Source organism: Streptosporangium heterodermiicola (assembly GCF_051390675.1).
Lineage (GTDB): Bacteria > Actinomycetota > Actinomycetes > Streptosporangiales > Streptosporangiaceae > Streptosporangium.
This window is the reverse complement of the sequence record NZ_JBPJSR010000011.1, coordinates 1-57671: the sequence shown is the minus strand read 5'-3', so window position 1 is coordinate 57671 and position 57671 is coordinate 1. Positions and strand designations below refer to the sequence as shown.

Here is a 57671-nt window from a genome sequence, read left to right as displayed (position 1 = left end):
CGGCCACCTGGCGAGGGTCGGCGTGTATCAGTTCGGGATACGCGTGTCACTGCCCGACGGGCGTGAGGCCGAATGGGATACCGACGGCACCGCGGGCCTTGAGGCCCAGGTGATGCGCAACGGGATGCTGGTCGGTTTCGTCCCCGTGATCGAGGGGTCCGAGGACTTCGACGAGCAGCAGGTCCTCGACGCCATCGCGCGGACCGACTACGACCAGCCCATCGCCAGGCAACGGGCGCAGGCGCCGCCACCGGCCGAGCCCCTGCCCCGCGTCGGCGGCGTCTTCCGCCGCTTCTTCGACGGCTTCCGCTACCGCTGACGGCGGGCCGGCCCCTTCTCCGGCCGGGCGTACGCCGACCGCCCGCCGTCCCTCCGTAGAAGGACGACGGGCGGTGGGGAGCGGCGGATCAGGCGTAAACGGACGCGAGCCACTCGCCCCAGATCCGCTCGGCGTCTGCCTGGTCGACGTCGGCGAAGACGTGGTGGCCGGTTATGATGACGCCGCCGCCCCCGACGAACCGCAGCAGCGCGTCGTCGGTCCGCACCCCCAGGAAGCCGGGGGCGAGCACCGTGTCGACCACCCCGTCGACGGTCTGTCCCGCGATCGTGAAGTGCGCCTTGTCGCCTTCCCTGACCTGCTCGGGCAGGCCGACGGCGCGGGTGAGGCCGGCCCAGACCAGGTCCTGGTCGGGCTGCTGCGGGCCGAACGCGGCGACCGGCACGGCGGTGCGGCCCGGGAAGTGCTCCAGATACCGCGCGAGGGTCCGCAGGTAGAGCGGGTTGCCCTTGCGGAGCGCGTCGTACTCCGCCTCCCAGTCGCCGGTCAGGACGCCGCTGTGCACGAACCGCAGCGCGGTGCCGCCGCCGTCACGGCCCTCGACGAGGTATTCGAACGCCATGAACGCGCCGTCCTCGCCGGGGTCCGAACGGTAGCCGAACCGGTGCGGCGGCTCCCAGGCGGTGACCGTGGCCTCGCCGGTGAAGCCAGGCATCGCCATGGACGTCCTGCCGCCCTCGCGAGGCTCGATCTCGTTCCTGCCCATGAACCACGAGTCGACGCCGGGGCCGGTCGCGATCGCCTCCCAGACCTGCTCGGGGGTGGCCTGGAGGTCCACATCGTGGGTGAGACGAAATTCGTGCGACATTTCAGGACTCCTTGGTGTCGATGCCATCCGCAGTGATCCGCGGTGCGGTGTCCGAGATCCCCATTTCGAACATGCCTCGACGATAGCGACCGACGACTTCTGCCGTCAATACAAAAAAAATTGTCGGTGACGGACGAGCGGGCGCACCCGCCGCCCCGCCCCGCCCGCCGCCGGACGCGACGTCGGCGCACTCGTCACCGGCCGACCGGCCGACGGGCACCCCGCGAGACATCCGAGTCTCAGGCCATATAGCCGCCGTCGATGTCCAGGACGGCGCCGGTGATGAAGGAGGCGCCGGGGCCGGCGAGGAAGGCGATGCCCGCCGCGACCTCTTCGGGGCGGCCGTAGCGTCCCATGGCGTTCAGCGCGCGCTGGGCGTCGGAATAGGGACCGTCGGCGGGGTTCATATCGGTTTCGATGGAGCCGGGCTGGACGACGTTGACCGTTATCCCCCGGGGTGCCAGGTCGCGGGCGGCGGCCTTGCTGTACGCGGTGACCGCGGCCTTTGCAGCGGCGTAGTCGGCGACACCCGGGTAACCGGCGCGGGCGGCCAGGACCGAGCCGACGGTGATGATGCGGCCCCCGTCGCGCAGGACCGTGGCGGCGGCACGTATCGTGCCCAGCACCCCACCGGCGTTGACGACGAACTGCCGGTCAAGGGCGTGGTGATCGGTGGAGGGGTCGTCGATCAGGCCACCCGCGGGAGTGCCGGCGTTGTTCACCAGGATGTCGAGGTGCCCGAAGTCCGTGACGACGTGGTTGATCAGAGCGGCGACCTGGACGTTCTCTCCCTGATCGGCGCGGTAGGCGGAGGCGCGGACCCCGGCGGCCCGGAGCTCCTTGACGGCCCGGTCGGCCCTCTCGGCCGAACTGGCGTAGCTGATGGCGACATCGGCGCCGGCCTCGGCGAGAGCCTGAGCGGTGGCGGCGCCGATGCCACGCGATCCGCCGGTGACTAGCGCGACTTTGCCGGTAAGGGGTCCGGGCACGATTGCTCCGCTCTGATGGAAAACGCGAGGTTCAGGGACGCAGCTCAGTAAAAAGCGTGCTCCCAGCGGCACAAACCCCTACCGAGCCCTTGAACTCCCGCGCACTTTTCGACGACCACCACGTCGACGCGGACCTGACCCAGACACGGACCTAGACCAGGCGCGGGCCCGGGCCAGACGCGGGCCCGGGCCAGACGCGGGCCTAAGCCAGATGGGTCGAACAGCCCAGGCGCTGTCCTGTCTGGACGAGACTCTCGGCGAAACCCTGCCGCGTCCTGCTGGCGAAGCCGATGAAGAAGCGGTTGGCCAGCGGCACGCCCCACCGCATCCACCGCGCGACGTTGAAGACCCGGTGCACGAGCAGCGCGCCCCGGGGGTGCGGTTCGACGCTCCACTCGCCCCGGTACCACCAGCCGCCCTGGAAGGAGATGGTGTGGCCGACGACCTCCACGGTGGAGATGTGACCGGGGAAGTCCTCGACGGTGAAGCGGCCGGTGCGCCTGCCGCCGGGCAGCAGCGCGTCGGCCAGGTCGTCGAAGACCGCGGTGACCGGCGCCTCGACGATCCCGGCGACCTCAGTGATCGGCTTCCTCTCCGTCACCGCGCCACCCTGGTGTTCTGGAAGGAGGCGAACCGCCACCCTTCGGGCGTGCTGACGGCGGTGAAGGAGACGATCGACGCGCGGAGCTCGCCCGCGAGGTCGGTGCCTCCTTCCGAGATCACCAGGACCGCCGCGTCCGCCAGCGGTTTGACCTTGATCCGGTCGTCCGGCATGGACATGGTGGAGCCCTTGAGCGGGCCGTCGAAGAGCCATCGGTGCGAGGACTCGATGGCCGCCCGCCCCTCGCTGTGCGTGCCGTTGAAGACGATGTAGTCGGCGTCCTCGGTGAAGAGGGCGGCGTAGGCGGTGGCGTCGCCCGCGTTCCACGCCTCGGCGAGGCGGGTGAGCAGGCCGGTGATCTCCGTGTTCACGGACATGGCGCGATTCCTCATGGTCGCGGCGCCTATCCTGGAGGTTGCGAGTCCAGACAGGGCAGGCGCCTTGTTCGGATTTCTGGCTGCCAGGGTGTTAGCGCACCCTGGCAGCCGCTTTCTCATGGTTCGTCGAGTATTTGCGACAGCAGTTCCTGCTTGACGGTGCCCGACCAGGCGAGCTCCCCCGATTCCAGGCGGGCGACGACGCGCCGCACCCAGGCCAGCTCGGCCTCGTTCAGCGTGCGCTCGTAGTCGACCTCGATCATCAGGATGTCGGGCAGGCCGCTCTCCTTCATGGCGCGCAGGTGGGCGTCCATCCCGGCCAGCAGCCCTTCGACCGTCGCGGCCCTGGTACGCAGGGCGCGCAACGCGTCGGGCACCGGCAGGGTCCCCATGAGGGAGACGGCCGCGGTGAACGCGCGGCGGTCGGGACCGGGGCTCTCAAGAAGGACGCGGAGCCTGGTCGACAGCTCTCCACGGCCCTCGTCGGTGATCTCGTAGACCGTACGCTCCGGCCGGCGACCGTCCCTGCTGGTCTCGACCGGGACGATCAGATCCTCACCGGCGAGCCTCTCGACCGCGTGGTAAAGGCTCCTGGGCAGTCCTGTCACGTAGTCCTTGTGCGTGTCGACGATGAAGCGATGGAGCTCGTAGGGATGGCCGGGGCGCACCGAGAGCATGGCCAGCACGGTCAGGCCGACCAGATCGGGGCGTCGTGCCATAGTGATGCCTTTCTCCATATTGCATTGCGCACTATAGCAGAAGCGACAACGACCCCGCCCCAGGAGATGGAACGCCGCCTCGGCGACCCCGGGTTCACCAGGGCGATGGGGTATGTCCAGAGCGCCGGCTTCCTCCCCGCCCAGGCGCCCGGACCCCGCCGACGCCCCCCGCGCCAGGTCGCCCGCGACCGCGTAACGATCCTCCCCGGCGAGCCGTCTCGCCGAGACCGCCCACCGGCATCCCGGGAATGAAAACGATTCTTTACATGGCCTTGGAGGTGACTGTATGTTGTCGAACAGTCACTCTACGAACTCGACGAATGTAGGTGAGCCACATGCCGGACAACGGCGCTGAACGCTCTCCCGATCCCCGGGTGGCGTTCGCGGGCGCGGCGGCGGCCGATACGGGCGAGACGGACGAGCGGCCGGGAGCGGCCGACCGCGCCGCCGTGGTCGCGAAGACCGACGACCATCTCCCTCCCCTGGCCGACGACCCGATCGACGACAGGCCCCTCGCCCTGCGATTCACGGAGCCGGGGGAGTAGAGATGCAACTGCACTTCCGTAACCGCTACACCTCCAAGGTGTGGGTCGCGATCATGTTCTACAGCCCCGACGGCTGCCGCGACTACGGCCAGTGGGGCACCCGGGGCTGGTGGCCCATCGACCCGGGCGGCGAGGCGTTCGTCCTCAACACCGGCAACCGCTACGCCGCCTACTACGCCGAAGCGGCCAACGGAGCCGTCTGGACCGGCGCCTACGGCCCGATGTACGTCTACCAGAACGCCTTCGACTCCTGCATCAACATCGGCAGCACCGCCGCCAGGCCGGTCGGCACCCGGCTGATCGACATGAACGGCTACTCGACCTACTACGTGAATCTCACCTCCTGACGCGCTCCCCCCACGTCACGCGCCGACCGGCCCCGACCGGTTCCGCGCGGCAGTGGGAGCGGACGCGGATGAGCGCCTCCTGAGAGACGGACGCCGAAATCCCTTCTCAGGACCCGTCTCCCTTCGCCCAGGAGGCGCTCGATCTCAGCCGACGGCCCCCCTACGGGGACCGTCACCCATGATCATTCAGCGACGCGGTGTGAGCAGGAACCGGTCCTTCGCGTTGAGCTCCACGGCGGCGCGGCTGTAGAGCAGCGGGAAATACTCCCCCCGCTGCCATGACCCCGCCAGGTCGCGATAGTGCGGGCTCCGCGGGTCCCCCGACTGGCCGGGGGCGTTGATCGCCTGCGACCTGTCCCAGGCGCCGACGTCGAGCACCATCTTGAACGTGGGGCCCGACAGCGGGGCGTAGGTGCCCGGCAGATAGTTCGACGCCTCCACGGTGTGCCAGGAGCCGCCGCGCGGGAAGGGGCCCACGTCCTTGCCGGTCGGGTGCCCGAACGTGAGCTTCTGGATGTCGCCCCACTTCCAGGTCGCGGGGTCGGGGCCGAGCCGGCCGGTCAATTCGTCGTAGGCCGCGGCGAGCGAGGTCCGGAGGATGCGGTCCCGCACAGCCGTCCCGTCGCCACCGAACCACTTGTTCGGGTTGTCCATGGCGTCGAAGAGCAGAAGCGGGTCGTGGATGAAGATCATCCGTGCCACGTTCTCCGGCAGGACCTCACGGGTGAACGCCGGCTCCAGGTGGCTGGTGAACCACGTCTCGAACAGGGCGGCCCGCCCCGAGTCCGCGCTCGTGACCCCGTCGTAGGTGCGGAGCAGTTCGAGCGCCCGCGCCGTCGACGGGTCGTCGCTCTGGATCCCGGCGAGCAGCCGTACCAGCCTGCGGGCCGGGATGGAGACCTTGTCGCTCTGCAGCGCCGTCGAGTCCGCGACCGAGGTGCGCGGCTTGGCGGAGAGCGCCTCGACGATGCGCTCGTGCCGGTACGGGGAGGCCCACGAGTCGAACCCGACCTTCAGCGGGTGGTTCCCGGGCATGTTGAACTCGTTGGCGGAGGCGACGATCCCGTTGGCCGGGTTGTAGGAACGGGGCAGGCGGGCGCCGTCGTGGAAGCCGTCCCACTCGTAGCGGCCGTCTCCCGGGACGGGCAGCAGGCCGTCGTAGCCGACCCTCTTGGGCGCCATGCCGCCGGGGACCCAGCCGACGTTGCCGGCGGCGTCGGCGTAGATCTGGTTCTCCGGCGGCCCGCCCCAGGTGCGCATCGCCGCGGTGAACTCGTTCCAGTTACGCGCGCGCATGTACTTCATGCTGCCGAAGTAGGGCGTCGTGCCCGGCTGCAGCCAGGTCGAACGCAGGGCGTAGGCGAGGTTCCGCTCCCGGTCGACCTTGATCACCGGACCGTGGCGGGTGAACGACAGCTCGGTGGGCTGTGCCCCCTGACCGGCGACCGGCACGTTCTCCCTGACGGTCCTGAAGCGCTCCCACCCCTGGCCGTACCGGTAGCGTCCCTGGTCGTTGGGGTCGAGCTTGTAGACGTAGAGGTCCTCCTGGTCGACGCCGAAGATGGTCAGCCCGAACGCCACGGTCCCGTTGTGCCCGATGGAGATGCCGGGCAGCGCGGGCTCCCCCGCCCCGATCACGTCGAGGCCGGGTGCCGACAGGTGGGTGATGTAACGCAGCGCGGGGGCCTTCATCACCCGGTGCGGGTCGCTGGCCAGGATCGGGCGGCCCGTCGTGCTGCGCGCCGGTGCGACGGCCCAGGCGTTGCTGCCCTCCGAGAGCGCGTGGCCCGGCGGTTCGGGCACCGTACGGACCTGGCCGTTCTGGAAGACGACGCTCTGGGTGGCGAGCTGGTAGGTGCCGAGCACGTCCGGGGGCAGCGCGCACGGGTCGAGCCCGTCGGGCACGACGGTCTTCCACTCGGGCTGGAGCTTGCGCATGAGCGGGTCGACGCCGATGCCGCCCGCGCAGACGGCGCGGGCACGGTCGACCTCGGAGGTCAGGTTCATCACCAGGCTGTGGCTGCGGATCCGGACGACGTCATCGGGAGACCAGCGCGCGGGGGCGTACCCCACCTCACCGAACTCCGGCGGCATCGCCTCCGGGTTGCGCTTCAGCCAGTCGACGTAGGCGTTGATTCCCTCGGTGAACCGGGTGGCCGCCTTCTTCGCGTCGGGGCCGTAGCTCTCCCACTCCTTCGCCATGTCCCCCCGGTAGAGGAACAGCCTGGTGGCCTGGTCCTGCTTGAGATAGGCGGGGCCGAGCACCTCGGACAGCAGCCCGAGGCCGCGCCGGCGCCACAGGTCGATCTGGAACAGCCGATCGCGGGCGGCGTTGAACCCCTGCGCGAGATACAGGTCGGCGGTGTTGTCCGCGTAGATGTGCGGCACGCCCCACCGGTCCACCACCATTTGCACCGGTCGCTCCAGCCCCGCGACCGGGATGACCGAGGCCGCCGTCCCCGCGCCCGCCCCCCTGTCCGCGCCCGCCGCCTGCGGTAGCAGGCCGGTGCCCACGGCACCGCAGACGGCCAGCAGTAAGGCCGTCCTCCTCCATCGCCGCATGTCGCTCCTCCCGTCGGCCGGCAGCACGTGGCGTACCGGCGGTGTGGGGCTCACCGGGGTGCGCACCGGGCGCGGACGCGCGTCGTCGCGCCCGTTCGACCTCCCGCGCAGAATCACGACGCCGTCACCGGCGCCCCCCAGCCCCCGTCACCGCAACTGTGGCGCGCCCCTCCAGTCCCGTCAGCCCTTGTTCACCCCCTAGCACCCCCTTCAGGACCCATGTACGACGTACGCGCGGCACGTGACGTACGGCGTGCGACGGGCAGCGGGCAGCGGGCAGCGGGCGACATACGGCATCGGCGAGAACCGGCGGCCTGGTGTCACGCTCGGCAGGGGGAGCCGGTTCCACGGGACTCCGCCGGTTCCGGATGTGCCTGAAGGCGTCCGCCTACGCGCGGGCCGCGTTCCCGGCCACCGTGACCGCCTCCGTGAAGTGCTGGTACCGGGTCAGCTCCTCCGCCATGGGTTCCAGCACCAGCTCGCGGCCGACCTTGTCGACGCTCGACCGCAGCGCCTTCGCCGCCTTGCGGGCCCGGCGCCGGCCGCCGAGCCAGGCGGCCACCCGGGAGAGCAGCGCGATCAGCAGGCCGAGCAGGACGCCCCCGATCAGCAGTGTGGTCGGCCAAGGCAGCTCCCCCACGGTCGGCATGTAGAGCTGCGGAAGCCGGAGATAGTCCAGGGCGACCAGGGCGAGCAGCCAGACCCCTCCGGCGAGCATCGTCGCGAGCACCAGCCACTGCGCCAGCCCGGCCAGCCGCCACCACAGGGGCCGCCGGGAGACCCCGAGCGAGGTGGTGGCCACCGCCCGGTCCAGGCCGTCCTCCAGCTCGTCTCCGTGTGACCTCGCCGCCTGCCGCACGGCCGCGGCCCACGGCGCGGGAAGCCCCGCCGCGGCGGCCCCGGCGGCCTCGCGGATCGCGGTGTCCATCCGGGAACGCTGGACGACGGTCGCGACGGGGATGGACGTCCGGCCGACGACGCCGCCCGGCTCCGCCGGCTCCTCTCCCGCCGTCCTCGCTCCCCCGGCGGACCGGCTCGCGGCGTCCAGGCGGAGGCGGCGGAGCGGGTCGGGCCGCAGGCGGCGGATCCATCGGGTGGGCGGCCAGCCGGTGGCGGCGACCGAGCGGTGCCGGTGGGACTTGGCCACGGCCTCGACGACGACCGGCACCCCGGCGGCCTGGGACAGCGCGTCCCTCAGCGGCCTCGCCAGGCCGTCCGGTTTGCTCGCGGCGTCCGGAGGGGTCTCGCCGGGGGCGACGCCGGACGCCTGGAGGAGCGCGTCGGCGGCCATGCCCGCGTCGGCGGCGAGCCGGGCGGACCAGGACCGCCGGTCGGCGACCCGGGAGGTGAGCAGCGAACGCAGCTCGGGGACGCCCGCGCCGGTACGGGTGGACACCCCGACCACCGGGACCCCGGTCAGGCCGTCCTCGTCGAGGAGCCGCCGGAGATCCTTCAGGCACCGCTCGGCGGCGGCCGGGGAGAGCCGGTCGATCTGGTTGAGGACGACGACCATGACCCCCCGGTGCCGGGCGAGCGGCCGGAGGTAGCGGTCGTGGACGGCCGCGTCGGCGTACTTCTGCGGGTCGAGCACCCACACCAGCAGGTCGACCAGCTCGACGAGCCTGTCGACCTCCAGCCGGTGAGACGGCTCGATCGAGTCGTGGTCGGGCAGGTCCAGCAGGATCAGCCCGGCGGCCTCACCGTCCAGCCCGGGGACACCGGACGGCCGGACAGCGGTACCGAAGGCATCCGACGGCCGGACGACGGCGGCGGACGCGGGACCACCGACGGCGAACGGGGCGCCTACCGCTCCGTCGGCGGTCCCGTTCCCGCCGTCCGGCCGCTCGACGCCGGACGGGGATCTCTCGCCGTTCCCGCGCCACGGGCCCTGAACGAGCCGCCCGGAGGCGTCGAGAAGCTCGTGGCGGCGGGGGATGTCCAGCCAGTCGAGCAGCGGCCCCGCCCCCACGCCCTCCCAGAGGGCGGCCTGGGCGGCCGAGGTGGTCGGGCGGGTGACGCCGACCGTGGCGAGCGAGGTGCCCGACAGCAGGTTGAACAGCGAGGACTTGCCGCTGCCGGTGGCCCCGGCCAGCGCGACCGCGGTGTGGTCGACCGACAGGCTCGCCCGTACCCCGGCGCGGGAGATCACCGCACGCGCCGCGGCGACCGCGTCGGCGTCCAGCCTCCCGTCGGCCAGGTCGGCGGCGCGTGCCAGCGCCGCCAGCCGGTCGTCCAGCGAGACCGTCTTCTCTCGTCGCAGCAGCTTCACGCCTGGCCCGCCTCTCCCGTACCCGCACCCGTACCGGTGGCGCGTGGGAGGCCGTCGGGCGGTCTCCTGGCCTCTCCCACGGCCAGCGGGACGGCCCCCGCGGGGAGGGCGGCCCGGCGGTCCGCGACGGGGAGCTCGCGCAGGTGCTCGCGTACGGCGTCGGCGGTGGCGCGGAGGGCGGGGGCGGTGCCCTCGGGGGGCTGGACGGCGTCCAGCAGGTCGGTGAAGCGGTCGGCGTCCTGGCCGAGGAGGATCGCCACGCGGGCGCGCAGGTCGGAGCGGGCCTTGACGGTGAGGTCGCGGACGGCCTGGTCGCCGAAGACGGCCTCCAGGACCTTCTGGCTGAGCACGCTGGTGCCTCCGGCGATGCCGACCTCGATGCCGGTCAGGCCGCCGGTCGAGGCGAACACCGCGATCATCAGCAGCAGCCCGGCCCCGTTGAGGCCGAACGAGGTGACGCGGGCGGTGGTCCGCCTGTCCGCCCCCTCCTCGCGGACCAGGTCGAGCACGTACGACTGCCAGCCCCTGACGGCCTCCTCCGCCCTGGCGGGCAGGTCGGCGGCGGCGCGGCCGAGACGTCCGGCGACGGCGACCCCCTCGCGCTCCAGGAGGGCCCGGCCCGAGGGGTGTGACGACCACGACTCCAGGAGGCGTTCGGCGGCGCCGTCGGCCGAGGCCCTGATCAGCGCCTCCACCCCGCTCTCCAGGGCGGTCCGCAGCTCGCTCTCGGGGGCGGGCCGCCCGGTGACGAACGCCACGACCCGGTCCCTGAACCTGCCGACCCGGCTCTCCAGGGAGCGCATCAGGTCACCGGTCCCGATGAAGTCCTGCCAGCGGGCCAGGACCTCGCCGCGCAGCAGCGACCCGTCCCGCATGCCCTCGTCGAAGGAGGAGAGGCCCACGGCGTAGGCGGCGTCGGCCATCGAGCGGAGCTCCTCTGCGCCGGTGTGCTGGCGGTCGACCGCCGCGGCGAGCGCGGGCACGCGGGTGGAGAGGCTCTCCAGCGCGCCGGACAGGGTCTGGCGTACCACCTCGGCGCGGGAACGGGAGTCGGCGGCGATGGCGATGAGCCAGTCGGCGATCGGCTGGACCGCCTGGCGCGGCAGGCGGGCGTTCTCGTCGGGCAGTGTCAGCTCGGGGACCTCGAAGAGGTGCGTCCCGCCCAGGCCGTTCGTCTCCAGCAGGCGGTTCAGGTCCTTGCGCACCACGCCCATGGCCTCGGGAGGGACCCTGGACAGGACGACGGCGAGGGCCGTGCTCCGCTCCCTGGCCGACCGCAGGAAGCTCCAGGGGACCTCGTCCGCGTACCGGGCGGCGGTGGTGGTGAACAGCCACAGGTCGGCGGCGGCGAGCAGCTGGGCGGCCAGCTCACGGTTGGCGGCGACGATCGAGTCGATGTCGGGGGCGTCGAGCAGGGCCAGGCCCGGCGGGACGGCCGCGGCGGTGACGACCCGGAGCGTGCCGGGCTCACCCCTGCCGCTCCCGGTGACGCGCGGCAGGCCGGGCAGGACGTTCTGGGCGGTGAACCACTCGCGGTCGACGGGGCTGGTGACCAGGGTGGGGGCCATCGTCGTGGGCCGCAGCACACCCGGCTCGGAGACGTCCTCGGCGACCAGTGAGTTGACCAGCGTGGACTTCCCCGCCCCGGTGGAGCCGCCGACGACGGCGAGCAGCGGGGCGTCGATCGCGCTCAGCCGGGGGATCAGGTAGTCGTCGAGCTGGCCGGTGAGCTCGCGCAGTGCCCGGCGGTCGGCCGCCACGTCGCCGATCGCGAGGGGGAACAGCTCGCGGTCGAGATGCCGCCTCAACTCCCGCAGCGTCTCCAGAAGACCGTCGTTGTCACCCATACGGTCGATCCTGCCCTGCGAGAGACCCTCTAGACGCGTTTGGCCCCACCGCTCGACCGGGTTACGGGGGCGAACTCGGTAAAGCGGTGGGGCCCTGCCCTCGGACCTCATCCGCGGGCCGTGTCGAGCTCGTCTCCCCCGCAGCTGGAGGCGAGCCCGAGCCCATTCGGATGCTTCCGAGGTGATCGGGGGTCGTGCATTGTCTATTTGAACACACAAAGCTCAGAAACGGGTCAGCTGAAGCTGAATATCAGCTGAAAGTTCAATCACTGTGGGGCGGTCGCAGCACATAGCCCACGCCGCGGAGGGTGTGGATGAGCCGGGGCTCGGCCGTGTCGACCTTCCTGCGCAGGTAGGAGACGTAGGACTCGACCACCCCGGCGTCGCCGCCGAAGTCGTAGTTCCAGACGTGGTCGAGGATCTGCGCCTTGGACAGCACCCTGCCGGTGTTGACCATGAAGTAGTGCAGGAGCTTGAACTCGGTCGGCGACAGCCGCACCGGGACGCCCGAGCGCCAGACCTGGTGCGCCTCCTCGTCCAGCTCCAGGTCACCGACCTGCAGGCGGACCGGCAGGTCGAGGTCCCCCCTGGTACGGCGGAGCACGGCCCGGATGCGGGCGAGGACCTCCTCCAGGCTGAACGGCTTGGTGACGTAGTCGTCGGCCAGCCGCAGCCCGGCGACCTTGTCGTCGGTGGCGTCCCGCGCGGTCAGGAAGAGCACGGGCATCTGCCCGCTCATCTCCCGCAGCCGCCCCGCCACGGCGAAGCCGTCCATGTCGGGCAGCATCACGTCCAGCACGACCAGGTCGGGACGGATGCGCTCGGCGAAGTGCACGGCCTCCCGGCCGTCCACCGCGGTCACCACCTCGAACCCGGACAGGCGCAGGCTGGCCGAGAGCAACTCCCTGATATTCGGTTCGTCGTCCACGACCAGCAATCGGGCTTCCACTCTGTCCAGCACCCCCCGAGGCTCGCCCACCACTCTGGAACGCAGCTCAGCCAGGGCTGAACGTTTCCTGAGAACCGTCTCAGCACCGCTCGCGGGGATCGGGAAAACGGCCCGCCGCATACCGGTTCACCGGCGTCCGGCGCCCTCGTTGATCGCGGTCGCGGTGACCGAGCCGTCGTCGGCCGCGGCCCCGCGCACGACCACCGCGCCCCCGGGCCTGAGGTCGGTGACCTTGCCCTCCTTCGTGACGCGTACGGATGTCTCGTCCGTGGTGTTCACGGTCACGACCGAGCCGTCCGCCGTCTGGACGTAGACCTTGCCGCCCTCGACCCGCTGTACCGTGCCGACGGTCATGCCGCCCCGGCCGCCACCGCCCTGACCGGCCCCCTGGCCCCCCTGGCCTCCCTGGCCTCCTTGTCCCTCCTGGCCTCCCTGGCGGCCCTGGCCGCCCTGCTGGCCCCCGAAACCGCCGAAGCCGCCGGGGCCCGAGCCGCCCTGGCGCGTCGCCGCCGCGGGGGCGCCGGACGGGTCGCCCATCGCCTTCTGCGCCTGGATGCCCACGATCACCCCCGCCACGAGCATCACCCCGGCGCCCAGCACGAGGGTGAGCGTCGACAGACGGCGCGGCGGCCGGGCCGCCAGCTCGCCGTCCAGGTCCCCCCGGAACGGGGAGTCCTCCAGCGGTCTCCCCGCGGGTACCGTCTCGTCGGCGTTGCCGCCCATGTGTCTCTCCTCGCTTGAACGCCTAAGCCGCGTTGGCCGTACGGGTCACTCGTGACGCAGGGCCTCGATGGGCCGGAGCCTGGCCGCCCGGTTGGCCGGGTAGCCGCCGAAGAACAGCCCGATGCCCACGGAGACACCGAGGGCCAGCGCGATCGAGGACGGTACGAGCACCGGTGAGATCCCGGCGATCGTGAAGCGGGTCCCGGCGAACGCGATCGCGACGCCCGACAGGCCGCCCACCAGGCTCAGCACCGTCGCCTCCAGCAGGAACTGGCCGAGGATGGCGCTCCTGGGCGCGCCGATGGCCTTCCTGATGCCGATCTCCCTGGTCCGTTCGGTGACGGTGACGAGCATGATGTTGGTGATGCCGATGCCGCCGACCAGCAGGGAGATGGCGGCGACCGCGCCGAGCAGGGCGGTGAAGATCCCGACGGTCGAGCTGACGGTCTCCTGCAGGGTGGCCTGGTTCAGGATCCGGTAGTCCGCGACGCCCGCCGGGGTGATGCCGTGCCGCTGGTTGAGCACGGCCGTCACCTCGGCCTGCGCGGAGTCGGTCGTGTCGGCGCCGGTCGCCTGCACGATGATCGAGCCGAGCGCGCCGAACCCGGTCAGGCTCTGCTGTACGGCGGGCAGCGGCACGATGGCCACGTCGTCGGCGTCCTGCATGCCCGCCGAGCCCGACTCCTTGAGCACCCCGATCACCGTGAACGGCACCCCGGAGACGCTGACCGGCCTGCCGACCGGATCGGCCGTGCCGAACAGCTCCTCGGCCACCGTCCGCCCGATGACCATGACCTTCCTGGCGGCGAGCACGTCGTCGTTGACGAAGTAGGTGCCGCTGTCCACAGGCTTGTTCGTCGCCTCGAAGTAACTGGGGTAGGTGCCCACGAGCTGCGCGATCGTGTGGCTGGCGCCCTCGTGGACGGCGGTGGCCGCGTTCGCGGTCACCACGGGCGACACGCTCCGCACCGAAGGGACCCGCTCGCGGTCGGTCAGCGCCCTGGCGTCCTCCAGGGTGAGCTGCCTGGCCTGGGTGCGCGGGCCCTCGTTCTGGCCTCCGGCAGCCCGGCCCCCGCCGCCTCCACCACCACCGCCGAAGCCGCCCCCGCCTCCGCCCCCGCCTCCGGCGAAGGACGCCGAGACGGTGAGGGTGTTGGCGCCGAGCCGCTGGATGGACTGCTGGATGCTCTGCGAGGCCCCCTCGCCGAAGGCGACCAGCAGGATCACGGCCGCCACCCCGATGAGGATGCCGAGGGTGGTCAGGAAGCTGCGCAGCTTGTTCGCGGCCAGCCCGCGGAGCGCGAACCTCAGGATTTCGAGCCGGCTCACGCGGTGACCTCCGGCGTGCGGGACGAGGCGCCGTCAGCGGGGGCCTCTCGCGTGGGAGGCGCGGGAGCCTCTCGCATGAGGGGCGCGGGGACCTCTTGCATGCGGGGCGGGAGGCCGTCGACGGGGGCCTGGCGGCGGTCCTCGACGATCCGGCCGTCCACCAGGCGGATGACCCGCTTGGCGTGGGCCGCCACGTCGTCCTCGTGAGTGATGATCACGATCGTCCGGCCCGCGACGCTCAGCCCGTCGAGGATGCCCAGCACGTCCCCGGTGGAGGCGGTGTCGAGGTTGCCGGTCGGCTCGTCGGCGAGCAGCAGGGCGGGCGCGGTGACCAGCGCCCTGGCCACGGCCACCCGCTGCTGCTGGCCGCCGGAGAGCTCGTTCGGCTCGTGGCGGACCCGGTCGGACAGGCCGACCTGCTCCAGGGCCGCCAGCGCGCGGGCCCGCCGGTCGGCGGCGCCGACCCCGCCGTACGCCATGGGCAGCTCGACGTTGGCGAGCGCGCTCATCCGGGGGATGAGGTTGAACGACTGGAAGACGAACCCGATCTTCCGGTTGCGGAGTACGGCGAGCCTGCGCTCGTCCAGCGAGCCGACGTCGGTGCCGTCGATGCGGTAGTCACCGGAGGTGGGCACGTCCAGGCAGCCCAGGATGTTCATGAGCGTGGACTTGCCGGAGCCCGAGGCGCCCATGATGGCGACGTAGTCGCCCCGGTCGACGCTGAGCGACACCCCGCGCAGCGCCCGGACCTCGGCGTCTCCCCTGCCGTACACCTTGGTGATGTCCGTGAGGGACAGGACGGGGACGGTCATCGGCCGTTCCCTCCCCCGGCGGGGCGAATACCGCCGTTGCCGCCCCCGCCACCGCCGTTGCGGCCACCGCCACCGCCGCCGAAGCCGGGGAATCCGCCGCCCTGCTGGGTGGTCTCCGTGGCCGCCGGGCGGACCACCTGGTCGCCCTCGGCGAGCCCCGACCTGATCTCGGTGAGCGTGTCGCCCTTGATCCCGGCCTCCACCTGGACGGGCACCTGGCGTCCGTCCCGCAGTACGGTCACCGTGCTCCGCCCGCCCGCCGTGGAGATCACCGCGGAGGAGACGGCGAGCACGTCCTCGGCACGCTCGACGACGACCCCGACCGTGGCCGTCTGGCCGAGCCTGACCTCCTTCGGCACCTCGGTGAAGGAGATCGTCACCGGGTACTGGACCACGTTGTTGCTGGTGGTGGCGGTCGGCTGGATCTGGGTGACCTTCCCGGAGGCGGTGACCCCGGTGAGCGCGTCGAACCCGATGGAGGCCGCCTGGCCGACCTTGAGCTTGGTGACGTCGGTCTCGGTGAAGGTGCCGACGAGTTCGAGCCTGCGGGTGTCGGCGAGGTCGATGAACCCGCCCGAGGCGTTGGCGTTGGCGTTGGCGGAGGCTCCGGACCCGGCCGAGTTGTTCGCGTTGGTCGCGGCCTTGGCGGCGGTGCCCGAGGAGCCGCCGACCGTGCCGTTGACGGCGGTGATCGTACCGGCGAACGGCGCCTTGATGACGGTGCCGTCCACCGCGCGCTTCGCGGACCGGTAGGTGTTCCTCGCCGTGACGTACTGGGCGTAGGCCGCGGCGGTCGAGGTGTCGTCGTCCGCGGTGTCGAGGGCGGCGGAGGCCGCGTCCAGGCTCTCCTGCGCGTAGTCGTCGTCCAGCCGGGCGAGGATCTGCCCCGCGGTGACCTTGTCACCGGCCTTGACGTAGATCTTCTCGACGGTGCCGCTCGACCCGAAGGAGAGGGACCGGGCGCGGGCGCTGGCCACGGTTCCCGAGGCGGAGACGGAGGCGGAGACCGTGGCACGGGTCACCGGCACGGTCCGCACCGCGGCGTCGGCGGTTGAGGCCTCGCCGCCGAGGGAGGAGTAGGCGATCACCACTCCGCCCAGCAACAGGACCCCCAGGGTCCCGTTCACTATCAGCGCTCCGCGCTTGGTCGACAGCTTCACAGCGCCTGACCCTGGCGCACCAGGCTTGGAACTCACCCCGGCGAAGGCTGAAGATTTCCTGTAGACGCCGTCTTACCGCCCACGATGCACAGCAAACCTTCAGGGGGCTGTGAGCATGCTGTGAATCAGGCGGTCCAGGATGTCCGCCATGAGACCGACCCATCTCCCGAAGAACCTGCGCGCGGGAGGGCTCGCCCTGGCCGCCCTCGTCCTGGTGGGCGCGGGGGCGATCGTCGTGTTCGACGGCGGCTCCGACCAGGCACCCCAGGTGGAACTGGCGTCCGCCAGGCGCGGGACGGTGACCGCCGCGGTGTCGGCCGCGGGCGGCACCGTGGACGACGGTACCCGCGAGCTGGCCTTCAGCGGATCGGGGACGGTCACGAAGGTCTACGTCAAGGCCGGGGACAGGGTCGGCAAGGGGGACGTGCTCGCCAGGATCGGTTCCGCCCCCGCGCGCGAGCGCTACGACGCGGCGAAGGCACAACTCGCGGCGGCCGAGGAGGAACTGGACACGGCGGGAAGCGCGCCGGAAAGCACAGGGAGCACAGGGAGCACGGAGAGCACGGAGAGTACGGGAACGACCGGGGCCAGGCAGCGGACCGGGGACCAGGCTGGGGCCGATCGGACAGGGGCCGATCGGACAGGGGACCGGACCGGGACCGACCAGACGGGGGCCGGCCCGACGGGGCCCGCCAGGCAGGCCGGCTGCGCGCCCGCGGCGACGCGGCCTCCGGGAGCGGGCGCCACGCCCACACCCACGACCGCCCCGACCAGGACGGATGCCCCCGCACAGAGGCCGGAGCCCGCGCGCACGCTCCTTCAGCCCCAGGCGCCCGCGACGACCGGGTCGGCGAGCCCGCTCCCGCCGTCTCCGGCACCCACACCGGCCGGATCGGCGAGCGCGTTCTCACCGTCCCAGGCACCCACCTCGGCCGGATCGGCGCGGACGGCACAGGTCGTCCCCGCGGGCGGGATCGTCCCCGCCGGGTACCGCTTCGCGGCCGCCCCCGCCCCGGCCCTCACCCCCACCCCCACTCCCGTTCCGGCGCGGCACTCCGCGTCCGTACCGGCACCGGCCGCGACCCCGGCGGACGCGCGGACGGGTGACGGTCCTCCCCGGCCCGCGCCGACGGTCACCGTCACCGTGACGGCCGCGCCGACGGTGACCGTGACGGCCACCGCGACGGTCACCGTGACCGCGAGGCCGCACGGGGGCGGGTCACCCACGACCACCGCCCCCGGTCCCACGGGCCCGCCCTCGGGCCCGTCGACCGGACCCAGCGGGCACCCCGGGCCGACGGTGAGTCCCACCGAGTCCACCGGTCCCGGCACGGCGGCCCCGACCGCCACCGCCAGGCCCACCACCAAATGCCCCACCCCGAAGCCGAGCGCGAGCACGGGAACGGACAGGGGCACGTCCCCTGACAGGAACACCGCGCAGAACACCCAGCAGGGTCCTCAGCGGGGTCCTCAGCAGAACGGCGGGGCGGGCCGGGGGGCGCTCACCGTGGAGCAGGCCGAGGCCCGCGTGAAGCAGGCCCGGGCGGAGCTGACCGACGCCACGGAGGAACTCGCGGGCGTACGGATCGTCGCCCCCGCCGACGGCACCGTCATGTCCGTGGCCGGAGCGGTCGGCGACAGCGCGGGCACCGGCACCTTCCTCACCCTCGGGAACCTGGACGAACTCCAGGTGGAGGCGCTGTTCACCGAGTCGGACATCGGCAGCCTGAAGGCGGGCCAGCAGGCGACGATCACCCTGGCCACCCGGCAGGGCGAGAGGTACACGGGCACCGTGACGGGGATCGCCCCCACCGCGACCACCAGCGACCGGCTGGTGAGGTACGGCGTCACGATCGCGTTCGACGAGCCCCCGGCGAACCTCCTGGTGGGCCAGACCGCCTCGGTCACCGTGACCGTCGCGGAGTCGACCGAGACGCTCTACGTCCCGGCGCAGGCCGTACGGACCAGGGACGGGGTCTCCAGGGTCACCGTGCGGGGAGGCGCCGAGCGGGTCGTGGAGACGGGGGTCCGCGGCGACCGGTACGTCGAGATCACCTCCGGGCTGTCCGAGAACGACCGGGTGATACTGCCCGGCGGCGCGGCCGGAGGGGAGTTCCCCGACAGCAGCTGGCCGGACCCCGGCACCCCTTGAACCAGGCGGTGACCGCTCGATGACAGGTTGGGCCGGCGGAATCAGCGGATCCAGGTGGGTTCGGTCGGATCCGGGAGCGGGGTCCGACCGGAGATGAGATCCCACCGATCCGAGAGCGCGGTTCGGCCGGGGGTGTGGCTCAGGCGGAGCCGGGAGTGAGATCCGATCGGATCCGGAGACGGCTGGTTCAGGCGGATTCGGGGGCGAGGGGGAGGATCACCCGGAACGTCGAGCCCTTGCCGGGCTCCGACTCCACGGCGACGCGGCCGCCGTGGGCCTCGACCATCGCGGCGACGATGGCCAGGCCGAGACCGCTCCCGCCGTCCTCGGGGGCGCGACGGCCCCGGGCGGAGTCGGCGCGGTAGAACCGCTCGAAGACGCGTTCGCGCTGCTCGACGGTGAGGCCGGGCCCGTCGTCGGCGACCTCGATCACGGCCATGCCGTCGTCGCCGGAGAGCGCCACCCGCACGGGGGTGCGCTCGGGGGTGTGGGTGAGCGCGTTGGTCATGAGGTTGCCCACGACCTGGCGGAGCCGTACCTCGTCGCCGGAGACGATGAGCGCGGAGCCGTCCACCGAGAGCGTGACCTCGCGTTCCGGGGCGAGGATGCGGGCGTCGCCGACGGCGTCGGCGGCGATGGCGAGCAGGTCGACCGGGCGCATGACCATCGGCCGCTGCTGGTCGAGCCTGGCCAGCATCAGCAGGTCGTCGACGAGCAGGCCCATCCTGACCGCCTCGGACTCGACCCGGCGCATCAGCGGCGCGGCGTCGATGCCGGGCGCCTGCCGGTAGAACTCGGCGAAGCCCCGGATCGAGGTCAGCGGCGTGCGAAGCTCGTGCGAGGCGTCCGCGACGAACCTGCGCATGCGCTCCTCCGAGCTGCGGGCCGAGGACTCCGACTCCGAACGGGCGCGGAAGGCCGTCTCGATCTGGGCGAGCATGCCGTTCAGCGACCGGCCGAGGCGGCCCACCTCGGTGCGCGGGTCGGCGTCGGGGACGCGGCGGCCCAGGTCTCCGGCGGCGATGGCCTCCGCGGTGCGCTCGATCTCCTCCAGCGGGCGCAGGCTCCTGCGGATGATCACCACTCCGGCCCCGGCGAGCATCAGCACCAGGCCGCCCCCGCCGAGCAGCTCCACCAGCGCGAGCTGGCCGACGATCTGCCGTACCTCGCCCATGGCCACGGCCACGATGAGGCTTCCGCCGGTGTCCAGCGAGGTCACCCTGACCCGCCAGTCGCCGTTCTCGAACGAGTCGGCGCCCTGACCGGGGGACACGATCGGCCCCGGCTTGCCCTCCACGTCGATGCCGCTGAGCAGGACGACGGTCTTGCCGCTCCTGGTACGGAGTTCCAGCCTGGCGTCGGACGGGATCGTCTTGCCCATCAGCGCGAGGGAGCCCCGGTTGTTCATGCGGCGCAGCGCGGAGTCGACGGTCAGGTCGATCTGGCTGTCGACGCGGTCGATCAGGTAGCCGCGCATGATCGAGACGCTGCCGATGCCGATGAGGGCGAGCGCGATCGTGAGCAGGACGAGGATGACGCCGATCAGCTTCACCCGCAGGGGGGTCGCGTTGAGCATCACGGGGCCGGTGGTAAGCGCAGCACGTATCCGACGCCGCGCAGGGTGTGGATCAGCCTCGGGTCGACGTTGTCGATCTTGCGGCGGAGCACGGAGACGTAGGACTCCACGATCCCCGCGTCGCCCCTGAAGTCGTAGTCCCACACGTGGTCGAGGATCTGGGCCTTGGACAGCACCCGCCCCGCGTTCGCCATGAAGTAGCGCAGCAGCTTGAACTCCGTCGGCGACAGCGCCACCGCCTTGCCCCTGCGCCACACCTCGTGGCTCTCCTCGTCGAGCTCGACGTCGGCGAAGGTGAGCCGGGGCGGCCGGGGCACGAGGTCGCCGGAGCCGGTACGGCGCAGCACGGCCCGGATGCGGGCCACGACCTCCTCCAGGCTGAACGGCTTGGTCACGTAGTCGTCGCCGCCCACGGTCAGCCCGCGGATCTTGTCGTCGGTGGCGTCACGCGCGGTGAGGAAGACCACCGGTGTGTCGCTGCCGCCGCCGCGCAGGCGCCGCACGACGTCGAAGCCGTCCATGTCGGGGAGCATCACGTCGAGCACGATGAGGTCGGGCCGGTGCCTCTGGACGGCGGCGACGGCGTCCGTGCCGTTGCCGGCCGTGTTGACGCCGAACCCGGCGAACCTCAGGCTCGCGGCCAGAAGCTCCAGGATGTTGGGCTCGTCCTCGACGATCAGCAGGCGGGCCTCGGGTGAGTCGGTCACTGGTTTATTTTCACCGGCCCACATGAGAAAGCAGTTAACTGGTCAACACTGAGGCTAACCCCACAATATGCCTGGCAATCGCCAAACTTGACGTGGCAGCCGGTGAGGGGGCGTTGCGGACGAGGGCGACGCGGCCGTGCACGTCGATCGCGAAGTCGTCCAGCATGCCGCCCCGCCCGTCCACAGCCTGTGCGCGGACGCCTCCCGAGGTCCTGACCAGGTCGGCACCGGTCAGGGCCGGGACGTAGCGGCGCGCGGCCCGCAGGAAGGATTTTTTACCCAGCGAACCGGCCACCTCCCTGATCCCGGTCCTCCAGTGCCTGGCGGCGAGCCGCCGGGTCCCCCGCCAGGCCAGGATCCGGCCCAGGTCGGCGAGATCGACGTCCCGCCAGGAGTATCCCTCCAGCGCCAGCGCCATGACCGCGTTGGGGCCGACCAGCACCTCGCCGTCGATCCTGCGGGTCAGGTGCACGCCGAGGAACGGGTATCTGGGGTCGGGGACCGGGTAGATGAGCCCCCGGACCAGGTCCTTCGCTTCCCCGGCCAGCGCGTAGTACTCACCGCGGAAGGGGACGATCCGTACGTCTCCGGGAACCCCCGCCATCCGCGCGACGGTGTCGGTGCCGAGCCCGGCGCAGACGATCAACCGGTCGAACTCCAGCGTCCGCTCCCCCGCCCGGACGCTCACCCCGCTCGCGGTCTCCCGTACGGAGCGCACCGGGTGGGACAGCAGCACCGAGCCGCCGCTCTCCTCCACGTCCAGGGCGAGGCGCCGGGCGACGGCGGGGAAGTCGGCGATCGCGGTGTGCGGGGAGTGCACGGCGCCCACGCCGACGGCGTGCGGCTCGATCTCGCGCAGGGCCAGCGCGTCGAGCTCGGCGATGCCGGGAACCCCGTTCGCGCGGGCCCGCTCGGCGATCCCGCGCAGCTCGGGCCGCTCGGGCCCGGTGGAGGCGACGACGAGCTTGCCGACCTCGTCGTACGGGATGCGGTGCTCGGCGCAGTACTGCCTGAGCATCGCCACGCCCTCCCTGCAGAGGGTGGCCTTGAGCGAGCCCGGACGGTAGTAGATCCCGGCGTGGACGACACCGCTGTTGTGGCCGGTCTGGTGGGCCCCGACGCGGTCCTCCTTGTCGAGGACGGTCACGGTGGCCCCGTGGGTCAGCGCCGTCTCCCTGGCCACGGCGAGCCCGACGATCCCCGCACCGACGATCCCGACCCTCATCGCCGGCCCCTCCCTGCCTCCTGCGAGGTCATTTTCCCAGTGTTCCGTCAGGTGTTCCCGTCAGGGCGTTCCATCAGGGTGGAAAGCGTGTCATCGCGTGACGTCATCCCGCCAGTCTCCCGGCCTTGCCGGTGGTGAGATGCCCTTCCTGCGCCAGCCAGCGCAACGAGTCGGCGATGGTCTCCTGGACCGGCCGCAGGCTCACGCCGAGCGCCTCCAGGGTCGGGGTGTCGTACGTGCGGACCATCGTGACCATCATCTCGACGGCGTCCCTGGTCAGCGGGTAGTCGATCTCCTTGATCAGCTTCATCACGTCGCCCACGGCCGCCGCGCCGCGCAGCACCGACCGGTGGATCCTGAACCTCCGGCACCGGTTCCCCGTCACCTCGTCGCAGACGTCGGCGAGCTGCGCCCAGGTGAGGTAGTGCCCGCCCAGCATGAAGCGGCGCGGCCCGCGCCCCGGTTCGAGGCAGCGGGCGAGCACGACGGCCAGATCCCGTACGTCGACGATGTTGGCGCCGCCCGCGGTGATCGGCCAGCCCTGTTCCAGACCGGCTCGCAGCCCTTCCACCATCGCGTCCAGCGAGGGCTGGTGCGGCCCGGTGACCCCGGCCGGGTAGACGATCGTGATCGGCATCCCCTGCTCCTGGAGCCGCCTGGCGTAGCGCTCCGCGGAGATCTTGCTTCTGCCGTATCCGTTCCTGGGCGTGGAGAGGGGGCTCTCGGTCGTGATCACCGGTCCGGCCGGGGGCACGAAGACGCCGACGCTGGAGATGTGCACTATGGGGTCGAGACCGACTTCCACGGCCTGCCCGAGGACGTTCTTGACCCCGGCCACATTCGTACCGTTTAGATCCTCGGCACGGCCGATCACCCCGATTTCCGCGGCGGCGTGAATGACCGCGTCACACTGTTCGAGCGCCTCCCGCACGGCCACCGCGTCGCGGATATCGGCCCTGCGCAGGGGAATCGCCTCCGTCACCCCGACAGAGGCGAGCACCTCACGCGTTTTCTCTGGATTGCGGATGAGAAGAAGCGGCTCATGTCCGTCGGCGAGGAGCGCGGCGACCGCATGCGAGCCGACGAAACCTGATGCCCCGGTTACCAGAACGCGCATGCTCGAAAGTTAGCGGCAATCCTCACCACAGGAGAAGGGATAACCGGCCTGGTTCTTAACCGTCATTGGCCATGCGGGAAATACGTCCAGGCCGGTCGAGGAATACGTGAATATGTCGGGGCAATAAATGGCGATGCGGTCATTCATTTTTGGTATGGGATCGCGCGGGGGACCGCGTATGGGATCGCGTACGGGGTCGCGCGGGGGATCGGCCGTGTGCGAGATCGCGCACGGGAGCGTGTGTGAGATCACGTATGGCATCACGCGCGGGATCGTGTGCGAGATCGCGCATGGGACCACGCACGCGGGAGCGTGTGGGAGATCACATGGGATCGTGTAAATCGCGCCCGCGACGGCTTTCGGGTGGGCGGCGGACGGCGGGCGTCCACAGCCGTTACGCACATGTCTCCGGTCCGTCGCCCACCCCGGTGTCAGGGAGGGGTATACCTTGATCAGGCCGGATGGCGGCCGAAACCGACCGCGTCACCGGGTGGAGATACGAGGCGATGAGCAGAGAACTCTCCATCGGCGTCGACCATCACGGGCACGCGGACTGCACCGTGATCACCGTCGCGGGCGACATCGACCGTAATTCCAGCGAGCTGCTCAGGGAGACCATCGAACAGCTGGTCTCCGACTACCGGCCGCGGATCGTCATCGACGCCGGGGGCATCACCTTCTGCGACTCCACGGGGCTGCGGATACTTCTCAGTGGCGCGCGGGTGACCTCGGAGGCGGGCGGGTGGCTGCGCCTCGCCGGGGTTTCGGATGTCCTCAAGCGCCTTCTGCAGGTGACCGATCTCCTCACCTGGTTCCCCGTCGACCCCGACGTGGCGACCTCTCTCGACCACGCCACCCGCCGCGACCTGCAGTCCCCCGGCTGAGCCCGAGCGGCCCCGGCCTCCCGGCCGGGCCCCGAGCCGCCTTGGGAACGGTCACCGCATCCGGCCGACCGCGCCCCGCAGGCGTCGTACGTCCCGCAGGCGTGCCTCGAAGGTCGCGCCGACGACCACGAGCAGCAGCCCGCCCAGCGCCATCGGCACCCATCGGGGCACCAGCACGACCACCTCCGCGATCCACGGCGCCAGTTCGTGCAGGGCGACGACGGCCAGGGTCAGCCCGCCGAGGACCGCCGGGGCCTGGAGCCGGAACCGGGCACCGATCAGCAGCACGGCCAGCGAGACCACGCCGAGCAGCAGCGGCCGGAACCAGCCCGAGCCGGTGAGCAGCGCGAGCATGCCGGGCACCAGGCTGGAGGCGAGCCCGGGACCGTAGGCGCCCCAGGACCGCGTCTCCCCTCCGCGCGCCCGCCACCAGCCGAACCCCAGCAGGACCAGCGAGAACGGCACCGTGTACGCCTCGATCACGCTGATGTCGGAGGCGAGCAGCCGCAGCCAGGCGGCCAGCAGCAGGAAGCCCGTTCCGGCGTATCCGGCCCACCGGCGATCGGGCCGCAGCGCCGTACCGGCCATCAGCACGCCCGCCACGGCGCAGGCCAGGCTCGCCGTCGGCAGGTCGGCCGAGGCGAGCGGCAGTCCCGCTCCCAGGAGGACGTACCCCGCCGCCTCCACGCCGGCCGCGAACGGCGTCCTCCCGAACCGGCCCGCCACGGCCGCCGCCGCGCAGGCCACGGCGAGCGGGCCGAACGCCGCGTACCGTACCGGCCAGTCCGGCGCCAGCCCGGCGGCCAGCGCCTCCCCGCCCGCCAGCAGCGTCGCCAGCCCCGCCGCGACCGGTGCCACCGCCCGTTCCCCGGGCGTGACCGCCTCCCCCGCGCCGATCCTCACCCCGGTCCTCACCCGGCCGCCCAGCACGACCGCCACGGCGATCACCGCCACGGCGGGAAGGACGACCAGGGTGGCGGGCTCGCTCATGAGGGCCCAGGAGATCGCGAAGAAAGCGGTCCACAGCGCCGCCACCCCGCCGGAGACCGCGTTCGCACGGCTCCGCGCCGCCACCCACGCCGTCGGGACGGTACCGGCGACGAACAACCCCAGTTCCATCCCGTACGGCAGGGCGACCGACACCGGCAGCGCCACCAGCACCGCGGGCCAGGCGAGCAGTGCCGCCCTGATCGCGCCCCGGCGCCGCGCGGCCTGCCAGGAGAACAGCACCGCCGCCACGGCGACGAGGCCGATCACCGCCACGAGCGTCGGATGGCCGCCCGAGGGGCCCGTCACGGCCGTCCACGGCCGTACGAGGGGGCGGTGGAAACCGAGGACCGCGCTGACTCCGGCGTGCGCGGAGACGACCGCGAACACCGCCAGCACGGCACTCAGTCCCAGCCCGGCGGATCGCCGGGGATCACCGCTCCTCACAGGTGTGGCCGGTGGGCCGACGCGCGGGGCGAGGAGTGCCGCGAGCACCGCACCGGCGGCCAGGGACAGGGACAGGCCGTCGCCCGCGGGAAGCCACCGGGTCCCGGCGGAGACCGCCCACACCAGGCCGGTCGCCGAGAGCACGCACGCGACCAGCGAGAACGCCGCCGCCTCACGCACCCGGGCCACGAACGCCGCCGCGCCCCACGCGACGAGCAGGACGCCGAGCGTCGCGTACGTGCCGGACCGTTCGGTGAGCGCGGTGACCGTCGCCACCGCGGACACCGCACCCGCGGCGATCGCGAAGGCCCCCGCCCATCGCGATCGCCGTACCAGGGTCACCCCGGCCACGAGGACGACGGCCAGCGCCGACAGGACCGCGAGGTCCACCCCGTGCCCCCAGCCGAAGGCGACGGGGGCGACGGCCGTCGCGAGCGTCCCCGCGGCGAGCGCGGCGAACCCCATGGCGGCCCGCCCCCGCGCGGCCGCCAGCGCCGAGGCGACGGCCAGCAGCCCCGACACGACCGGGAACTGCGGGAACGGCGCGATCAACCGGGCGTCGGCGAAGCCCGGGGACCCCGACCACACCTCACCCAGCCGGTTGAACGGGGCGAACAGAGTGAAGATCACTTCGTTCGCGAAGGGGAGCGCGGTGGCCGCCGCCAGCGCCCCGGCGAAGACGGCACCGGCCGAACGGACCCGCGGATCGCCCACGCCGGGCGCGTACAGCATGACCGCCGCCGTGACCAGCGCCGCCACCGTGTACGGCACGGCCCACCAGGTGGGCTGTGCCATCGGCCAGGCGGGGGCCGCGAGTCCCGCCGTCAGCGTGAGCGCCGAGACGGCGGTGACGACCGTGAGGCGGTCCGTGTCCCGCACCCCCCGCGCGACCGCGAGCCCGATCACGGCCAGCGCGACCAGCAGCAGGGCCTCCCCGAGCGAGTCGAGCGAGACGATCGCCGGAACGTCGCCGGGGAACGGGCCCATCTTCTTCAGGAGCGATTCCAGCAGCCCGTGACACACCCCCAGGCCCCACACCACGCCGAAACAGACCCCGACCGTCACCAGCGGCCCGCGCCCGCCGGACGCGCCCCCCTGCTCACCGGACACGTTCTCCGGCTCGCCGGAGGCGTCTCCGGGCTTGCCGGGGGCGTCATCGGTCTCGTCGGCCGTCTTCTCGCGCACGCCTGACGCTTCTCCGGGCTCGCCGGACGCCTTTCCGCGCGCTCCGGGCGCGCCTTCGAGAACGCCTGGTGCGTCTTCGGGTACGCCGGACGTCTCTCCGGGCGCCCCGTCCCGCCCGTGCCGAACCGGGTCGCCGGGCAGGACCGGTGACCCGTCTCCGGACGCGTCCCCTCGTGGGCCCTCGACCTTGATCTCGGCTTGGGTCGTGACCTCGGTCCCGGACTTCCCCGAGGCCATGGGCGTCGCCACTCCGGTGCCTGGCTCGGAACTCCGGCCCGCCGCGTGGAACACCAGGAAGGCGGCGTCGGCGGCGGCCGTCGCGGCGAGCGCGGCGGTGATCCACGGGGTCGCCTCGCCGAGAGCGAGCAGCGGGAGCGGGAACTGGGCGAGGACGATCGCGACGGGCAGCGGCAGCCGCAGCGGGAGGAGTCGCGAGTAGCCCGCCATGGCGAGCGCGACCAGGGCGAACAGCAGGGCGGCGTAGTGATGCCCGGCCAGGCCGCCGGCCCCGGCCAGCCCGGTCCGCCGGGCCGCGTAGCCGTCCAGGAGGAGCAGCGCCGCGCCGAGCATCGCGATGGTCTCGGCGGTGGTGACGAGCCCGCGCCTCACCAGGAGCCCCGGCGCGGCGAAGGTCAGCCCGGTGACGGCGGCGAGGATCGCCGCCCGGCCACCGAGGCCCATGCTCCCCCAGCTGACCACCGTGAACACCACGGCCGCGACGACCAGCAGCAGCCCGCCGAGGCCGAGCAGCAGGTTCTGCACCGCCCGGGGCGAGAAGTCCTTCCCCGGCCCTGGCTTTGTCCCTGGCCCTGTCCCCGGCTCTGTCCCCGGCTCTGCTCCCCGCCCTGGCGCCGTCTTCGACCACTGGGCGGGCTCGGGCGGCGTCTCCGGCCGTCCAGCGGGACCGCCACCGGCCAGGTGGGCCCGCTCCGGCCCGGTCTGCCCGGCCTGCTTTGGTTCGGCCTGTATCCGACCAGCCTGTTCCTGTTCAGACCGTTCTTGTCCGGCGCGCTCCCGGTCGGCCCGTTCCCGAGCTAGCAGGCCGAGCAGGTGGCCGCGCCGGGTGAGGAATTCCGCCTCGCGGGCGCGCAGCCCAGCGAGGGCGCCGTCGAGCCGCCACAGTTCGGCCGCCACCGGTCCCCGCAGAGGCAGCGCGCAGCGCGGGCAGCGCTCGTGTGTCCCCGCGAGGGGAGCCGAGCACTCAGGGCAGCCCACCCGCGAGGGAGAGCGAAGGCTCGGCGCGGGACCGTCGTCATGCATGGTCCGAAGGATTGCGCAAGCGGCTTGATGTCCGCTTGCGCCGAATCACTCAACCGGGTCTGAGTATCTCAGCCGGTTATCTCAGCCGGTTATCTCAGCGGGTTCTACGGGCGATCAGGGCGATGACACCGGTGGCGCCCACGGCGATGGCCAGCCAGAGGAGCACGGCCGAGATCGGCAGCCCCGCGTCCTCGCCCTCCCCGCCCTCACCACCGGTCCTCACCGCGGCGACCGGCGTGGGCTCCGGACCGCCGGTGGTGGCGGAGGCCGGGGTGGGAGCCGCCTCGCGACGGGCGGACGTGGGTTCGGGGGCCGCCGCGCCGAGGACCTCCTCGGGCAGCGGTACCCGGTAGACCGGGCTGCGGCTCCCCTCGCTGCCGGTCAGCAGGTATTTGCCGTCGCGCGTGTAGGTGATCGACTCGGCCTGCTGCAACTCCGGCATCGTCACCCGGGCGATCTGCTCTCCCGGGGCGCGATAGACCGTGGCGGAGAAGTAGGTACGGATCACGAAACTCGACCCGTCGGGGGCGTAGGCGGCGTCGGTGGCCATGATGGGCGCGGAGCCGACCTTGCGGAGCACGTTGACCCTGTCGGTGCGCAGCCGCTTCGGGGCCTGGTAGACGGCACCGGCGAACTGCTTGGTCACGATGGAGAGGCGGCCGGTGCGGGGGTGCACCAGGATGCCCTCGGCGTTGTGCCCGCCGTCCTCGTAGCGGAACCGGTAACGCACGGCGGGGAGGACCGCGTCGCTCAGGGTGTCGGGCTCCGCCACCCTGTACACGGAGATGTCCGGCCAGGCGCCTTCGAGGTTGTCGCCGATGTCGGCGAACCAGAGCACCCCCCGCCCGGTCCGCGGGTCGGTGGAGGCCGCCATGCCCTCCCAGTCGCGGGAGGCCGCCCCCCGCAGGGTGAAGGTCGCGCGGGTCCGCCCGTCTGGGCCGACCGCGAAGAACACCGGCCCCGCGGAGCTGTCGTTGTGGGTGTAGTAGACGTCCTTGCCGGTCGGTGAGACCGCCAGCCCGCTCGACTCGGTGATCCGGCTGTCCTTGAAGCGGAAGAGGATCCGCTCCCCGCCGTCCGCCCGCCCGGCACCCGCGGGTACGCCGTACTCCCCCGCCCGCGTACCGTCCCCCGACTCCCGCACCGCCCCCGCCCCCGCCCCCGCCCCCGCCCGCGTACCGTGCCCTGACTCCCGCACCGCCTCCGTACCGTGGTGTCCCGCGTCTCCCCGGCCGCTCCGCCCCTCGCCCGCCCACGCGCCCTGTCCCGCGAGGACCGCGGCCGCGACCAGGCCGGTCACCGCGAACACGCGGACCGAGACTTCCCCCGACTTACTCAGCATCCAGCCATCATGCCCCGGCGGTGCGCGCGGGCGTCACAGACGTGGCGGGTCCGGACGACACGGATTGCCTAGCGGATCGGCTCGCCTGGAGTGCACTCCAGGTACCTAGGGTGAACGTATGGATTACACGCAGCTTGGCCGTACCGGCCTGAAGGTCAGCCGCCTCTGCCTGGGCACGATGAACTTCGGCCCCTTGACCACGGAGGAAGACTCCTTCGCGATCATGGACCACGCCCATGAGCTGGGGATCAACTTCTTCGACACCGCCAACGTCTACGGCTGGAAGAAGGGCGAGGGCGTCACCGAGCAGATCATCGGCCGCTGGTTCGCCAAGGGGGGCGGGCGCCGGGAGAAGACGGTGATCGCCACGAAGCTCTACGGCTCGATGGGAGACTGGCCCAACGAGGGCCAGCTGTCCGCGCTCAACATCCGCCGCGCCGCCGACGCGTCGCTGAAGCGGATGCAGACCGACCACATCGACCTCTACCAGGCGCACCACGTCGACCGGAACACCCCGTTCGACGAGTTCTGGGAGGCCATGGACATCCTCAAGCAGCAGGGCAAGATCCTGTACGTGGGGTCGTCCAACTTCGCGGGCTGGCACATCGCCAAGGCCCAGGAGAGCGCGCGACGCCGCAACGGCGTCGGCCTGGTCTCCGAGCAGTCCCACTACAACCTGATCGTCCGCGCGCCGGAGCTTGAGGTGATCCCGGCGGCCGAGGACTACGGTGTGGGCCTGATCCCGTGGAGCCCGCTCGCGGGCGGCCTGCTCGGCGGCATCCTGCGGAAGATCGACAAGGGGCGTTCGGCCTCGGAGCAGATCACCAAGCAGCTCGACAAGCACCGCGACAAGATCGAGCGTTACGAGGAGTTCTGCGACGAGCTCGGCGAGGACCCGGCGAACGTCGGCCTGGCGTGGCTGCTCCACCAGAAGGTCGTCACCGCGCCGATCATCGGGCCGCGCACGCTCGACCAGCTCGACGGCACCGCGAAGGCGCTGGAGATCGTTCTGGACGAGAAGGCCCTGGCCCGCCTGGACGAGATCTTCCCCGGTTTCAAGACGGCGCCCGAGCACTACGCCTGGTAGCGGGTGCCGGTCGTACGGCACCCGAACGGGCCGGTGGACCACCGTGAGATCCGGGAATCCGGGAAACGCCGCCGGGAGGCGGCTAGGACACGAGGGCGCCGATCACCACGAGGAGCACGAGCAGTGCGAGCACCGTGGGCAGCAGCCAGCGACGGGGACGATCCACGTCCTGGAGCCTAGCTCTGCCCATGGGGTGCCCGTGCCGTCAGATGCCATTCCTCGACCGTCTCGTAGCGAGCCTCGGCCCCGCCGGGGGGCCCGCCCCCGAAGTCGCTCCGTACCAGATGCACCGTCCCCGCCTCCCACGCGGCGCCGGAGAACGTCCCGAACGCCTCGACCAGAGGGCTCACGTCCATGTCGGCACGGCACCGGGCCAGGCTCAGGTGCGGCGCGAACCTCCGGCGATCCGTCTGCCCGGCTCCGGCACCCAGCGCCTCGGTTCCGACGTGGTCGGCCAGGCGGGCGAGACCGTTGCGGTCGCCCCCCAGGCCGGTCAGGAAGACCCGCGCCCGACCGGCGGAGGGAAACGCACCGGCACCGGTGAGGGACAGCGTCATCGGCGAGTGGCGCGTGGCGGCTCCGGCGAGCCGCGTACGCAGCTCGGGCAGCGCCCGGTCGGGCACCTCCCCGAGGAACGACAGCGTCACATGCCAGTTCGCCGGGTCCAGCCAGCGAAGCCCCGGCCAGCGCGGCCGGTGGGCTTCGAGGGCGAGGACGAGTTCATCGCGCACCGGCGGTGGCGGCAGCAACCCCACGAACAGCCGCATTCGACCTCCTGCTGATCACCTTCGTCAGCATTATGGCCACACCGGAGCCGATCAGGGTGAGCGCACCGCCCACCATCACCCCCGCGCGCGGGCCGCCCAGATCGGAGATCCAGCCGAGCAGCAGCGCGCCGAAGGGGGCTCCCCCGGTGAACACGAGCACGTAGATCCCCATCACCCGGCCGCGCATCTCCGGCGAGGTGGCGAGCTGCACGCTGGCGTTGGCGGCGGTGTTCACCGAGATCAACGCGATGCCCGCGGGCACGAGCGAGACCAGGTAGAGCGGGTACCACGGGGCCAGGCCGCTGATGATCTGGAACAGGCCGAACGCGACCGCGCCGCCGAGCAGCAGCTTCCGGCTGGGCCGTACCCGCCGCGCCGCCATGAGCGCGCCCGCCAGCGCGCCGACCGCGAACATGCTGGAGGCCAGCCCGAACGAGGCCGCGCCCGCCCCGAAGACCTGACGCGCCATGAGCGCGATCGACATCGAGAACGACTGCGTGAACAGCGAGACGAAGGCGATCAGCAGTATCGGCATGAGCAGCTCGGGCCGCACCATCACGTAGCGCAGGCCCTCGCGGAGCTGGCCCTTCGCCCTCGGCACCGGCTCCGGGGTGGTCAGCTCGGAGGTGCGCATGAGCATCAGACCGGCGAGCACGCCCGCGAAGGAGAGCGCGTTGATCAGGAAGATCGGGCCGGTGCCGCCGAGCGCGTAGATCAGGACACCCGCGACGGCCGGACCGACCACGCGGGCCAGGTTGAAGCTCGACGCGTTCAGCGCGATCGCGTTGGACAGGTCCTTGCGGCCGACCATCTCCACGACGAACGACTGCCTGGTCGGTACCTCGACACAGGCGATGAGGCCGAGCAGGAAGGCCATCACGAAGACCTGCCAGACCTGGGCCGAGCCGGTCACGACGAGCACGCCCATGGCGAGCGCGAGCAGGCCCATGAGCGACTGGGCGACGATCAGCAGCAACCGCTTGGGATAGCGGTCGGCGAGCATGCCGCCCCAGAGGCCGAAGAGCAGCAACGGCAGGAACTGCAGCATGACGGTCACGCCCAGCGCGAAGGCGCTGCCGTTCGTCAGGTCGAGCACCAGCAGGTCCTGCGCGGTGCGCTGCATCCACGAGCCGACGTTGGAGACCACGCCTCCGGCCGCGAACAGCCGGTAGTTGTAGACGCGCAGGGACCGGAACATCCCGCCCCGCGTCTCGGGCACGGGCTGGGCCGTCCCGCTCTCGGTGGCCTGGAACTCGTTCGCGGTGGCGGCGACCCTCGCGGCCCGCCGCCGCCGGACCCTCGCCCTCAGCCCGGTCTTCCGGCCGCGCCTCCGGCCCTGGCTCCCGCCGGGCTCCTTGGTCGGCTTGGTCGGCTCGGTCGGCGCCTTGGTCGGCGTCGCATAGGACGCCCGGCCCGGCTCCCCGTCCGGATTTACACCCGACTCCTGGCCTGGCTCCCCGTCCGGCTTCGTACCGGACTCCCGGCCGGGCTCCACACGCGGCTCCCGGCCCGGTTCCCCGTCAGGCTCCTCGCGCGGCTTCGTACCTGGTTCTTCGCCTGGCGCGGCGGATACCCCGGCGTCGCGCGGGACCGCCGGGGCCTCGGGTTCCTCGGGGTCGGCTAGATCCGGCTGAGCTTCTCCAGTATCGGAGCCGCCTGCCGGAGCGTCGCCCTCTCCTCGGGTGTCAGCTCCTTCAGCCGCTGTGTCAGCCACGCCTCCTTGAGGCGCCGCTCCTCCCTCAGCAGGGTTGAGCCCTGCTCGGTCACGCCCACGGTCACCTGCCGCCGGTCGGTCGGGTGCGGTGTACGTGACACCAGCTCCCGCTCGGCCAGCACGGCGATCACGCGGGTCATCGAGGGCGGCTGGACCTTCTCCAGCTCGGCCAATTCGCCGGGGGTTATCCCGGAATGCCGTTCTACGGCGGCGAGCGTCGCGAGCTGGGTGGGCGTCAGCGAGTGCACCGCGGCCTGCCTGCGCAGGCGTCTGTTCAGTCGTGCCAGCGACACGCGCAGAGCCGAAGCCAGACCGGCGTCGCTGCGCAGGCTCGCGACGTGGTCCTTCCTGGGGTGATTCATTAGCGCAAGTCATTACCTTTGCTAACTATATACGTATACACGTGATTCCCTCCAACGGGTTTCCTTCTCGGCGCGGGCCGTACAGCGTGCCAGACGGACGGGGGATCGCCAACCTCGCCCGGAGCGCCCGGTGCCCACCGGGTCTCCGAGCCCGTTGACCTCATCTGTGCCCCGGAGGCAGGGGGTTCACCGCACGCCGGGCTCCCGGCCCGTGGACGTGAAAGCCGTACGGCGGCGGGGCGGCCCGCAATCCCGGTGATCGGAGCGAGCGGGGTCATCGGGGTGATCGGGGTGATCGGGGTGATCGGGGTGATCGGCCGGAGAAGATTCCACTCGCCGGAGCGGTCGGCCGACGCGCGGCCCCCAAATCTCACCAGGTCTCCACCGGATCTCACCGGATTCTCAGAGAGGGATGAGGGGGGTCTCATGTAGTCGCCCGACCATCGGTTCGATAGGTGCTCCACATCGGACTAGGAGTCATATGAACCGCACCAAGCGCATGATCATTATCGCCGGCGTCGGCACCGCTCTGGCCGGAGGGCTGGCCATTCCCGTGGCGGCCTGGGCGACCAGCCCCACTCCCACGCCGTCGTCCTCCTCCTCGGCGACCCCCGGTACCGCCCCCGACGGCGCGGGGCACGGCCCGCGTGGTGGCCGCGGCCCCGGTGGCCCCGGTGGCCCCGGCCACCACGGGGAGATGGCCGCCGAGCTCGCCAAGATCCTCGGTGTCGACGAGGCCAAGGTCACCGCGGCCCTGGAGGAGCTACGGAAGGAAGGCGGACCGGGCCGTCCGCCCAAGGACGCCGAGCAGGCCGCCCCGAAGGACCCGAAGGAAGGGGCCGGAACGGCGGCCGAGCAGGAACGGGCCGAGGCCCTGGCCACCAAGCTCGGCCTCACGGCGGACAAGGTCACAGCCGCGCTGGAGACGCTCCACAAGCAACGCGAAGCCGCGGCAGAGGCGGTCATCGCCGAACGCCTGAAGGCGGCCGTCACCTCCGGCACGCTCACCCAGGCCGAATCCGACGCCGTCCTCAAGGCGTACCGCGCGGGACTGATTCCCGGCGGCCCCGGCGGCCTTGGTGGCCCTGGTGGTCCCGGAAGGCGTTGAGCCAGAGAGCGTCAGAGAGAGTCCCGGAGAGCCTTGCGCAGGACGGTACACAGGCAGTGATCGCGCAGGGCGGCACACGAGCAGTGATCCCAGGGGGCACCGCGCAGGGCGGCGCACAGGGGAGGAAGGCGCCGAGCACGACGGAGCACGAGAAGGAGGGCGTCGAGCGATCCGGCACTCGGAAAGGGGGCGTTGGACAGGACGGCACTCGGGAAGGCCGCAAGGTCGCCGTCCGGCCGGACCGCCTGAGAACGATCGCCGCCCGTGGGATCTTCTTCTCCTGAGGCGATCGCTGGTGTCGGCGTTGCTGGCGCTCTCCGTGACGGCGTGCGGCACATCCGGCCAGGCCGGCACATCCGCCCCGTCCGGCACACCCAGCTCAACCAGCTCAACCGGCACATCCAGCCCAGCCGGCACGCCCGGCTCAGCGGGCACGCCCGGCTCAGCGGGCACGCCCGGCTCAGCGGGCACGCCCGGCTCAGCGGGCACGCCCGGCTCAGCGGGCACGCCCGGCTCAGCGGGCACGCCCGGACACCCGCCCACGGCGACGGAGCCGGCCGGTGTGAAACCGTCGCCGTGGCTGCCCGGGGTGAACCATCCGACGCCCGCCCCGGCCATGGGCATCTGGAAGGAGACCACACTGCCCGGAGCTGGACGTACGAGACGACACCTGGCCGCCGGAACGCCCCCGGCATCTTCGACCTCGCGCTGGTTCCGGGCGGCGACCAGGTGATCGCGGTCGGCGGCGAGCCCGCGTTCGACGAGAACAGCACGGCCTGGATCTGGACGAGGTACTGAGAGCGGCCACCCACCGACCGGGAAGGTCTCCGGCGCGGCGACCACCCGGCCGTCCTTCCCTTCGCCGACCACGCGCTGGCGCCCCACCTGCCCGCCGTGGACGCCACACTCGACGGCCATCCCGTACGCGCCCACAACGACACCGGGAAACAACCCGGCGACCGCCCACATCAGCGGGTGGACCTCGCGGGCCTTGATCAGCACGAAGGTGACGAAGCCCGCACCGATACCGGTCGCGATGGACGAGTCCGACGGCACGTTCGGAACCATCATCGACCTTGATCCGTCTGACACCAGGTGAGGGCTCAGCGTGGCATGAGACGGTTCATCCTGTCATTGGCACTGCTTGTCTGTACGGGAACCGCCTGCACGTCACACCAACCGCCCGAACGGCCCGCACAACTTCCCGCGCTGCCGCAGCTCACTCCGGTCAGCGACGTGTGGCCGGAAGCAGTCATCACGGTGCCCGGCAAGCTCAAGAACGGCACGGCGGTGCTACCCGTTGCGATGCTCAGCGCGAATGCGGTTCTCCTGACAACCCGCGAGCGACGTCCGACGTTCCTGAGCCTCGACCTTCGGACCGACCACCCGCGCGTACTGGCCACCGCACCGAAATGGGCGGCATGCGGTGGGTGCTTCGAAATCCAGCGGACGGCTGTCAGCGCCACACAGGTGGCCTTGCTGATCAAGGGTTACAAGTCGGATTCACAGTACGAAGGCCAGCGCCAAGTGGAGCTGTGGGCCATGCCCCGATCCGGCGGCCCGATGCGGAAGGTGACCGGGCTGCCGGCCAACGGGCAGGATCATCTTCGTGGTTTCGAGATCACCAACGACCTCGCGGTCTGGTGGAATTCCGACGGCATATGGCGAGTCCCCCTCACCGGTGGCGAGCCCGAGCGGGTTCTTCCGGAAAGGGATCTTCTTGTCACCTCTTGGCCATGGGCATATGACGAAAAGCGACAGAGCGTCATCAACATGGTGAACCGCCACGAAAGCCAAGTACGGCCCGGAGACAACATCGACGACCTCCGCTGCGGATCGATGTGGTGCGTCGGGCGCGTCATCCCTCAGCCCTATGGGGTCATGACAGCCGTGGTTCAGCGGACGGACGGCTCCGGACGCACGACCATTCCGGGAACCCCTCTGGACCTGGCTCCGATCCGGGACAGGCTCGCTCTCTTCGGCCTTCCCGGCGTCTTTGGCGATGACTCTGTCGCGGTCACTTGGGGAAGCAGCCGGCTGGGGCCTTCGATCCAGCTGTATGACAGGTGCACCCGGCAGGCCGCGTTACTCGGATCGCCCGACAAGACAAAGGCCCAGGCCACCTGGAACGAGATCGAGTTCGGTGCGGCGACGCCGAACGGCCCGACCTTGTTCTGGAAGACCACCCGTGGGCGCTACACGGTGCTGGATCTTTCCCGCGTCACCGATCCGCCCTGCGCCTGAGATACCAAACGACGGTGACCGGACAACCTCGCGGGTTCGGAACGAATCGAGAGACACGCAGAAGGCCGTCATGGTGATCGTCTCTCACCATGACGGCCTTCGGGTCGTCGCTCAGACGAGGCCGAGCAGCGCCTTGATCGGGCCGAGCGCGAAGTAGATCAGGAACAGTCCCGCGACCGTCCACATCAGCGGGTGGACCTCGCGGGCCTTGCCCTTGACGGCCTTGATCAGCACGAAGGTGACGAAGCCCGCGCCGATACCGGTCGCGATGGAGTACGTGAACGGCATCAGGACGATCGTGAGGAACGCCGGGATGGAGATCTCGTAGTCGGTGAAGTCGATCTCGCGGATGGCGGTCATCATCAGGAAGCCGACCACGACCAGGGCGGGGGCCGCGGCCTCGTAGGGGACGACGGCGACGAGCGGCGAGACGAAGATGGCGAGCAGGAACAGCACGCCGGTGACGACGCTGGCGAGGCCGGTGCGGGCCCCCTCACCGACACCCGCCGCCGACTCGATGTAGGTCGTGTTGGAGGAGACGGAGCCCGCGCCTCCGGCCGCCGCGCCGATCGAGTCGACGAGGAGGATCTCGCGGGTCCTGGGCAGGGTGCCGTCCTCCCTGATCAGCCCGGCCTGGCCGCCGACGCCCACGATCGTGCCCATGGTGTCGAAGAAGTCGGTGATCAGCAGGGTGAAGATGAGCAGCAGGGCCAGGATGACCGAGACCGAGCCGAAGGCGCCGAGCGGGTCGAACTCCCTGAACAGCACCAGCGGGTTGTTGAAGCCGAAGATCTGCTCGGGCAGCTGGGGGACGACGAGCTGCCAGCCCGCGGGGTTCGGCGGCTGACCCGGTGTCACCGAGGCGCCGACCTTGGCGATCGCCTCGACGACGACCGCGAGGACGGTGGTGGCGATGATGCCGATCAGGATGGCGCCCTTGGTCTGGCGCGCCACCAGAAGCACGATCAGCAGCAGACCGGCCACGAAGACGAGGATCGGCCAGCTGGTCAGCGAGCCCGCGATGCCGAGTTCCAGCGGCGGCCCGGCCGCCACCCGGCGGACGAAGCCGGCGTCCACGAAGCCGATCAGGGCGATGAACAGGCCGATGCCGACGCTGATCGCCGTCTTGAGCTGGGGTGGGATGGCGTTGAAAACGGCGGTACGGAACCCGGTCAGCACCAGGAGCGCGATGATCACGCCCTCCAGGAACACCAGGCCCATCGCCGACTCCCAGGACATCTGCGAGGCGATGCCGTAGGTGACGAAGGCGTTCAGGCCGAGGCCCGCGGCCATCGCGAAGGGAACCTTGCCGATGACTCCCATCAGGATGCTGAGCAGTCCGGCCACGAGGGCGGTACCGGCCGCGACGAGCGGGATGTTGGGTGTGCTCCCGTCACCGATGAACTGGCCTTCGGCGTCCTTGACGGTGGCGATGATCAAGGGGTTGAGCACGACGATGTAGGCCATCGTGAAGAACGTGGCGAACCCGCCGCGCACCTCCCGGCCCACGGACGAGCCACGATCAGAGATGAAGAAGAAACGGTCAATCTTACTTATTCGGGGGGTTTTAACATCATTCACTCACGCAGAGTGACAGCGGGATTCTCTCCCCGGAAGACCCGGCTGTTGATGGTGATGCTTTCGAGACGGATTCGCGTCTTGATGTGATCCGTTTTGCGAACAGTGAGACGTCGTCGCCTAGTCTGGAGCGCGTGAACCAGCCACGACGCCCGGATCTGCAGCCGTTGAAGACCAACGACACGCTCACGATCCTCACGGGTACGGGCCTGTGGGCCATCGCCCTGGTCGTGCTCCTGGTCGCCCAGCCGGATCCCGAGTATCGCTGGTGGATCTGGACCTGCGTGTCGGGCATCTGCGGCGGCCTCTTCGGCCTCTGGTTCGTACGCCGCCGCAACCGCCGCCGGCCGCCGCCCGAGGAGCCGATCGAGCCGACCACCGCGATCCTGTGACTCCCGCGAGGACCTCCGCGCGGCTTCGGATTCCCGCCCGGATTCCCGCCCGGCGCGCGCGGGGAACGCGCGGCCGGGCGAGCGTCTAGCGTCTAGGTCGAGGCGGTCCAGCTGTCCAGGTCGGCCTCGGCGAGCAGCAGCGGCACCGCCGCCGGATCGCGCAGCAGCGCCGCCACCGCGAGCCGGTCCCCCCACTGGCCGGACGCCCAGGCGAGCCCGCGGGCCAGCCCCTCCACACCCGAGGCGTGCACCGTACCCTCGAAGAACCGCCAGGCCGCGGGGACCCCGTCCACCAGCAGCCTCTCGTGCTCCACGTAGGTCGCGGGCGCGGTCGGCAGCAGCGACCGTACGGCGGGCGGGACGTCGCGCGTCGCGCCCGAGGACGTCACCTCACCCGCGGCCTCCTCCCCCGCCAGCGGCAGGTCGAGCAGCTCGGACAGCGCCTCGGCCAGGTCGAACGGGGCCAGGATCAACGGCCGCCCGGCGACGAGCGGCAGCAGGTCCGGCGCCTCGACCACGACCGGCTCACCCGCGCCCTCGTCATCGGTGCCGCCGGACAGCACCCGGCCGTCCTCCGCGTCGACGGCGACGATCGCGTCACCGAGGATGGCGCGTACGGCGCGCGGGGGCCCGACGCGGGCCGGATCGACCCCGGCGAGGGCCACCCACAGGGAGCGGAGCTGGGCGCGGTCGACCTCCGCGGAGGGGTCGCCCAGCAGGTCGAGCAGCTCGTCGGGACCGCCGTGGGTGGCGAGCAGGTCGGCCAGCGTGCTCCGTACGCCGATCATCGCCAGCGCGGCCTCGTCGACGACGGCAGGGGCGTCGCCGTACAGGCCGAACAGCAGCGGGTCGCCCGCGGGGAGCCGCAGCTCCGTGGGGCGCCTGCCGGCGAGCACCGGGTGCGTGGAGAGCCACCACGCGGTGTAGGACGGCACCTCCACGATCTCCCCCGCCACGAGGATCCGCAGCGGGTGCAGCACCGACCGGAGCGGCGGGCGCGACAGCAGGGCGAGGGCGGCGGGCCAGTCGGCGACGTACTCCAGGTCGCGTACGGCGGAGAACTCCCTGGCGACCGGCGGCACGTCCATCTCGGGCAGCAGGTCGAGGACGGTCTCCAGCCACTCGTCCTCGCGGTCCAGGTCGTGGTCGCACTCGTCCGGGTCGATCATGACGTCGGAGTCGTTGACCACGGCGAAGCCGTCGAGCACCCCCGCCGCGGCGAGCACCCGGGGGCCGTACCGCTCCACCAGCTCGGGCGCGGCCGTGCCGAAGTGCGTCTCCGTGTCGAGCAGCCCGGCCAGCGACCCGTCGGCGAGGAGCAGCTCGCCCGCCGGGTACAGCTCGCCGTCGGCGCCGCGCAGCGCCAGCTCGGACAGCCAGGGGGCGTCGCCCGCGGTCAGCCCCGCGGCGTCGACCAGCGCGAGCACCGCCTGGGCCACCGGCTCGGAGTCGGGGCTGTCGAGCGACTCCGAGACCGCGGAGCGGGTCAGCGGGTCCTCCAGGACCGTACGGGGGGTGGCCTCGCCCGCGCCGAGCCTGAGCAGGAGGGGATGGGCCGCGTCCGGGTGCACCACGCGCAGCCCGAGCGGGGCGAGGACGGCCGGGTCCAGCGTGGAGCCGTCGGTGAGCAGCAGCGTGCCGCGCGGCCCCCTGACCAGGCGGCCGTCGGCCAGCGGCACCGGCAGCGCGCCGAGGGCCTCGGGGTCGTCGGCGGGCAGCACCTCGTACAGCGACCGCCACCAGGCCGGGTCCCTGTCCTTGACGGCGTCACCGGAGAGCATGTCCACGATCTCGGAGAGCTGCACCCGGCTGACGCCGAGCGCGGTGATCGCCGGATGCCGGGACGGCCACCCCGCGGGCAGCAGGCCGGGGATCATGGGGGCGACCCTCTCCAGCAGCTCGGCCGGGGCCGCGACCACGGAGGCCTGCCGCCCGGAGACGACCGGCTCCTCGCCGTCGGAGAGCGAGGACCTGTTGGAGAGCGAGGAGCTGTTGGAGAGCGGAGCCGGGGCGGTGCCGCCTCCGGCGGCCGCCTCGGAGGGGTCGGGGAGCAGGAGCGAGGCACCTGAACCGCCCGGCCTGCCCGTCGAGGCCGGGTCGGCGGGCGGGGAGAGCGCGGGGAGCAGCGGGGCGTCGGGGAGCCTGCGCAGGATCGCCCGGCGGATGCGGGCGTCGAGCTCACCCTTGCCCATCATGCCTGGGACGAGGTCGAGGAGCCTGGGCGTGCGAGGCAGCCCGGCGAGCAGCTCCAGATAGGTGTCGGCGGCCCGCTCGACCAGGAAGTCGGCCAGCGGACCCGGCGCGACGTGCCGCCGGTCGGTGGCCATCGGGAACGAGGCGATCAGCAGCGCGGGCAGGTCCAGCGGCTCGTCGCTCGGCGTGGGCGCGTGCACCACGGGCGGTACCGGGGCGGGCAGCGGCCGGGGCTCACCGGCCCGCGCCGCCTCCCGCGAACCACCTCGGGTCCCGTCCGAGGCGCCGCTCGCCGAGCCTCCCAGGGCACCCCCCGCGGAACCTGCGGAACCGGAATCAACGGACCCGGCGGACCCGAAACCAGCGGAACCGGTCGCGGACCCGGGACCGGTGACGGGTACGGCCCAGCGGACCAGCCAGTGCGGCCGGGAGCGCTCCTCGGTCGGGCGGTCGGCGAAGAGCTCGGCCACCTGCTCGGAGGTGAACCGCCCGGAGGCCGAGACGACCTTCCAGCCCTCGGCGGTGACGGTCCGCGTCTCGCCGTCCACGTCGACCTCGATCGACTCCAGGGCGGGCAGGCCGAGCAGCAGGGCGGGGCTGGTCTCCCGCAGCATCGCCCGTACGGCCTCCTCGGCCGCCTCGTCACGGAGCGGCAGCCGTACGAGCGTGTCGAACCCGGCGGGGATCTCGACCGGGCCCGAGGGGAAGGGCAGGCGCAGCAGCGGGACGTGCCCGCCGCGCTCGGCCAGCTCCTTGGCCAGCTCGGGCTCGGCGGCCACCAGGGCGGCGGTCTGGTCGCGGGACCAGCGGACGACCCCGGAACCGAGCGAGCCGATCACCGGCTCGTCGCAGACCGACACCACGGCCGCGAACCCGACGCCGAACCGGCCGGCCGCGTGGGCGTCGTCGCGCTTGGCGGAGACGCGCAGCGTGGACAGCCCCTCGATCCCGGCCCTGTCGACCGGGGCTCCGGTGTTGGCGGCCGACAGCACGCCCTCGCGCAGCGAGAGGCGGAGCCGTCCGGCCACCCCGGCGCGGAGCGCGGCGTCGGCGGCGTTCTGGGCGAGCTCGACGATCAGCCGGTCACGGTAGCCGCCGAGCGCGAAGTCCTCCTCCGCGTTGGCGTCCTCGCGGAAACGGGCGGGCGAGGCCGTCCAGGCGGCCAGGACGGCGGAGCGCAGTCGTTCGGTGCCGAAGATGTCAGTCAAGGCGATGCTTCCAAAGGTCGATGCCCCGCACGACCGGGCGTCCCGGCCGGAACGGCCGGGAGGGCCAGGACGGCCGGGACGCCACGGGAGCGGCGCCCGGCCGCGAAGGCCGGGTGTGCCGCCGGGACGGCGGCGGGGCGGGATGGACCCGGTGCCCCGGGTTGGGAACGGCCCGGCGGCGCCGGGTCAGGAGTGACCGAGCGGCTCGGAGGCGGTGTCGTCCACCGATCCGGCCAGGTCCGGCTCCGCGCCGTTCTCCGCGGTGTCGTAGGAGAGATCGTCGAGGATCGGCGAGGTCGGCTCGACCTGGTGCGGCAGCACGGCCGCCTCGGAGTGCGCCCCGCAGCCGTGGTCGGCGGCGACCACCCGGCCGTCGTCGGGGGCGTACTCGTTCGCGCAGACCCCGAAGCCGGTGCGCAGCGCGCCCGCGAGCGGCCAGTAGAAGCCGCAGGTGGAGCACTGGGCGGGCGCGGCGTGCGCGAGCGGGGTGTGCGGCCCCGACTCGCCGGAGTGCCAGCGCCGCACGGCGCGGTCGCGGCCGATCGGGGAGAGCACCCGGGCCCGGCCGAGGCCGTACTCGAAGATCATCTGATGGTCGGAGTCGTCGTCGGTCTCGGTGAAACCGGGCGCGAGCCTGTCGTCGTCGTCGGAGGTGGGCAGCAGGTCGCCCACGCCGAGGTCGCCGGGCAGGAGCCGCTCGCTCCACGGCACCCACTGCGGCGGCATCAGGGCCCCCGCGCCGGGCAGGAGCACGACCTCGCTGACGGTCACGTTGCGCGCCCGGGAGGCCCGGGCGACCGTGACGGCCCAGCGCCAGCCCCGGTAGGCGCGGTCGAGACAGGCGAAGTAATGGGTGACGACGCGGTCTCCCTCGCCCTCGACCCCGAGGTGATCGCCCACCTCACCGGGCTTCACGTTCTCCTCGACCGCGGCTCTGGCCAGGTCGACGGCCGCGACGCACGCCTGGTCAAGGACCACGGCACGGGATCGAGTCCGGCTCACGAGTCGTCTCCCGTCAGCCTCGCAGCACGACGGCTGCTGTCCTTACTGGCTCGCTCGCTCACTGCGCTCACAGTTCATTCTCGCCCATGACCGGAGCGAACGGCACCGTGGACATCCCAGCGACATCCCATCGTGCACGGAGTGACCTGGCGCACCGGACAACTCACCCGCCCTTCGGGTATGACTGGATACGTGGCAGCTGGGTGGGAACGGGCGCGGAAGACGGTGGGCGAGGCCTCTCGGCGGGTCGGCGGGGCCGCCGCCGCCGCGGGCCGGGCCGCCGTGCGAGCGGGCCGTGGCACGAGCCGGGTGACGGCGCGGGCGGGCAAGGGCGCGGGCCGGGCGACGGCGCGGGCGGGCCGGGGAGCGGTGAGCGGCACCCAGCGGGCGGGCCGGGCCGCGCGGCGGCTGACCCACGCGCAGGGCGCGGGCCGCACCGGGCTGGGCCAGCTGATCGAGCTGACCGCCGCCCACAGCGCGGGCGACGCCCTGGTCACCGCCGCCCTGGCCGGGACCCTCTTCAAGCTCCCGGTGAACGAGGCACGCGGCCAGGTCGCCCTTTACCTGCTGATCACGATGATCCCGTTCGTGGTGGTCGCGCCGTTCGTCGGCCCGGTCCTCGACCGGTTCCGCTCCGGACGGCGTTTCGTGATGGCCGGGACCCTCTTCGGCCGCGGGCTGCTCTGCTTCGCGATGGCGGCGGCCATCGTCCCCGGCGACGTGTTCACGATCTTCCCGGCGGCGCTGGCCGTGCTGGTGCTGTCGAAGGCCTACAACGTCTCCCGCGCGGCGATCATGCCGAGCGTGCTGCCCGCCGACATCGCGCTGGTCACGGCGAACGCGCGGGTCGCCCTGTTCGCGCTGGTCACGGCGGGCGTCGCGGTGCCGATCGGCGCGGGCGCCAGCGCCTGGCTGGGCGCCGAGTGGGTGCTGCGCGGCGCGACGGTGCTCTTCCTGCTCCAGGGCGTGCTGGCCGTACGGCTCCCGCGCCACATCGACTCCCCCGACCTGGAGGAGCTCGACGACGAGGGGGAGGAGCGGCCGCCCCGCTGGCGCACGATGCTGAACGTGGGCCCGGTGGTGGCCGAGGCGATGTACGCCAACGTGACCATCCGCCTCTACTCCGGGTTCCTGCTCTTCTACCTGCTCTTCCTCGTCCAGGACAAGAACCTGCCCGGCCTGCCGCCGATGGTCGCCATCGGCGTGCTGGCGGTGGCCGCCGGGGTCGGGGGGCTGGCGGGCACGGCCGTGGCCTCGTGGGTGCGCAACCACTCACCGCAGGTCATCGTGCTGGGCACGCTCGCCATGACGACCGCGATCACGATACTGGCGGCCGTCGTCTTCCAGCTGTGGAGCGCGGTGGCGGTCGCGCTGGTGGCCGCGTTCGCCCAGGGGCTGGGCAAGCTCGCCCTGGACGCGATCGTGCAGCGGGAGATCGGCGAGGAGGTGCGCTCGTCCACGTTCGGGGTGGTGGAGGCCTTCCTGCAGATCGCCTGGGTGCTGGGCGGCCTGGTCGGGCTCTGGCTCTCCCTGTTCGCGGACGGGACGGCGGGGCTGGCCGTGATGGCCGCGGTGCTGGCGGGCTCGCTCGGCTGGCTGCTGGTACGCCGCCGCAGGCGGGTCCAGGAGGTGGACGCCAGGGTCGAGGCCGCCAGGGGCCCGCGCCCCGCCCCGTCCGGGCCGCACCCCTCGACGAACGGGGAGCGGCCCTCACGGGACGCGACGCCCTCACGGGACGCGACGCCGGAGGAGCCCGGGGAGCCCGAGGGGCCCGGGGGGTGGGTCAGGCCGCGGCCCGCCGGGACGACCACCGCGGTCGTGCACCACGGGGACCCTCCGACGGAGAAGCGGACCAGGCCGCTCACCAACCCCCACGGCTGAGCGGCCCTCCGGGCGTTCGGCGTTCGGGAAAACCTGGATCCGACCGATCGGACCGCGGAGCGCGCACGGGAGATCGGGCCGACCGGCGGGCGGTCGGCGGGGGTCAGTCGTCCAGGTCGTCGGCGACGGCCCGGAGCACGGCGGCGATCTTCTTCGCGTGCGCCGCCTCGGGCTGCTTGCCCCTCTGGTACGACGTGGAGACCGTGTCCAGGAGCTTGATCAGGTCCTCCACGATGACGACCATCTCGTCGGGCTTCTTGCGCTTGCCCTTGGGCTTGGCGGTCTTGGCGAGGGTGGGGGGCTGGTCGATCACCCGGACCGAGAGCGCCTGCTGGCCGCGGCGCCCTTCGGCCACGCCGAATTCGACCTTCTGGCCCGGCTTGAGGGAATCCACGCCGGAGGGTAGCGCGGAAGAATGCACGAAGACCTCACCGCCGTCGTCGCGGGTGAGGAAGCCGAATCCCTTGTCGGCGTCGTACCACTTGACCTTGCCACTCGGCACAGGGGTGACCTCGTTCAGACTGTCGTGAAAAGGAATGGATGTAGGTTATGCCCAGCGGGCGCCGAGGGCGACCGTGTATTGAAGCTCGAATTACACGAGGGCGGCCGGGGTTCGCCACCCGTCAAACCATTCGACGAACTCGGTCAGATCACCCAGGATCACATCGGCTCCGTGATCACGCAGTTCTCCCACCGGATAGACGCCCGTCGCCACCGCCACGCTGACGACTCCCCCCGCTCGCGCCGCGTCGATGTCGGCGACATGATCTCCAACATATGCGGCGGCGCCGAACGCCGCGAGGGCCGGACCCTTGGCCGCCCCGAAGACCGACCCGGCTACCTCGTCCACCTCCAGGCCGAGGAACTCGACCGTGCTGGCCGCGTCACGGGCGTTCTTCCCCGTCACGACGGCGACCCGGCCCCCCGCCCGCCGTACGGCCTCGACGGCCTCTCGCGCGCCGGGCATGAGGGTGGTGACCGGGATGGCGATCGACGGGTACAGCTCCCGGTAGACGTCGGCGGCCGCGGGGACCTCCTCGGCGGGCATCCAGTTGGCCAGTTCCCACTCCAGCGGCGGTCCCAGCCTGGCCACCACGGCGACGCTGTCGATGAAGACGCCGGTCCGCAGCGCCACCTCGTCGTAAACGGCGGCGATGCCCGCGCGCGTGTCGGCGAGCGTCAGATCGAGGTCGAATCCCACGGAGTTCATCAGGTCACTCACAGTTCCTTGTCGGCTTCACAAGAGGATTCTCCGAGAAGCCCTCAAAGAATGCCAAATCACCCTAAACATGGCTAATCCTAAGCGTCGTCCGTGAGACCCCCCAATGCGGAAGCCTTCGCGAAAAGATTTCCTTAATCCGGAAGGTGGATGGGCGCCCCTCTCCAGCCCCTCCCGCCCTTCTCCGAGCGGCCGGTCTCCGGAAGCCGTCGATCCTGTCTCCGGAACCTGTCGGGCCGGTCTTCGCGGGCCCGGGCCGGTCTTGGCGAGCCCGGGCCGGTCTTGGCGAGTCTGGTCCTGTCCTGGCGAGTCTGGTCCTGTCTTTGTGTGCTCGGTCCTGAGGGTCGGCCCTCCCCTCGACGAACCGCCCTACGTACCGGTCCATAAGCCGCCGGCCGGACCGGCCGGTGCGGCCGGTGAGTCCGGACAGCAGACCGAGCCGGTGAAATCGGACTGTGGACCGGGCGCGGGTCGGGCAGTGGGTCGCCTCGTGAGCAGCACCTCGGCCCCTTCGCCACGGGCGGGAATCGGCTCGGCACGGTGTGGTGCGACCCGGCTCGGGTGGCACTGGATAAGGTCACGGAGGAGGTATCGGCAGAGAATGACCAGATCGACGCGCGAGCGGATCATTGACGAGGCGCTACGCCTGTTCGCCGAACGGGGCTACGCGGCGACCTCGGTGGCCGAGATCGAGGCCGCCTCCGGGCTGTCCCCTGGCGCCGGTGGCCTCTACCGGCACTTCAAGTCCAAGTACGAGGTGCTGGCCGCGGCGATGAACGAGCACGCCGCCAGGACCCGGGCACAGATCACCGAGACCCTGACCGAACTCAGCGTCGTCGACACCTCGACCGACGTCGAGGAACGGCTGGCCCAGCTGTGCGGGCTCGGGCTGGCCAAGGTCCGCGAGGAGAGGCAGTTGACCCGCGTCTTCTTCCGCGACCTGAGCCAGTTCCCCGAACTGGTCGCGACCGTGCGCGAGGGTCTGCTGCAGCCCATGTTCGACGCGATCACCATGTGGTTCCGCACCCAGCCCGAGTACGCCGAAGCCGCCGCCGACTGGCCCGCCATCGGTGCCGTGCTCGGCGGAGCGGTGATCAACTACCAGCTGTTCGAGGAGACCGTGGGCGAGCCCCCCGGCCGCGTGGAGCGCGACCGCTTCGTCGCCTCCTGGGTGCACCTCGCCCTCGGCCTGCTGCCCCGCCCCGCGGTCCAGGCCCTCGGCTGACGCACTCGGCGGCCGATCGAGGACCGGAAGGAGACTCCACCGGCGTCACCCGGGCCGGCGGACTCCCCTTCCCACGGGAACCGGGGGGTTGAGCAGGCGGTAGGCCAGCCAGAAGACGGCCCACGCCGTACCGAGCATGAACATGAGCCCGCTGATGGTGAAGAACTCGTCCACCACCGTGCCGAGGTCGTTCCTGGCCCTGACGAGGGCGACCAGTCCGCCGCCGAGGGAGTAGCTCACGATCGGCGCGGCCAGCCCGAGCGCCTTGTCGGAGGTGTGCCAGTTCTCGCAGGCGATCACGACGAGCACCGCGACGGCCCAGATCAGCACCGGGATCCTGAAGATCGCGATCGGGGCGAGCGGGAAGGGGATCAGCAGACCGGCCAGGGCGAGCAGGGCCATGCCGATCGTCTCGCGCCGGTGGCCCAGCAGGATCGTCCGGGCGTCCTGGGTGCCGGGGACGACGTCCTCCCTAGACCTGGCCGGGCGTCTCCGGCGCAGCCAGTCGGGCCGGTTACGTGCCCGCCTCTTGGCCAGCCGCTCCTCGGCCTCCCGCATCCCCCTGGCCACGCCGGGCGGAAGCACCGGGCGGCCCTCGGCGTCTTCCGGCTTCCCGCGCGGCGCCTCCGGCCGATCCTCCCTCGGCTCCTCCTCGCGCTTCCCCTCCGGTTCCTGCGGATCCCGTGGTTCCTGCGGTTGTCGCGGTTCCCGCTGCTGCTCCGGTGTCTCCTGCCGTACCAGCGGCGACGGGAGGGGGTCCTGTACGGGAGGGATCTCCTCGGTCGGCGGATCGCTCTCCACCGCGTCCTCCCACTCGTCCGCGGCGTCTTCCCCGCTCCCCGGGCGTCCCGGCCTCCCCTGGTTTTCTGGGCTCCCCTGGTTTTCCGGGCGGCTACCGACTGGAACGTCGGGCTCGTCCTCTCCCGGAGCGGCCGATGACGGCCGCGAGCGGGTCGGGAAGATCCGCTCCACCCACCTGGACCCGCGCGAGGCCGAGGCCCCGGGGGCATCCGACTCCGGGTGCTCCGATTCAGGACGGCCCGGGGTGGGACGGCCCCGCGCGGGTTCGCCCGCGTCCGGACGAGCGCCCGTCGAGGCGTACGGATGCCCCCGAGCGGGACGACGGGAAGGCGGGAGACCGGGATCCCCCGGCGTGGACGAGGACGAAGACGAGGAAGGGGGCGAAGGCGTGGATGAGGGCGTGGCCGGAGACGGTGGACCGTCCGATGCGCGGCCGGGGCTGTCCGGGTCGGAAACCGCCCCCCGCGGCCTGGGAGCGGGCTCCTCCGAGACAGGCCCCATGGAAGGGACAGGCCTCATGGAAGTGGGCTCACGGTCCTCGGGAACGGGACCTCCCCGAGGGGCGTCACGGTCCTCGGGGGCGGGATCTTCCGGAGTCGGAGCGGCGAGAGGCATGGCGGCCACCGGATGGACGGCCGAGGTGCCGGTGAGGTCCGCGGCGCGGCCGGAGCGGTCGGCGTCACCAGGACGGCCAGCGTCATCAAGATGATCGGCATTACCAAAACGGTCGGCGTCACCAAGACGGTCAGCGTCAACAGGGAGGCCGACATCACCGGGACGGCCGACGTCACCGGAAGCCCCCGCGGAGTCCCTGGCGGGATCCTCCCGGGGCCTGGGAACCGTACCGGAGCCCTCACGCGAGCCCCCGGAACTCCGGGACCCCCGAGAACCCTCCTCGGCAACCCGTGGCCCGGAGCGCCCCGGCGGGTTCTCCAGAAACCGGTCCGGAGACCGCTCGGAAGACTGGTCCGAAGACCGGTCGGAAGACCGGGAGGGCGTCTCCCTCCCCAGGCGGCGTACCTCACGGTGGACCAGCGCCGCCGGGTCGCCGAACCGGGCCAGGACCCTCGCCACGGCGGCGGGGTCGTCCACCCCGGCCCGCTCGGCGTCGATCCGCCTGCGCAGCACCGCGACGAAGTCGATCCGCTGTCTCGGCGGCAGCACGCCGTGGGCCGCGTCGGCGGCCTTGCTGACGTAGTCCAGGACGAGCTGGTCCGCACGCTCGATCACACTGGCCATCCTCTCTCGACATCGTCTCGCTCGTGAGCTTCTTCCCCCATTCGCCGTCCATCACGTGATCGATCGGCCCTCTTCGCGGGATCCCGGAATTCCCCCAGGCCGCGCGATGTCGGTCAAGCCTCCTACCATTGGCGGAATGAGCACGGAGTTCACCGAGTGGCTGCGCGGCCGGAGCGACGACCGGTTGCGGGCCCTCGTCTCCGTGCGACCCGAGCTCATCACCCCCGTGCCCGCTCATCTGGAAGGACTGGCCGGGCGGGCGAGCAGCCCGTCGGCGGTGGGCAGGGCACTCGACCGGCTCGACCGGTTCACGCTCGCGGTCGTGGAGACGCTGGCCGTGCTGCCCGGCCCGGCCGCCTACCGGTCGCTGCGTGCCCAGATGGCCCGAGCCCTTCCCGGACCGGCCGATCCGGAGTTCCAGAGCGCCCTCAAGGAGACCGTCGAGCGGCTGCGCACCATGGCCCTGATCTACGGGCCCGACCGCGCCCTCGCCCCGGCGCCCGGGGTGCGGGAGGTGCTCGACGCTCCCGCGGGGCTCGGCCCGCCCGCCGTGGAGGCGTTCAGGCACCACCCCGCCGAGCGGCTGGCCGAGCTGGTCCAGGACGTCACGGGCGACACCGGGAGCACCGGCGACACCGGGAGCGCCACCAAGGAAACCCTCGCCGCGCTGCTCGCCGACGGGGAAATCGTCGGACGGCTGGTCGAGGAGGTCTCGCCGCAGGCGCGGTCCGCGCTGAACGAGCTGGTCTGGGGCCCGGCCAGCGGCCGGGTGCCCAACGCCCGCCGTGAGGTGCGGGCCGCCACCGCGCAGTCGCCGATCGAGCAGCTCCTCTCCCGCGCCCTGCTCGCCGCCACCGGCGAGGAGACCGTGGTGCTGCCCCGCGAGGTCGCCCTGTTCCTGCGCGGCGGCCGAATTCATCGTGACCTGTCACCCCTCCCGCCCGCGACCGAGGGCACCGAGCGCGACCGGCGGCTCGCCGACCGGACGGCCGCCGGGCAGGCGTTCACGTTCACCCGCTCGGTGGAGGAGCTGTGCGAGCGCTGGAGCGTCGACCCGCCCGGCGTGCTCCGCAGCGGCGGCCTGGCCGTGCGCGACCTCAAGCGGACCGCGGGCCTGCTCGACCTGCCCGAGTGGGTGACAGGTCTGATCATCGAGGTGTCGTACGCGACGGGGCTGATCGCGGCCAGCGGCACCGTCGACGGCGACTGGCTGCCCACCCCCGTCTACGACGGCTGGCGGGTGAAGTCCACGGAGGACCGCTGGGTGATGCTGGCCACGGCCTGGCTCACCATGGACCGGGTGCCGGGGGTCATCGGCGAGCGCGACGAGCGCGACCGTCTGCTCAACGCGCTCCATCCCGACCTGCGCCGCCCGGCCGCCGCCGAGGTCCGCGCCACGACCCTGGGCATGCTCGCCTCGACGCCGGGGGTGGCGCCGACCTCCGACGCGGTACGCGAGCGCCTGGCCTGGGAGCAGCCCCGGCGTCGCGGAGGCCACCGCGACCAGCTGGTGGAGTTCACGTTGCGCGAGGCCGAGCAGATCGGCGTCACCGGGCTCGGGGCGCTCGCGGCCCACGGTCGCGCCCTGCTCCCCGACTCCGCGGCCCCGGGTGGTCCGGGTGGCCAGGGTGGTCCGGGTGGCCAGGGTGGTCCGGGTGGCGGCGGCCGTCCGGTGTCCGCCGCCCACCTGCTGCTCCCGCTGCTGCCCGAGCCGCTCGACCACGTGCTCCTCCAGGCCGACCTGACCGCGGTCGCCCCCGGGCCGCTCACCGGCGACCTGAGGCGGTGGCTCGCGGTCGCGGCGGAGGTGGAGTCGACCGGCGGCGCGACGGTCTACCGCTTCGACGAGCGGTCGATCCGGCGGGCCCTGGACGCCGGGCAGGGCGCCGACGAGCTGCTGGCCATGCTGGAGCGCCACTCGACCACGCCCGTGCCGCAGCCGCTCAGTTACCTGGTCACCGACGTGGCCAGGCGTCACGGCCGGATGCGCGTCGGCACGGCGAGCGCGTACGTGCGGTGCGACGACCCCTCCCTGCTCGACGAGGTGATGGCCGACAGGCGGTCGATCCCGCTGCGGCTGCGGCGGCTCGCCCCCACGGTGATCGCCTCCAAGTCCTCCCGGCCGTCGCTGGTCGACTCGCTGCGCGCGATGGGCTACGCCCCGGCGGCCGAGTCGCTCGACGGTGACGTGATCATCACCCAGCTCGACGTCCGCCGGACCGAGGGCACCTCGGCGGGCCGTTCCCCGGTCACGTTCGGCGGCCACGAGGCCGACGTGGTGGCGGCCGCCGTGCGCGCCGTGCGCGCGGGTGACGCCGCGTACCAGGCGCGCCGCGCGCCGGTGGCCGCGCCCGGCGGCCAGGTGCCGCGCTCCCCCGCCACCGCCACGATCACCGCCCTTCGCGAGGCCATCCGGCAGGGATCGCAGGTCTGGATCGGCTACCTCGACTCCCAGGGCAACGCCACCAGCCGGATCCTCGAACCCGCCCGGATGGAGGGCGGCTATCTCACCGCCTACGACGAGACGCGGGCGGCGGTGCACCGCTTCGCCCTGCACCGCATCACCGGCATAGCCGACATCGTGTGAGATGCCCCTTACCGATTCCGCATGAGAGCGGGAAGCCCGTCAGCCCCGGTGTGCCGGGCGGGAGCACGAGGTAGTCTCGATCCAGGAACGAGCCCGCCATGAGCTCGGCCGACGGTCCGGCGACGGCGCGCCGTCCGCCACATCGTTCGACGTCGTCCAGCATCGTCCAGTGTCCGTCCAGCGTCGTTCGACGGGGCGCTCGCCAAGGCGCGAGGGTCCTCCTCCTGGTCTCCTCCGGGCGCCGGCCGCCGGGATGCGACCGAATCCATTCGCCCCTGACACCCGGCTCACGACCCATATCGTGATAACAGTTGACGTTCTGAGCTCCACAGAAGCGAGAGATCCCCAGTGAGCAGCGGTCACTCCGAAGGCCCCAGCACCAACCCGGACGACTGGAAGAGCCCCTACACCACAGGGCCGGGCCAGGCCCCGGGTCACGACCGGCAGCCGTACGGCTACGAGCAGCCCCAGCAGGGTTACCAGCCGGAGTACGGCCAGCCCGAATACGGTCAGCCCGAATACGGCCAGACCAAGGGCTACGGCCAGAACCCCGGCCATCTCGACCAGTCCTACGGCCAGGGGTACGGCCAGGGCTACGGACAGGGCTACGGCGAGCAGCCCTCCTCCTACGGGCAGGGGTACGGGCAGCAGGGCTACGGGGCGCCGTCGTCCCGCGAGGTCGACGGTGTCAGGACGCACGCGATCGTCGCCCTGGTCATCAGCCTCGTGCTGGCGCTGAGCTGCTTCGTGAGCCTCGGCGGCCTCGTCGGCACCATCCTGTCGGGCCTCGCGCTGGGCAGGGTCGACACCGATCCGCGAGGCGCGAGAAACCTGCTCAAGTGGACCTGGATCAGCGTCGGCGCCAACATCGCGCTGCTCGTCCTGGGCGTGACCTTCTTCATCGTCGCCGGACTCAACGGCGCCTTCGGCCCCTGACCATGCCGTGGACCGCTCCCCGGAACCGTACGCGCGACACCGGCCACGCGAGGACCGTACGTCCGGACCCCCGACGAGCGGGCACGCGAGGACTGGGCGCCCCGCGAGCGGGCAGGGGACGGACGGGTGCGGGAGGATCGGGTGGGGCGGACGGGACTGCCCGGACGCTCCCGTCTGTTGCATACAGGGAACCGTCGCACGGGCAGCGCGGGACGACCCCGCGGGCGTCCACGGGTGCGACCATGAGCCGATCCGCCGTAACCTGCGGTGACCTACCTACCGTGACCCGCGGTGACCGAGGGAGAAGTCTGTGACTGACGGACCATTGATCGTCCAATCGGACAAGACCCTGCTCCTTGAGGTCGATCACGAGAGGGCTGGAGAGTGCCGCAAGGCGATCGCCCCGTTCGCGGAGCTGGAGCGCGCCCCCGAGCACGTGCACACCTACCGGATCACCCCTCTGGCGCTGTGGAACGCGCGGGCCGCCGGGCACGACGCCGAGCAGGTGATCGACGCGCTGATCGCCCACAGCCGCTACCCCGTGCCGCACGCGCTGCTGGTCGACGTCGCCGAGACGATGTCGCGCTACGGCAGGCTCCGCCTGGAGAAGCACCCCGTCCACGGGCTCGCCCTGACCAGCACCGACAAGGCCGTGCTGGAGGAGGTCCTGCGCGCCAAGAAGATCCAGCCGCTGCTGGGCGAGCGCCTGGGCGACGACGGCGTGGTGGTGCACCCGAGCGAGCGCGGCAACATCAAGCAGCACCTGCTCAAGCTGGGCTGGCCCGCCGAGGACCTGGCCGGGTACGTCGACGGCGAGCACCACCCGATCGCGCTCACCGAGGACGGCTGGGAGCTGCGCACCTACCAGCGGGAGGCCGCCGAGGCGTTCTGGCACGGCGGCTCCGGGGTGGTCGTGCTCCCCTGCGGGGCGGGCAAGACGATCGTGGGCGCGGCGGCGATGGCGCAGGCCAAGGCGACGACGCTGATCCTGGTGACCAACACGGTCTCCGCGCACCAGTGGAAGCAGGAGCTGCTCAAGCGGACCTCGCTGACCGAGGACGAGATCGGCGAGTACACCGGCACGAAGAAGGAGATCCGGCCCGTCACCATCGCCACGTACCAGGTGATGACGACCCGCAGGCAGGGCGTCTACCGGCACCTGGAGCTGTTCGACGCCCGCGACTGGGGCCTGGTCGTCTACGACGAGGTGCACCTGCTGCCCGCGCCAATCTTCCGGATGACCGCCGACCTGCAGGCCAGGCGGCGGGTGGGCCTCACCGCGACGCTCGTGCGCGAGGACGGCAGGGAGGGCGACGTGTTCTCCCTGATCGGCCCCAAGCGGTACGACGCGCCGTGGAAGGAGATGGAGAACCAGGGCTGGATCGCCCCGGCCGACTGCGTCGAGGTGCGGGTGACGCTGACCGACGAGGAGCGGCTCGCCTACGCGATGGCCGAGTCCGAGGAGCGCTACCGGTTCTGCGCGACCACACCGTCCAAGACGCGGGTGACCGAGGCGCTGGTCCGCCGTCACCTGGACGAGCAGGTGCTGGTCATCGGGCAGTACATCGACCAGCTCGACGAGCTCGGCGAGCACCTGAACGCACCGGTGATCAAGGGAGAGACGAAGGTCAAGGAGCGGGAGCGGCTCTTCCAGGCGTTCCGCGACAGGGAGATCCAGGTCCTGGTCGTCTCCAAGGTCGCCAACTTCTCCATCGACCTGCCGGAGGCGGCGGTGGCCATCCAGGTGTCGGGCACCTTCGGGTCCCGGCAGGAGGAGGCACAGCGGCTGGGACGGGTGCTGCGGCCGAAGGCCGACGGTGGCGGGGCCCGCTTCTACTCGGTGGTCAGCCGCGACACGGTCGACCAGGATTTCGCGGCGCACCGGCAGCGGTTCCTGGCCGAGCAGGGGTACGCGTACCAGATCATCGACGCGGACGACGTGCTCGCCGGAGAATGACCTCACATGGCGAACACGTCGTCAATTTGTGTCAGGTCCACGAAATCCCGCGGGCTTTCGACAAACAAACCACCCCCTCGCTAGGCCTGGCGGCCACTGGCGACATACCCCCATGATCTGCGGGAGTCACCATGTTTGCCGCGCTTTTTCGCTATTTCCGTGGAGAATGACGCAGGGTGGCAGATCGACTACCGAACGAGTGGAGCGGCCGCCAAAAGATCAGGGTGACGGCCGCACGAGACGATCGCGCAATCCGATCGGGACGACTACCGGACGATCAGGCCGCCCGCGAAGAGAACGCCCCCCGCGACCACCCAGGCGACCACCGCCGCGGTCATGAGAGCGGTGAAACGCCTCCGGGCGCCGCGCGGAGCCGGCAGGGCGGCCGCCATGCAGCAGGCCGCGACCACCGCGAACAGGGACGACAGCCGCACCACCCCGTCCAGCCTGGCCACGCAGCCGGGGTCGGAGCAGAAGGCCTCGACCCCCCACCCCGCGAACGCGGAAAACCCCCAGAGCGCGGCCAGGAGAAGGCCGGCGACGACCGGTATGACAGGGGACATCCGCACGACCACGGGGATACCCGCGACCGCCGCCTCCCAGTCCGGCGTTAATCCTTTTGAGACGCCGGATGGTCGCCGCTAAGCTGGTCGATTCGCTGCCCGATGACCACCACCTCCGTTTATCGAATGGGAGGCGCTTCAGCGTGCCCGCACATCAATTGGCCCCCGACATAACCGACGACCCCGCCCGGATCCTCGCCGCCGAGCGCGAGCATCTGGCCGTCTCCAGGGCGGCGCTCCGCGCGATGCGCGAGCACGCCCGCTCCCTCTCCTCCGACGCCGCCGGAGACTGGGTCTCCCAGCAGATCCTGCAGGCGCTGCTGGACCAGCGCGTCGAGGCGCTCGCCGACCACTCCGGCACGCCCCTGTTCTTCGGCCGCCTCGACCGCCAGAGGGGAGACGACCTCCCCGGTACGGTCTACGTCGGGCGCAGGCACGTCCACGACGACAGCAGCCGTCCCCTGGTCATCGACTGGCGGGCCCCGGTCTCGCGGGCCTTCTACCAGGCCAGCCCGTCCGACCCGATGCGCGTCGCCCTGCGCCGCAGGTTCGGCTACCGGGGCGGCGACCTGACCGCCTACGAGGACGAGCGCCTCGACCAGGGCGGCGCCGCCCTCGCCCAGAGCAGGATCCTCACCGAGGAGATCGAGCGCCCGCGCTCGGGGCCGATGCGCGACATCGTCGCGACGATCCAGCCCGACCAGGACGAGATCGTCCGCTCGGACCTGGGGCAGACCGTGTGCGTCCAGGGCGCCCCCGGCACCGGGAAGACCGCCGTCGGCCTGCACCGGGCCGCCTACCTGCTCTTCACCCACCGCGAGCGGCTCGCCCGCTCGGGCGTGATGATCGTCGGCCCGAACCGGGCGTTCCTCTCCTACATCTCCTCCGTGCTCCCCGCCCTGGGCGAGGTCAAGGTCGACCAGACCACGGCCGCCGGGATCCTCGGCGGCCACTCCGCCCCCGAGGACCCCGCCACCAGCACGATCAAGGGTGACGCGAGGATCGTCCCCGTACTCGGGCGCGCCCTGTGGATGCACGTCGTCAAGCCCACCGAGGGCGTGCTGTTCACCAAGGGGATCAACCGCTACCGGGTCGCCGACCACGAGGTCCGCGAGATCGTCGCCGCGCTGCGCGGCACCACCCGCTACGGCCCGGGGCGCGCCACGCTCGCCCAGCGCCTCGCCCACCTGGTGCTCGTCCGGATGGAGCAGCGCGGCGAGTCGCCCGACGACCGGGTGCAGGACGCGGTGGCCAGGTCCAAGCCGGTCAAACAGCTCGTGGACCTGGTCTGGCCCAAGCTGACCCCGCAGCAGGTGCTCCACCGGCTGTTCAGCGACCCCGCCTTCCTCGCCGCCGCCGCGAAGGACGACCTCACGGCCGAGGAGCGGTCGCTGCTGCTGTGGGCGAAGCCCTCCAAGTCCTTCCGCTCGGCCAGGTGGTCGGCGGCCGACGGCGCGCTGATGGACGAGCTGGCCGACATGATCGAACGGACCGTCCCGCTGGGCCACCTCGTCGTGGACGAGGCCCAGGACCTGTCGGCCATGCAGCTGCGGGCCCTGGGGCGGCGCTGCCGCACCGGCTCGGCCACCGTGCTGGGCGACCTCGCGCAGGGCACCACGCCCTGGTCCGCCCGCTCCTGGACGGAGGTCCTCACCCATCTCGGCTTCGAGGACGGCGCGGTCACCGAGCTCACCCTCGGCTTCCGGGTGCCCCGGGAGGTCCTCGACTACGCGGCCAGGCTGCTGCCCTCCGTCGCCCCCGACCTCGCCGCGCCCCGGTCGCTGCGGCCCGGCGCGGGCTCCCTGTCGGTGCGCCCGGCACCCGACCTGGCCGCGTCGCTGGCCCGCGCCGCCGAGGAGGCGCTCGCCCGCGAGGGGTCGATCGGCGTCATCGTCCCCGACGCCTCGGTGGGCGCCGTGTCCAAGGCACTGGCGCACCTGGAGCACCGGGTGCTGAGCCCCGACACGGTCGAGGACCATCGCCTCCTGGTCATCCCGGCGTCCCTGGCCAAGGGCCTGGAGTACGACCACGTGATCGTGGCCGAACCCGCCGACATCGTCGACGCGGAACCACGCGGCCTGGCCCGCCTCTACGTGGTGCTGACCCGCGCGGTCACCTCCCTGACCGTCCTGCACTCCAGGCCGCTGCCCGCACAGCTCGGCTAGCCCCGGGGCCGCGTACGAAACGAACCACCGCGCAAGCCCGGGGTCTCGTACGGGCCACCGCGCAGGACCGGGGACCGGAGAGACGGGAACCGGGCCGAGAACCCGGAGAGACAACGAGCTCCCGGAAAGACAAAAAGAGGCGGCCCCGGCACTTCGGGGTCGCCTCTTTTTCGAAAGCGCGTGGACT

45 protein-coding genes (1 of these 45 running past the window's edge) are annotated in these 57671 nt (G+C 72.0%); 16 read left to right on the top strand and 29 right to left on the bottom strand.

All coding sequences use genetic code 11. The features are described from left to right. Nucleotides 1–319: the 3' portion of a hypothetical protein gene (locus tag ACSC1Q_RS23725; protein WP_350969710.1), read on the top strand. 56 nt of this gene lie to the left of the window's left edge; only the last 319 of its 375 coding nucleotides appear in the window; its start codon lies off the left edge, out of view; its stop codon occupies nucleotides 317–319. Nucleotides 320–407: 88 nt separating this feature from the next. On the opposite strand, the gene ACSC1Q_RS23720 is transcribed toward ACSC1Q_RS23725, so the two are convergent. The 5 genes from ACSC1Q_RS23720 to ACSC1Q_RS23700 form a co-directional block, all read right to left on the bottom strand. Further along, the gene (locus tag ACSC1Q_RS23720) at nucleotides 408–1145 is read right to left on the bottom strand and encodes an SRPBCC family protein (RefSeq protein ID WP_436760899.1); all 738 of its coding nucleotides are present in this window, start codon (nucleotides 1143–1145) and stop codon (nucleotides 408–410) included. 239 nt (nucleotides 1146–1384) lie between these two features. Then, entirely contained in the window at nucleotides 1385–2134 is a 750-nt protein-coding gene (locus ACSC1Q_RS23715) for an SDR family NAD(P)-dependent oxidoreductase (RefSeq protein WP_436760898.1), read from the bottom strand. 202 nt (nucleotides 2135–2336) lie between these two features. Then, nucleotides 2337–2735, bottom strand: coding sequence for a hypothetical protein (locus ACSC1Q_RS23710; protein ID WP_436760897.1), 399 nt, complete (start codon nucleotides 2733–2735; stop codon nucleotides 2337–2339). Beyond that, nucleotides 2732–3112 carry an SgcJ/EcaC family oxidoreductase gene (locus tag ACSC1Q_RS23705; RefSeq protein ID WP_436760896.1) on the bottom strand — a complete coding sequence of 127 codons (381 nt, stop codon included), beginning with the start codon at nucleotides 3110–3112 and terminating at the stop codon, nucleotides 2732–2734. The genes ACSC1Q_RS23710 and ACSC1Q_RS23705 overlap by 4 nt, the downstream gene beginning before the upstream one ends. A 116-nt stretch (nucleotides 3113–3228) precedes the next feature. Further along, nucleotides 3229–3831 carry a PadR family transcriptional regulator gene (locus ACSC1Q_RS23700; protein ID WP_436760895.1) on the bottom strand — a complete coding sequence of 201 codons (603 nt, stop codon included), beginning with the start codon at nucleotides 3829–3831 and terminating at the stop codon, nucleotides 3229–3231. A 335-nt stretch (nucleotides 3832–4166) separates the two neighbouring features. Between ACSC1Q_RS23700 and ACSC1Q_RS23695 the strand changes: the two genes are divergently transcribed. Both ACSC1Q_RS23695 and ACSC1Q_RS23690 read left to right on the top strand, forming a co-directional pair. After that, a complete protein-coding gene (locus ACSC1Q_RS23695; protein WP_436760894.1) occupies nucleotides 4167–4376 on the top strand; it encodes a hypothetical protein in 210 nt (69 codons plus the stop codon). A gap of 2 nt (nucleotides 4377–4378) precedes the next feature. Further along, nucleotides 4379–4723, top strand: coding sequence for a DUF1036 domain-containing protein (locus ACSC1Q_RS23690; protein ID WP_436760893.1), 345 nt, complete (start codon nucleotides 4379–4381; stop codon nucleotides 4721–4723). A gap of 186 nt (nucleotides 4724–4909) precedes the next feature. On the opposite strand, the gene ACSC1Q_RS23685 is transcribed toward ACSC1Q_RS23690, so the two are convergent. The 8 genes from ACSC1Q_RS23685 to ACSC1Q_RS23650 all read right to left on the bottom strand — a co-directional run bounded on the left by ACSC1Q_RS23685 (nucleotide 4910) and on the right by ACSC1Q_RS23650 (nucleotide 16374). Beyond that, nucleotides 4910–7285 (bottom strand): penicillin acylase family protein, encoded by a 2376-nt coding sequence (locus ACSC1Q_RS23685; RefSeq protein WP_436760892.1) that lies wholly within the window; start codon nucleotides 7283–7285, stop codon nucleotides 4910–4912. A gap of 388 nt (nucleotides 7286–7673) precedes the next feature. Beyond that, nucleotides 7674–9554: a P-loop NTPase family protein gene (locus tag ACSC1Q_RS23680; protein ID WP_436760891.1), complete on the bottom strand. Its 1881-nt coding sequence runs from the start codon at nucleotides 9552–9554 to the stop codon at nucleotides 7674–7676. Next, nucleotides 9551–11401, bottom strand: a complete 1851-nt coding sequence (locus ACSC1Q_RS23675) for an ABC transporter (protein WP_436760890.1) — start codon at nucleotides 11399–11401, stop codon at nucleotides 9551–9553. The genes ACSC1Q_RS23680 and ACSC1Q_RS23675 overlap by 4 nt, the downstream gene beginning before the upstream one ends. A 262-nt stretch (nucleotides 11402–11663) precedes the next feature. Beyond that, complete coding sequence (locus tag ACSC1Q_RS23670; protein ID WP_436760889.1) at nucleotides 11664–12350, bottom strand: response regulator transcription factor; 687 nt, start codon at nucleotides 12348–12350, stop codon at nucleotides 11664–11666. Between the two features lie 126 nt (nucleotides 12351–12476). After that, on the bottom strand, nucleotides 12477–13073 hold the full coding sequence (locus ACSC1Q_RS23665) for a hypothetical protein (RefSeq protein WP_436760888.1): 597 nt from the start codon (nucleotides 13071–13073) through the stop codon (nucleotides 12477–12479). Nucleotides 13074–13118: 45 nt separating this feature from the next. Then, a complete protein-coding gene (locus ACSC1Q_RS23660) occupies nucleotides 13119–14402 on the bottom strand; it encodes an ABC transporter permease (RefSeq protein WP_436760887.1) in 1284 nt (427 codons plus the stop codon). Continuing rightward, nucleotides 14399–15214: an ABC transporter ATP-binding protein gene (locus ACSC1Q_RS23655; RefSeq protein WP_436760886.1), complete on the bottom strand. Its 816-nt coding sequence runs from the start codon at nucleotides 15212–15214 to the stop codon at nucleotides 14399–14401. The genes ACSC1Q_RS23660 and ACSC1Q_RS23655 overlap by 4 nt, the downstream gene beginning before the upstream one ends. Then, a complete protein-coding gene (locus ACSC1Q_RS23650; protein ID WP_436760885.1) occupies nucleotides 15211–16374 on the bottom strand; it encodes an efflux RND transporter periplasmic adaptor subunit in 1164 nt (387 codons plus the stop codon). The genes ACSC1Q_RS23655 and ACSC1Q_RS23650 overlap by 4 nt, the downstream gene beginning before the upstream one ends. Nucleotides 16375–16522: 148 nt before the next feature. Here ACSC1Q_RS23650 and ACSC1Q_RS23645 point away from each other — a divergent pair, with 148 nt between their 5' ends. After that, the gene (locus ACSC1Q_RS23645) at nucleotides 16523–18526 is read left to right on the top strand and encodes an efflux RND transporter periplasmic adaptor subunit (protein WP_436760884.1); all 2004 of its coding nucleotides are present in this window, start codon (nucleotides 16523–16525) and stop codon (nucleotides 18524–18526) included. A gap of 187 nt (nucleotides 18527–18713) precedes the next feature. Here ACSC1Q_RS23645 and ACSC1Q_RS23640 read toward each other — a convergent pair whose 3' ends face one another. From ACSC1Q_RS23640 to ACSC1Q_RS23625, 4 genes are all read right to left on the bottom strand, one after another. Further along, nucleotides 18714–20102, bottom strand: a complete 1389-nt coding sequence (locus ACSC1Q_RS23640) for a sensor histidine kinase (protein ID WP_436761105.1) — start codon at nucleotides 20100–20102, stop codon at nucleotides 18714–18716. Then, complete coding sequence (locus tag ACSC1Q_RS23635) at nucleotides 20102–20833, bottom strand: response regulator transcription factor (RefSeq protein WP_436760883.1); 732 nt, start codon at nucleotides 20831–20833, stop codon at nucleotides 20102–20104. Before ACSC1Q_RS23635 ends, ACSC1Q_RS23640 begins: the two co-directional genes overlap by 1 nt. 10 nt (nucleotides 20834–20843) lie before the next feature. Continuing rightward, nucleotides 20844–22034 (bottom strand): L-2-hydroxyglutarate oxidase, encoded by a 1191-nt coding sequence (gene lhgO, locus ACSC1Q_RS23630; RefSeq protein WP_436760882.1) that lies wholly within the window; start codon nucleotides 22032–22034, stop codon nucleotides 20844–20846. A 103-nt stretch (nucleotides 22035–22137) separates the two neighbouring features. Then, nucleotides 22138–23151 (bottom strand): NAD-dependent epimerase/dehydratase family protein, encoded by a 1014-nt coding sequence (locus tag ACSC1Q_RS23625; RefSeq protein ID WP_436760881.1) that lies wholly within the window; start codon nucleotides 23149–23151, stop codon nucleotides 22138–22140. 506 nt (nucleotides 23152–23657) lie between these two features. Here ACSC1Q_RS23625 and ACSC1Q_RS23620 point away from each other — a divergent pair. After that, entirely contained in the window at nucleotides 23658–24035 is a 378-nt protein-coding gene (locus ACSC1Q_RS23620; RefSeq protein WP_436760880.1) for an STAS domain-containing protein, read from the top strand. Nucleotides 24036–24086: 51 nt separating this feature from the next. Here the strand turns inward: ACSC1Q_RS23620 and ACSC1Q_RS23615 are convergent, their stop codons facing one another. Beyond that, nucleotides 24087–27914 carry an SCO7613 C-terminal domain-containing membrane protein gene (locus tag ACSC1Q_RS23615; RefSeq protein WP_436760879.1) on the bottom strand — a complete coding sequence of 1276 codons (3828 nt, stop codon included), beginning with the start codon at nucleotides 27912–27914 and terminating at the stop codon, nucleotides 24087–24089. 94 nt (nucleotides 27915–28008) lie between these two features. Continuing rightward, on the bottom strand, nucleotides 28009–29256 hold the full coding sequence (locus tag ACSC1Q_RS23610; protein ID WP_436760878.1) for a hypothetical protein: 1248 nt from the start codon (nucleotides 29254–29256) through the stop codon (nucleotides 28009–28011). Between the two features lie 118 nt (nucleotides 29257–29374). On the opposite strand from ACSC1Q_RS23610, the gene ACSC1Q_RS23605 reads away from it, so the two are divergent. After that, nucleotides 29375–30343, top strand: coding sequence for an aldo/keto reductase (locus ACSC1Q_RS23605; protein ID WP_436760877.1), 969 nt, complete (start codon nucleotides 29375–29377; stop codon nucleotides 30341–30343). A 176-nt stretch (nucleotides 30344–30519) separates the two neighbouring features. Here the strand turns inward: ACSC1Q_RS23605 and thpR are convergent, their stop codons facing one another. The 3 genes from thpR to ACSC1Q_RS23590 form a co-directional block, all read right to left on the bottom strand. Continuing rightward, nucleotides 30520–31110 carry an RNA 2',3'-cyclic phosphodiesterase gene (thpR, locus tag ACSC1Q_RS23600; protein ID WP_436760876.1) on the bottom strand — a complete coding sequence of 197 codons (591 nt, stop codon included), beginning with the start codon at nucleotides 31108–31110 and terminating at the stop codon, nucleotides 30520–30522. Continuing rightward, entirely contained in the window at nucleotides 31064–32605 is a 1542-nt protein-coding gene (locus tag ACSC1Q_RS23595) for an MFS transporter (RefSeq protein WP_436760875.1), read from the bottom strand. Before ACSC1Q_RS23595 ends, thpR begins: the two co-directional genes overlap by 47 nt. Nucleotides 32606–32730: 125 nt before the next feature. Next, nucleotides 32731–33186: a MarR family winged helix-turn-helix transcriptional regulator gene (locus ACSC1Q_RS23590; protein WP_436760874.1), complete on the bottom strand. Its 456-nt coding sequence runs from the start codon at nucleotides 33184–33186 to the stop codon at nucleotides 32731–32733. 481 nt (nucleotides 33187–33667) lie between these two features. Here ACSC1Q_RS23590 and ACSC1Q_RS23585 point away from each other — a divergent pair, with 481 nt between their 5' ends. From ACSC1Q_RS23585 to ACSC1Q_RS23575, 3 genes are all read left to right on the top strand, one after another. Then, the gene (locus ACSC1Q_RS23585; RefSeq protein ID WP_436760873.1) at nucleotides 33668–34294 is read left to right on the top strand and encodes a hypothetical protein; all 627 of its coding nucleotides are present in this window, start codon (nucleotides 33668–33670) and stop codon (nucleotides 34292–34294) included. Nucleotides 34295–34621: 327 nt separating this feature from the next. Next, nucleotides 34622–35092: a hypothetical protein gene (locus ACSC1Q_RS23580; RefSeq protein ID WP_436760872.1), complete on the top strand. Its 471-nt coding sequence runs from the start codon at nucleotides 34622–34624 to the stop codon at nucleotides 35090–35092. Nucleotides 35093–35407: 315 nt separating this feature from the next. Beyond that, on the top strand, nucleotides 35408–36538 hold the full coding sequence (locus ACSC1Q_RS23575; RefSeq protein WP_436760871.1) for a hypothetical protein: 1131 nt from the start codon (nucleotides 35408–35410) through the stop codon (nucleotides 36536–36538). Nucleotides 36539–36649: 111 nt separating this feature from the next. On the opposite strand, the gene ACSC1Q_RS23570 is transcribed toward ACSC1Q_RS23575, so the two are convergent. Continuing rightward, nucleotides 36650–38119, bottom strand: coding sequence for an NCS2 family permease (locus ACSC1Q_RS23570; protein WP_436760870.1), 1470 nt, complete (start codon nucleotides 38117–38119; stop codon nucleotides 36650–36652). A gap of 131 nt (nucleotides 38120–38250) precedes the next feature. On the opposite strand from ACSC1Q_RS23570, the gene ACSC1Q_RS23565 reads away from it, so the two are divergent. Next, entirely contained in the window at nucleotides 38251–38508 is a 258-nt protein-coding gene (locus ACSC1Q_RS23565) for a DUF2530 domain-containing protein (RefSeq protein ID WP_436760869.1), read from the top strand. Between the two features lie 92 nt (nucleotides 38509–38600). Here the strand turns inward: ACSC1Q_RS23565 and ACSC1Q_RS23560 are convergent, their stop codons facing one another. Continuing rightward, a complete protein-coding gene (locus tag ACSC1Q_RS23560) occupies nucleotides 38601–41909 on the bottom strand; it encodes a sacsin N-terminal ATP-binding-like domain-containing protein (RefSeq protein ID WP_436760868.1) in 3309 nt (1102 codons plus the stop codon). A 186-nt stretch (nucleotides 41910–42095) separates the two neighbouring features. Next, nucleotides 42096–42911, bottom strand: coding sequence for a DUF3027 domain-containing protein (locus tag ACSC1Q_RS23555; protein ID WP_350969659.1), 816 nt, complete (start codon nucleotides 42909–42911; stop codon nucleotides 42096–42098). A gap of 192 nt (nucleotides 42912–43103) precedes the next feature. On the opposite strand from ACSC1Q_RS23555, the gene ACSC1Q_RS23550 reads away from it, so the two are divergent. Next, complete coding sequence (locus tag ACSC1Q_RS23550) at nucleotides 43104–44792, top strand: MFS transporter (RefSeq protein WP_436760867.1); 1689 nt, start codon at nucleotides 43104–43106, stop codon at nucleotides 44790–44792. A 103-nt stretch (nucleotides 44793–44895) separates the two neighbouring features. On the opposite strand, the gene ACSC1Q_RS23545 is transcribed toward ACSC1Q_RS23550, so the two are convergent. After that, on the bottom strand, nucleotides 44896–45294 hold the full coding sequence (locus ACSC1Q_RS23545; protein WP_344744291.1) for a cold-shock protein: 399 nt from the start codon (nucleotides 45292–45294) through the stop codon (nucleotides 44896–44898). Between the two features lie 90 nt (nucleotides 45295–45384). Beyond that, nucleotides 45385–46002: an HAD family hydrolase gene (locus tag ACSC1Q_RS23540; RefSeq protein WP_436760866.1), complete on the bottom strand. Its 618-nt coding sequence runs from the start codon at nucleotides 46000–46002 to the stop codon at nucleotides 45385–45387. Nucleotides 46003–46612: 610 nt separating this feature from the next. Here ACSC1Q_RS23540 and ACSC1Q_RS23535 point away from each other — a divergent pair. Continuing rightward, the gene (locus tag ACSC1Q_RS23535; protein ID WP_436760865.1) at nucleotides 46613–47236 is read left to right on the top strand and encodes a TetR/AcrR family transcriptional regulator; all 624 of its coding nucleotides are present in this window, start codon (nucleotides 46613–46615) and stop codon (nucleotides 47234–47236) included. Between the two features lie 45 nt (nucleotides 47237–47281). Here ACSC1Q_RS23535 and ACSC1Q_RS23530 read toward each other — a convergent pair whose 3' ends face one another. After that, nucleotides 47282–48037 carry a hypothetical protein gene (locus ACSC1Q_RS23530; protein ID WP_436760864.1) on the bottom strand — a complete coding sequence of 252 codons (756 nt, stop codon included), beginning with the start codon at nucleotides 48035–48037 and terminating at the stop codon, nucleotides 47282–47284. A gap of 1375 nt (nucleotides 48038–49412) precedes the next feature. On the opposite strand from ACSC1Q_RS23530, the gene ACSC1Q_RS23525 reads away from it, so the two are divergent. From ACSC1Q_RS23525 to ACSC1Q_RS23515, 3 genes are all read left to right on the top strand, one after another. Continuing rightward, entirely contained in the window at nucleotides 49413–51863 is a 2451-nt protein-coding gene (locus ACSC1Q_RS23525) for a helicase-associated domain-containing protein (protein WP_436760863.1), read from the top strand. A gap of 348 nt (nucleotides 51864–52211) precedes the next feature. Beyond that, nucleotides 52212–52799 carry a hypothetical protein gene (locus tag ACSC1Q_RS23520; protein ID WP_436760862.1) on the top strand — a complete coding sequence of 196 codons (588 nt, stop codon included), beginning with the start codon at nucleotides 52212–52214 and terminating at the stop codon, nucleotides 52797–52799. Nucleotides 52800–53109: 310 nt separating this feature from the next. Then, on the top strand, nucleotides 53110–54756 hold the full coding sequence (locus tag ACSC1Q_RS23515; RefSeq protein WP_436760861.1) for a DNA repair helicase XPB: 1647 nt from the start codon (nucleotides 53110–53112) through the stop codon (nucleotides 54754–54756). 266 nt (nucleotides 54757–55022) lie between these two features. On the opposite strand, the gene ACSC1Q_RS23510 is transcribed toward ACSC1Q_RS23515, so the two are convergent. Then, entirely contained in the window at nucleotides 55023–55319 is a 297-nt protein-coding gene (locus ACSC1Q_RS23510; RefSeq protein WP_436760860.1) for a hypothetical protein, read from the bottom strand. 143 nt (nucleotides 55320–55462) lie between these two features. On the opposite strand from ACSC1Q_RS23510, the gene ACSC1Q_RS23505 reads away from it, so the two are divergent. Further along, nucleotides 55463–57484 carry a HelD family protein gene (locus tag ACSC1Q_RS23505; RefSeq protein WP_436760859.1) on the top strand — a complete coding sequence of 674 codons (2022 nt, stop codon included), beginning with the start codon at nucleotides 55463–55465 and terminating at the stop codon, nucleotides 57482–57484. Nucleotides 57485–57671: the final 187 nt, after the last annotated feature.

Excerpts from the sequence above, each read along its gene's own strand:
- ACSC1Q_RS23720 (WP_436760899.1), bottom strand. The coding sequence starts at position 1,145 with ATGTCGCACGAATTTCGTCTCACCCACGATGTGGACCTCCAGGCCACC.
- ACSC1Q_RS23705 (WP_436760896.1), bottom strand. The coding sequence starts at position 3,112 with ATGTCCGTGAACACGGAGATCACCGGCCTGCTCACCCGCCTCGCCGAG.
- ACSC1Q_RS23700 (WP_436760895.1), bottom strand. The coding sequence starts at position 3,831 with ATGGCACGACGCCCCGATCTGGTCGGCCTGACCGTGCTGGCCATGCTC.
- ACSC1Q_RS23695 (WP_436760894.1), top strand. The coding sequence starts at position 4,167 with ATGCCGGACAACGGCGCTGAACGCTCTCCCGATCCCCGGGTGGCGTTC.
- ACSC1Q_RS23690 (WP_436760893.1), top strand. The coding sequence starts at position 4,379 with ATGCAACTGCACTTCCGTAACCGCTACACCTCCAAGGTGTGGGTCGCG.
- ACSC1Q_RS23685 (WP_436760892.1), bottom strand. The coding sequence starts at position 7,285 with ATGCGGCGATGGAGGAGGACGGCCTTACTGCTGGCCGTCTGCGGTGCC.
- ACSC1Q_RS23675 (WP_436760890.1), bottom strand. The coding sequence starts at position 11,401 with ATGGGTGACAACGACGGTCTTCTGGAGACGCTGCGGGAGTTGAGGCGG.
- ACSC1Q_RS23665 (WP_436760888.1), bottom strand. The coding sequence starts at position 13,073 with ATGGGCGGCAACGCCGACGAGACGGTACCCGCGGGGAGACCGCTGGAG.
- ACSC1Q_RS23655 (WP_436760886.1), bottom strand. The coding sequence starts at position 15,214 with ATGACCGTCCCCGTCCTGTCCCTCACGGACATCACCAAGGTGTACGGC.
- ACSC1Q_RS23645 (WP_436760884.1), top strand. The coding sequence starts at position 16,523 with ATGAGACCGACCCATCTCCCGAAGAACCTGCGCGCGGGAGGGCTCGCC.
- ACSC1Q_RS23640 (WP_436761105.1), bottom strand. The coding sequence starts at position 20,102 with ATGCTCAACGCGACCCCCCTGCGGGTGAAGCTGATCGGCGTCATCCTC.
- ACSC1Q_RS23635 (WP_436760883.1), bottom strand. The coding sequence starts at position 20,833 with ATGTGGGCCGGTGAAAATAAACCAGTGACCGACTCACCCGAGGCCCGC.
- lhgO (WP_436760882.1), bottom strand. The coding sequence starts at position 22,034 with ATGAGGGTCGGGATCGTCGGTGCGGGGATCGTCGGGCTCGCCGTGGCC.
- ACSC1Q_RS23625 (WP_436760881.1), bottom strand. The coding sequence starts at position 23,151 with ATGCGCGTTCTGGTAACCGGGGCATCAGGTTTCGTCGGCTCGCATGCG.
- ACSC1Q_RS23620 (WP_436760880.1), top strand. The coding sequence starts at position 23,658 with ATGAGCAGAGAACTCTCCATCGGCGTCGACCATCACGGGCACGCGGAC.
- ACSC1Q_RS23615 (WP_436760879.1), bottom strand. The coding sequence starts at position 27,914 with ATGCATGACGACGGTCCCGCGCCGAGCCTTCGCTCTCCCTCGCGGGTG.
- ACSC1Q_RS23610 (WP_436760878.1), bottom strand. The coding sequence starts at position 29,256 with ATGCTGAGTAAGTCGGGGGAAGTCTCGGTCCGCGTGTTCGCGGTGACC.
- ACSC1Q_RS23605 (WP_436760877.1), top strand. The coding sequence starts at position 29,375 with ATGGATTACACGCAGCTTGGCCGTACCGGCCTGAAGGTCAGCCGCCTC.
- thpR (WP_436760876.1), bottom strand. The coding sequence starts at position 31,110 with ATGCGGCTGTTCGTGGGGTTGCTGCCGCCACCGCCGGTGCGCGATGAA.
- ACSC1Q_RS23590 (WP_436760874.1), bottom strand. The coding sequence starts at position 33,186 with ATGAATCACCCCAGGAAGGACCACGTCGCGAGCCTGCGCAGCGACGCC.
- ACSC1Q_RS23585 (WP_436760873.1), top strand. The coding sequence starts at position 33,668 with ATGAACCGCACCAAGCGCATGATCATTATCGCCGGCGTCGGCACCGCT.
- ACSC1Q_RS23575 (WP_436760871.1), top strand. The coding sequence starts at position 35,408 with ATGAGACGGTTCATCCTGTCATTGGCACTGCTTGTCTGTACGGGAACC.
- ACSC1Q_RS23540 (WP_436760866.1), bottom strand. The coding sequence starts at position 46,002 with ATGAACTCCGTGGGATTCGACCTCGATCTGACGCTCGCCGACACGCGC.
- ACSC1Q_RS23535 (WP_436760865.1), top strand. The coding sequence starts at position 46,613 with ATGACCAGATCGACGCGCGAGCGGATCATTGACGAGGCGCTACGCCTG.
- ACSC1Q_RS23525 (WP_436760863.1), top strand. The coding sequence starts at position 49,413 with ATGAGCACGGAGTTCACCGAGTGGCTGCGCGGCCGGAGCGACGACCGG.
- ACSC1Q_RS23510 (WP_436760860.1), bottom strand. The coding sequence starts at position 55,319 with ATGTCCCCTGTCATACCGGTCGTCGCCGGCCTTCTCCTGGCCGCGCTC.